Source organism: Legionella lytica (assembly GCF_044626755.1).
Classification (GTDB): Bacteria; Pseudomonadota; Gammaproteobacteria; order Legionellales; family Legionellaceae; genus Legionella; species Legionella lytica_A.
This window is the reverse complement of record NZ_JBGORX010000002.1, coordinates 1-57,671: the sequence shown is the minus strand read 5'-3', so window position 1 is coordinate 57,671 and position 57,671 is coordinate 1. Positions and strand designations below refer to the sequence as shown.

Genomic DNA, 57,671 nt, shown 5'->3' with positions numbered 1-57,671 from the left:
ATTTGTTCTGCAGTAATAACCTCTATTTGATTCGGATAGGTATCCAGGCCAAAATCTTTAGCGATACGTGCAATTTCACGATCATAATCTTGGATTAATTCAAAGGTCCACTCCGCACCAGTGGATATAGGCTTTTTCTTTCTCATGCCGTTTTCCTTTTAAATAATTCATGAAATACTGGATAAATATCTGCAACAGTATCTATGTTTTCCATCGCAAAGTTAGGGTATTGCTCTTTAACTAGCTGATAGACTTCCCATAAGCTTTGATGATGGCGTGGCATAATTTCAATGTATGCAAAATACTGCAATAAAGGCATGATTTTATCTTGTAGCAATTCTTGGCAATAAGGCGAATCAGCATTCCAATTATCTCCATCAGAAGCTTGAGCCACATAAATATTCCATGCCTCTGGGGGATAGCGTACTTCAATAATGTTATTCAGTAACTCCAGGGCACTTGAAACCACCGTACCCCCCGTTTCCCTGGAGTAAAAAAACTCTTCCTCATTGACTTCTTTTGCGGAGGTATGATGGCGGATAAAAACCAATTCGATTTTTTCATAATTTTTGGTGAGGAACATATACAACAAAATGAAAAATCGTTTGGCTATATCTTTCTTTGCCTCATCCATAGAGCCTGATACGTCCATAACGCAGAACATGACGGCCTGCGTGGAAGGAGAGGGAACTCGAAGGCGGTAGTTGTAGCGTAGATCAATCGTGTCAATAAATGGCACGGCCTGTATTTTCTTTTTTAAATATTCAATCTCAAGTTTTAATTCTTTAATAGCCATTGTATCGGGAACGGGTTCATTGAGTAACAGCTCTAATCGTGTTTCCGCCGCTTTTAATTGGCGTTTGTAAGGAGAAGCTAAAGCAATTCGGCGGCTAGTGGCCTGCTTCATGGAGCGCAATACATTGATATTATTAGGAATGCCGCTGGTAGTTACTCCGGCGCGAATGGTTTTAAACGTGCTGATACGTGCTAATTCTTTTTTCACCAAATCAGGTAATTCCAGATCTTCAAAATATAAATCGAGGAATTCTTCACGGGATAGTTCAAAAACAAAATCATCTTCGCCTTCACCACTGTTACTGGCCTCCCCATCGCCACCGCCATCACCACCACCGCCGCCACTGGGCCGTTTAATGCGGTCGCCGCTAATAAAATTATCGTTTCCCGGTAGAACACGTTCTACGTGCCCACCTCGACCTTGATGAAATCGGGGTTCAGAAATGTCTTTTGCAGGAATAGAAATTTGTTCGCCTTGATCAATCTCTGTAATGCTGCGTTTACCGACGGCATCGGAGACGGCTCTTTTTATTTGGTTTTTATAACGACGAAGAAAGCGCTGGCGATTGACCGTGCTTTTCTTCCCCGCATTTTGTCGTCTATCAATCAATTGCGACATGATTTAAACTCCGCGACCTAGGTGCCAATTGTGCTCTCCTCTGCTTCAATGTTCTGCTTGCGCATTGGCTAGTGTCATTGAGCCCCGCATGTTACAGCGGGGTAAAGAGAAGAGGATTATTGAGTCGTTTATTATTGTGATTTACGTACTCGTAAATACCATTCACAAAGCAGGCGAACCTGTTTGCGTGTATAGCCTTTCTCTATCATCCGAGAAATAAACTCCTCATGTTTTTTCTTATCATCTTCAGATGCTTTGGCATTGAAGGAGATAACTGGCAGTAAATCTTCTGTGTTGGTGAACATTTTCTTTTCAATGACGGATCTTAGTTTTTCATAACTATTCCATACGGGATTTTTACCACGGTTATTTGCCCGTGCCCGTAAAACAAAGTTCACTACTTCATTACGGAAATCTTTAGGATTAGATATACCTGCAGGTTTTTCAATTTTTTCTAACTCTAAATTGAGTAAGCTGCGGTCAAAGATTTCGCCAGTATCTGGGTCGCGATAATCTTGGTCCTGTATCCAGAAATCAGCATAAGTAATGTAGCGATCGAAAATGTTTTGTCCGTACTCTGAATAAGACTCTAAGTAGGCGGTTTGAATTTCTTTACCGATAAATTCAACATACTTCGCTGCTAAATATTCTTTAATGAAGGCTAAATAGGTTTCTTGAACTTCTTGAGGGAATTGCTCTTGTTCAATTTGACGTTCCAATACATACATCAAATGTACGGGATTGGCCGCTACTTCACTGTGATCAAAGTTGAATACCTTAGAGAGGATTTTGAACGCAAAGCGGGTAGAAACACCACTCATTCCTTCATCAACTCCGGCAAAATCACGATACTCCTGATAGGATTTTGCTTTAGGATCGGTATCTTTCAAGCTTTCACCATTATAGACGCGCATTTTTGAATAAATGCTGGAGTTTTGGGGTTCTTTCAAACGGGTTAATACGGAGAACTGAGCTAACATGTCCAAGGTACCAGGAGCGCAATGAGCATGGGTCAGGGAGCTGTTATCAATAAGCTTTTGATAAATTCGTGTTTCTTCGGTCACTCGTAAACAATAAGGTACTTTCACAATATTGATACGATCAATAAAGGCTTCATTGTTCTTGTTGTTTCTAAAGGTTTGCCACTCGGATTCGTTCGAGTGCGCTAAAATAATTCCTTCAAAGGGGATGGAGGATAAGCCCTCAGTAGCATTGTAGTTACCTTCCTGAGTTGCAGTAAGTAACGGATGCAGCACTTTAATGGGGGCTTTAAACATTTCCACAAACTCTAAAAGACCGCGGTTGGCTCGGCATAAGCCGCCAGAGAAACTGTATGCATCAGGGTCATCCTGGGAAAATTCTTCTAATTTACGGATATCTACTTTACCTACAAGCGATGAAATATCTTGGTTGTTTTCATCACCAGGTTCAGTTTTTGCCACCGCAATTTGCTTCAAACGCGAAGGTCTGACTTTAACCACCCTGAATTGGCTAATGTCACCATTGAATTCATGCAAGCGTTTTACGGCCCAAGGGGACATCAGGTAGCGTAAATGGCGCGTGGGAATACCAAAGCGTTCTTGTAGTAATGCAGCATCTTCAACGGGGTTAAATAAGGATAAGGGTGATTCAAATACGGGGGAGCCTTTAATCGCATAAAAAGGAATATTTTCCATTAAGTCTTTGAGCTTTTCTGCTATAGATGATTTACCACCGCCCACAGGGCCTAGTAGATAAAGTACCTGTTTGGTTTCTTCCAGGCCTTGAGCTGCATGTTTTAAGAAGCCCACGATTTGCTCGATGGGTTCTTCCATACCATAAAAATCTTTAAATACGGTATATCGCTGGATAATCTTGTTGGAAAAAATACGCGATAACACCGGGTCGTGTCGCGTATCAACCATTTCTGGTTCGCCTATGGCCATTAGTAGGCGTTCCGCTGGATTAGCATATGCTGACGGATCGTTTTTGCACAATTCCAGATATTCATCCAAGCCCATCTCTTCTTCTTTGTTATCCACAAAGCGCTTGGTATAGCCGGCCAAAAAATCTTGAGTGTTCATGAGCTATCCCCTTAACTTATCCCTCAGCAGGATATAACGTGATTTCCGGTATCTCTGCTTCTTTTTATTTATTTTGCAAAGAAACTTCTTACCTCAAGTATAGGCATTAATTTAAGTAGTTTTCCAGATAACCCAATAAACTTAAATGTTTTTTTATGTTCGAAATGTTAACTACATTAATACAGCTGTCGATTTTTGTATTCTCTGGCCTATAATTGACAAATATTTCTGTTGTTACTCAATGCTTTTTTACGATGTACTCATTGATTTATAGAATACTTTAGGTGATTCTTATCCACAATTCGCGTTATAAGGGAAAATGATGACCATTCCAGACAGTACCATTTATTTAAAAAACTATCAGGCACCTTTGTTTGCAGTTGATACGGTAAATTTAAATTTCGATTTATATGATGATCATGCTTTAGTGAGCAGCGAACTTAAATTAAGTCGCCAACACGCGGGGGCCTTGCATTTATATGGTGAAGAGCTTGAATTAGTGAGCTTGCATCTAAATGGCCAGCCATTGGATGCATCTGCTTACCAGCTAACCGAGGATGGGTTAATCATTGAAAACTGTCCTGATGAGCTGACCCTAAAGATTGTTACGCGTATCTACCCACAAAATAATACCCAACTATCTGGACTTTATCGTTCTAATCATCTGTTTTGCACTCAGTGTGAGGCGGAAGGTTTTCGCCGCATTACCTATTTTCTCGACCGCCCTGACGTATTGGCCACTTACACCACCCGTATTTCCGCTGATAAAAAACAGTATCCAATTTTATTATCCAATGGAAACTTAATTGATTCCGGGGAGGAAGATAATGGACGCCATTGGGTGGTATGGCAGGATCCCTTTAAGAAGCCTTCCTATTTATTTGCATTGGTTGCGGGAAATCTCGCCCATATTCGCGATAAGTTTGTTACCTGCACTGGAAGAACTATTGATTTATATATCTATGTTGAGCCAGGTAATGAAGATAAATGCGGGCATGCTATGGAGTCTTTAAAGAATTCCATGCGCTGGGATGAAGAGGTTTATGGTCGCGAATACGATTTAGATATTTTCATGATTGTGGCCGTAAGTGACTTTAATATGGGAGCCATGGAGAATAAGGGCTTAAACATATTTAATTCTAAATACATCCTCGCTCGTCCTGATACCGCAACCGATCAGGATTTCGCTGGTGTTGAGGGCGTAGTCGCCCATGAGTATTTCCATAACTGGACTGGAAATCGTGTTACTTGCCGTGATTGGTTCCAATTAAGTTTGAAAGAAGGATTGACGGTGTTTCGCGATCAAGAGTTTTCGCGCGATATGAATTCACGTGATGTGAACCGAATTACTGATGTGAAGGTTTTACGCAGCAGCCAATTTCCAGAGGATGCCAGCTCTATGGCACATCCGGTACGACCCGAGTCTTATCAGGAAATTAATAATTTTTATACCGCGACCGTTTATAATAAGGGAGCGGAAGTCATCCGCATGCAGCATACTTTATTAGGGAAGGAACGTTATCGCAAAGGTATGGATTTATATTTTGCACGTCATGATGGTCAGGCGGTAACGATTGATGATTTTGTGGCGGCAATGGAAGATGCTAATGCGGTTGATTTAACACAATTCAAACGTTGGTATAGCCAAGCCGGTACGCCAGAGGTAAAGGTAACGAGTCATTATGAGCACGGACAGTTGACGCTTAACATGATACAAACCTGCCCGGCAACTCCAGAATGTAAGGATAAAAAACCATTCCATATCCCTATTCGCATAGCTTTGTTTGATGGCACGGGGCAGTTAATGCCGATAGAGCATGAAATTCTCGAATTAAAAGAGGCTGAGCAAAGGTTTAGCTTTAGCGGATTACGGGAAAAGCCGGTAATTTCCTTATTACGTGAATTTTCTGCACCCATTAAGTTGAAACATGAACTTAGCTGCGAGGAATTAATTTTCTTAGTACGCTATGAAACCGATGGTTATGCCAAATGGGATGCGGCGCAACGTTTAGTGTTGAATTGCATGAGCGAGTGCCTAACCTTACCTGAAGAGAAATGGCAGATATCCGAGGCTTTAATTGCCGCATTAAGACATGTGTTATTGGATGACTCTTTAGATACTGACTTACGCGCTGAATTGCTTACCCCTCCGGGTTTTGAAGAAGTTGCCTCCCTGTTAGACGCAGTAGATGTGAGTAAAGTCGAAGCTGTTCGTGACTATTTCCGCATTCAATTGGGTACGTATTTATATGCGGAAATTCATGCGCTATACCAGCAATTGTGGCTGGCTGAAGACCATAGCATGAATGGTCTCGCTTATGGCCGTAGGAAGTTACGCAATGTCTGTTTATGGTTAATGATGAAAGCGAATGAGCTGGCGGCAATAGAGATGTGTCAGCAACAATTCGCGCATGCCAAAACCATGACCGATCAAATCGCAAGCTTTGCGCTATTGGTCAATTGCGCTAACCCAAAAATGCGTGAACAAGCAGTTAATGATTTTTATCAGCAATGGTCTAAGGACGAACTCGTTTTGGATAAATGGTTTGCCATCCAAGCGGCCAGTGAGCTTCCCAATGCTTTAGAACAGGTACGCAAATTATTAGCACACCCTGATTTTAGCATTAAGAACCCAAATAAAGCTCGCTCTGTAATTGGCGCATTTTGTATGGCAAATCCACGCAATTTCCATGCCCCTGATGGCAGTGGCTACCAATTTTTAGCGGAAATGTTGCTTACTTTAGATAAGCTTAACCCGCAAATTGCCGCACGGATGGCGAGCCCATTCACCCGCTGGCAACGTTACGATAGGCCACGCCAAATGCTCATGCGCCAACAGTTAGAGCAATTAGCCAAACAGTCTTTGTCACGTGATTTGGCAGAAGTAGTATCGAAAAGCCTGGTAGCGGAAATAAAATAAATACACTGTGGTTGCGTGTAACCAGGTTTTCCCGAAACGGTGGCAGAGGATGTAGCCCGTATTAGCACAGCCTAATACGGGACAGCCTTTCACTTAGCACCTACTCTAAATTAAACGATTTTAACTCTTTCACAATCTGTCCCTGGGAATCTGCGATTCCCACTCCAATGGCAAATGCCGTAGCCCGTACCTGCAGCTGATGCTTTTTAGCAAATTGGGGGATCAACTTTTGCAATTCATTATACAATTGCGCACTTTCATATTTATTCAAATGGTCCGCGGTAAACACGGAAAAATGAGGCTTATAATAATTTAAAACGGTAGGGCTACCGTATTGATTAAATAGAATTTGCCGGTCTATGTCTCGAGTTGCCCAAGCAGGGATGGGGGCTTCCTTGTCGCGCAAGTGCGATAAAGCTTCCAACGTTTTGTTGCTTAAGCCTTGTATTTGTGGAACATTGGTCACCGAAAGCATAACATAGCCATTGGTAGAGGGTACTAGCCGAGAGGTAAGCAGAGGTATTTGCTTTTCTTGTTTCGCCAAATTTGCCGTACGTTTAATAATATCAGGGATTTGGGCGTCATTATAATTTGCCATGTATAAGGTGACATGCAACGGGCTTTTTTCAAGATGGGGCGTGATTTGGTACGTGTTAAATACCTGCTCCTGGGCTAGAAATTGGTTAAAATCTTTAATCAAGGTTGCTACATTATTGTCCGGTTTCAATTTAAGATAAACATTAATTGATTGACTGCCTGCGATGGATGTACTGGCAATAAAAGAACAAATTAAGAGGAGGGTGTAGTGTTTCAGCGTTTTGCAGTGATGGGTAATCCTATAGACCATAGCTTATCTCCAGTAATTCATCAGTATTTCGCAAAGCAAGCCGGTATTCAACTTACTTATGCAAAAATTAAAGCAGATGAACAGTCCTTTGAACAGCAGCTAACGGATTTTTTTCACCAGCAAGGACGCGGTGTTAATGTTACTTTACCGTTTAAGCAGCGTGCTTTTGTGATGGCGAAGCAGGTTAGCGAACGCTGTCAACAAGCAGGGGCGGCCAATACTTTATGGATGCATAACAATCAATTGCATGCGGATAACACGGATGGCGTGGGCTTACTCCGTGATTTACACCATCATATTAACTTACTTGGCAAGCGTGTCGCTATTTTGGGGGCAGGGGGGGCGGCTCGTGGGATTATTCATCCCTTATTGCAAAATAAGCTCGCGGAATTAGTTATTGTCAACCGCACCCCAGCTAAGGGCCTGGAACTACAACAATTATTCTCGCAAATCCACGTGCAAAATATCAATGAACTAAGGGGCGCTTTTGATTTAATCATCAATGCAACCTCGGCAAGTTTAGCGGGAGAGCTACCGTCTCTGCCTCCGGAGTGTTTGATTGAAAAACCATTCTGCTATGATTTATCGTATAAAAAACAAGGTGATACTGCTTTTGTGCATTATGCAAAAGAGCAGGGGTGTGACGCGGTAGATGGTTTAGGAATGCTAGTTGAGCAAGCCGCCGAAGCATTTCTTATTTGGCATGGATTTAAACCGGAAACGCAAACCGTGCTAAAACATTTAAGAACATAAAATAAACCTGTTTGCTAGCAAACAGGTTTCCGGCAATTATTCAAAAAAATTAGTAACGGTCTTTGCATTATTAATCGTATCCTGAAAACCTAATTCCAGCAGTTCCCGGGTAAATTCACGCTCAAATAACAGGAAGCTTAAGAGGTCACCGGAATGATTTTTAGCTCCTAACACATTCAGCAAATAACGCAGTAATACAGGCAATGAAGTAAAATGAGCCTGTGCAATCGATGCCACATCTTTACTCGGACGTAAATGCACGGTACTGATTGGTCGCCAAGGGGAATGGCGTTTTTTCCACATGGATAAAAGCATAGCGATTTCATTCATGCGATTCACCATTTCAATATCACGGTCCAGGTTATCCAAAAACAAACCATTCAACATACTACCGAGAATGTGTGCAAAGGGAATGTCAGTATGATTCGGTGTCTCATCCGCATCGGCAAAAGTCGGCAATGCGCGAGTACCTAAAATCATAATTTTATCTACCTCAAAGCGAATCGCCCCCCGTAGTGGTGATACCAGGCCTACACTACCATCACCATAATGAAATCCATCCAAAGGTACAGTTGGAAAGAATAAAGGTAAGGCACTCGAGGCTAATATATGCTCTGCTTTAATTTCTGTCCGCTGACTGCTGTGTCGTGGATAATGCCAATCCGTAAAGTCAGGGCTATTGTGTGCATAAAAAGAAATGGTTTGATTACTTTGATAGCAATTGCTAATGATTTCCAAGGTATTAAGATGCCCATCACTAATGTTTTTCGCAATGCGAGAAAAATCCATTGTTTCCTCAATGAGCTCTTTTAGGGGGCTGGTATCCAGTAAATGTCCTGTTTCGCGTTGTTTTACAATTAACGTACTTACATTACGCATCACAGATTTACTCAGCTCATAATTGCTGGCTTTATAGATTTGCTGGCAATGGATTTCACTCCAAATCATTTCTAATTTGTCCAAGGCTCGGGGGAAGTCATCAGCATTCTCGGCAAGAACAACCGCATTAATGCTGCCCACACTAACCCCACTGACTAGACTAAAAGGCAGTTTTTTAACTTGTAAAATATGGCCAATAGCTTTAAGAACACCCGCCTGATATGCACCACGGGCACCACCACCTGCTAGATAAAGGGCTTTTTTAGCCGTCATATGTTGCTACTGTTAATGATTTATAAGAGAAAATATAGTTGAGATCATGGTTGATTAGCAAGCATCATCAGACTTTCTTAAGCTTTTATTGCTATATTAAAGATGAAGAATGTTATTTTCTAGGTGAGTTATGGGAGCTGAGCAGGAACATAATGCGGTTATTTCAGTCGAGCAAGCAAACGACTTACTCATGCAAATGCAAACACCGATACTTTACGAGGTAAAAAAACCGACCGTATCTGTGCCACTGTTGCAAAGGATTCCCTTTGTCTCACAATTTGTTAAAAATGCCAGCGAATTGGGTGATAAGGCAATTCATGTAGGGGGGACATTCACCAAAATACCTGGCTTAAAAACACCTGAACATCTTGGGCAGGGACTTCATTGGGGGGGAGCTGCTTTAGCGGCGCTGGATTTTCTTCTTATTCCCATGATTTATTTATCATCCTATATTTATGGCGAGAAAGTTCCTTTTACCTTAAATAATAATGCACGTTGGCTGTATTCAGGTGCATTGCTTGCGCTTACTCTAACTTCTATTTTAGTACCAGCAGCAGCAACACCAATAGGTCTGGTGCTTGGTGGGATCAGTATAGGCTTAAGTTCCTTTTTATTAGGGAAAGCTATTTATGAGCGCTATCACTTAGGAAAAGAACGAAAAGCACTGGCTACCGAAATCGTCCATGCTGAAGAAGAAATGGCGCTGATTCAAGAGCAGGCGAAAGTACTTCAGGGGGCTTTGACAAGGGCTACGACTAAGGAAGAACAACAGGCACTTTGCGCGCAGGTCGAGCTCGTGCAAAAGCAATACGGGGAGCAAAAAGAAAAAATAACTGGCTTAAAAGAACGAGAAGCCGTAGTTAATGAAAAAATTAAAAAATTACAATTCATTCATATTTTGGATAAAGGGCTGGGTGTAGGCTTTGCTTCTCTTGCAATGGTGGGTGTGGTTCTTTCTATATTTCTTCCTGCTGTGGGTTTGCCTATGCTCGCGGGAGTTGGTGTGGCGAGTGCTGCCTATCTTTCCGCGCGTATTCTCGGTCCTTTAATACGTGATGCAGGGAGCTGGTTACTGGATAAGTTACGTAATGTCTTCGGGAGAAATGAGGCAGAAAAAACAACCGCGAATGGCTTAGAAAATGTCTTGGAGCATTCGAATACTCATACGGAACAAACAAGCAGTCGCATGCAAGAGCACGAGGGTTTTGCCCAGAGTGAAACCGCTCATGCCGAATTAAATTCAACGGGTGCGATGCTGGAGCATCTTTTAGGCACCAGAGAAGCGGTTATTGCCAGTCTGAACCATGAGCATACAGCAACGAATGAGCTTGATGAAGATATTGTGATTAATGAGGCGCTTATAGACCTGGATGCCCATGCTGGTGAATCCCAGGGTGAAAACGAGCAGGAAGGCGACTCTAATGGTGACAGTGATTCAGAAGATGATGGTAGCGCAAATAGTGATGAAGAAGAAAACCGTTTTGCTTCTTTTTAAGATTGTTTGCAAACTCAGTTTTTAGTTTTGCAATAAGACGCGTTGCAAAAAGCAAAAAATTACTTTAAGTTTAAATATTATCTTCTAGGGAAGGAAGACTCATGCTGAACCTACTTCGTGAACAGCCACGAGCATTTCACATGATTTTTTTATTGGAATTATGGGAGAGGTTTGGCTTTTATACAGTTCAAGGGATTTTAACTCTGTATTTTATGCGTTATTTAGGTTACAGCGAACTGGATTCTTATTATGCCTTTGGGGCATTTTCTGCATTAGTCTATGGTCTGATTGTAATTGGCGGTTATTTAGGAGATTCCATCTTAGGGACTAAACGCACCATTGTACTGGGTCTAGTGGTTTTAGCTGCAGGATATTTTGCTTTGGCAATTACTGATAAAGAGCATGTATTTCTAGCTCTAGGCTTGGTTTGCGTGGGGAATGGTTTATTCAAAGCAAATCCATCTAACTTATTAGCTAAGTGCTATAAGCCCCATGATTCTCGCCTACATGGTGGATTTACCTTGTATTACATGGCCATTAACTTGGGCAGTATGATTGCTTTAGTGATCGGACCAGTAATAGCCAGCCGTTATGGTTATTCTTCTGCCTACCTAATGAGTGCTAGCGGGTTGATATTAGGTTTAGGTAATTATTGGTTGCAGCACAAGTATATTGCCCATATCAATACTCTTGCCGATGAACGCCGGATCTCTTTATTTCATTGGTTGTTGATCTTAATTGGTATTTGTTTGCTCACGGAGTTTTCCGCATATTTATTGCAACATGTTTCTTTAGCAAAAAATTTATTCTGGGCCATCACCTGTTTAGTTTTGCTGTACTATAGCTATTTAGCCTGCAAAGAAAGCAGAGCAGCGATGCTGCGCATGCTCGTAGCGTTAGTGCTGATGCTCGAGGCACTTATTTTCTTTGTTTTATATCAACAAATGCCAACTTCACTTAATTTATTTGCCGTGAATAATGTGAATCCTAATTTTTTGGGAATTACCATCGATGCCCAAAGTTTTCAGGCTTTAAATCCCATTTGGATTATTTTGATGAGTCCTGTTTTGGTCTCTCTTTATTCCCGATTAAATCAAAAGGGGATCCCCTTTTTTACGCCCTATAAATTTGCCCTAGGTATGACCATGTGTGGTTTAAGTTTTTTGGTATTATATTTTGCACGCTATTTTTATACTGAGAATGGTATAGTCTCTTCCTGGTGGCTCATTATTAGTTATTTATTTCAAAGTCTTGGCGAGCTTTTGGTTTCTGCCCTAGGAGTAGCCATGGTTGCCGAGTTAGTTCCTATAAGCATGACCGGTTTTGTCATGGGAATCTGGTTTTTGGCTACTGCTATTTCAGGCTTCATCGGCGCTAGTGTCGCCTCATATACCGCTTTGCCCCAACATATTAAGCCAGGAGTGCAGTCGCTTATGCTTTATACTGACGTTTTTGCATGCATTGGTTTGGTTACTTTGGCAATCGCTTTTTTAATGTGGTTAGTATCACCTTACTTAAGCCGTTTTATGATAACCAAAAAAGACGCAGTTAATGAGAAAATTGATAACGCAGAATATTCCCTAAGCTAATAAAAATGGCACTGAAGTGGTGCATCCAGTGCCATTTTGCAATCTAGCTTGATACAATCGTTTAGCGATGTCGGAAACCACCGCCGCGATGCCAACCGCCCCCACGATGCCAGCCGCCGCTATGCCATGCGCCGCCACGATGCAATCCACGATTGTAACCCCAGCCACCGTGATGTCCCCATCCTCGCCAGGCAGTATTTCTATACCAGGCATTACGATAGCCGCCCCAGCCTCCATAATAGGTATTATTCCAACCAGGGTAATAACCTGTATAGCCTGAATAATAATAATTATTGGGAGTGGTGGTTGTGGTGACATAACAGCCACTTAAGAATAGAGCAGGAACAAACACTAATAATGCGATAATTGTTTTCCTCATGTTCGCCGTCCTTGATCAATGTTCGTCTTTTAATTATATGACATGATTTTTATTTGAGCAAAAAGATGGGAAAATAGATCGCGTTGTGAGAAAAGAAAAATCTAAGAATGGGACACTTTATTCTGAGGTCCCTATGAAATGCGGCCTTGTTTTTCATGACAATTATGGCTCATTCAGGAGTACTGAAAATTAATCTAAAGAACAAAACTAGGATGCAGTAATTTTATTCTTGGTGAGTACAACTACGAGATTAATTTAAGCTATTCTAGGATATGGAGTTAATGACACCTCCTAAGGTGAGTGTTTGGGGATAATGCTTTTATGAAGGCAGCGTAGGAGATTTATGGGAAAGGGAGCTAAATTTCCAACAAGGAATGTTCAAACTATGTACAATTTATTGTTTGTTCGTGTATAATCGACTCGTTACCAAATTAGTGGGGATTAAACATTGGTTGATATTTATGTAGATCTCAGTGCGCATTCACAGGAATTACTCCGTAAATTCCAGTTTGCGTGTGGCTCGAGACAACAGGAACCAATACCAAGCTCCCTTGAGCTGACGGCTTTTTTTTCATGGTTTCAGGATCAATCGATGGGGATTGGTTCGTCAACCCTTGCGCCGCAAGAAATAGAGTTTCTTCTGCTGTCATTGCGTACCGAACTTTTACATGACTTATGTCTGGCGATGAGTGGTGAGGTAAATCTTGCGAATAAGGCGAAGCGTGATTCATCATTATACAATACGATGAAACTGGGCTTGCTCACGATGGCAGGTATGTTAGTTGTTGCCTGTGATGGTTTTGATTGTGTGGTCACGATTATGAGCATTTTTGCTCTACCGGCAGCACTTGTTCTTGCGAGTGGTTTTCTTTTCTCTACCTTATCCATTATTGCTTTTTGTGGTTTTGAGCTGGCTAAGTTGGCTGATAGTTTAGATATTAAACTTACGGATGCTTACAAGCTGTTAGATGTGTACTTACAACAATATAATGAAATAAAGAACATTAGAAAGAAAATAGCAAAATATTCTTTATTAAGACTTCCTGAAAATGAATTGCAGTATTTGGAGCAGATTAGCACTTTGCTGGAGCAGTGTTTTACTCAGCTTAGTACGGTAAGCGATCAATTCGAGCAAGCTGTTCATAATAGCCAGATGCATTCAGTTAAATTAGCTCTATCTACAATTTTTGCGGCATTACGGTTTGGTGGTAGTTTTTGCGCGGCCCAAACTGTTTCTTTAAGTCTTTTCGGCCTGATTATGACCAGCGTCTCACCGGCCTCTTTACCCATATTATTCTGTAGTACTGTGGTTGGTTTGGCGGCTATGAGTTTATTCTGGTTTGTTGAGTTTCCGGGCTTAGAGTCCTTGGTAAGTAGCTGGTTGGGACTTGATGATACAAAAATTGCTACTTTATGTAATCGTGACTTCTTGACACACCAACAAGAAAAATTAGGAAATCTAAAAGAGCATATTCGTGAGGCGGCTGATACAAAACAGCAATTGGCCCTGTTAAAGCACAATGCACGAATAGAAGACGACCAGTCAACTTCAGCAACAGTAAAAGCCAGTACCAATCGTTATTCCTTCATGAGATACCAACCTATTGAACGTGATATGGCTAGTCTTTCGATGGGAACCACACTCGGCACCAACACGGCCATCTCATTATAAGTAAGACATTTTGCAATGACATAATGCAATCTAGGGGAGGGTTCGATACTTCTTTAGGCAAACACAGAGCGCCAACTTAGCGATATAAATTTAAACTAAATACCCAAAATATTCTTCACAAAAGGAATGGTAATTTTGCGTTGTGCTGCCAGAGAGGCATCATCCAAACGATTAAGCAATTGATGCAAATCGTGCATATTACGAGAGCAGCGACTAATTAGAAACTGCCCGACACTTGCCGGTAAGTCAAAGCCTCGACGTGCAGCATGCAGTTTTAAGGTATTAATTTTATCCTCGTCACTGAGTTCCATCAGTTGAATTACTAAGCCCCAACTTAAACGAGAACGTAAGTCGGCTAATTTAATCGGCAGGGTGGTTGGAGACTGATTCCCGGAAATAATTAAGAGACTTTTCTCCATATCTTTGATTCTATTGTACAAATGAAAAAGGGCTTCTTCCCAAGCTGAATCTTCCGCAATGGCATCGATATCATCAATACAAATTAAGGTTTGCTCTTCTAAGCCTTCGATTGCCTGTGGTCCCCATTCTTTAAGCAAATTCAAGGGGAGATAAATTGCCGATTCAGTCGAGTTAACTGCCTGGCAAGAGGCTTGTAATAAATGAGATTTTCCGCTGCCATTACAGCCCCAGAGATAAAGCAAGCGCTCCTCTTTGAGGGTCAACATGCGCTGTAATTGTTGCTGCAATAGCTTATTCTCACCCCAGTTAAAGTCAGAGAGGGTTGCTTCATCATTTAATTTAATCGCTAAGGCTAACTGCTTATTCATTGAGACAATTCTTTTTTAGGCCAGGCTTTTTTGCTCCAGGTCCAAATGTAGTCAACATAAGTGGTGGCCGTAGTGAACGTAGTTAAGCCGATAAGGGTGTTTAAAACATAATTAGGAAATTGAAAATAAGCTAATTCGAATAGGCACGAGGTGACCAAAATTAATTGGAGTGCAGTATTTATTTTACTTAGGAGCGTAGGCTTAAAATCCAGTTTACGGCGAATGAAGTGATACCAGGCGAGAACGCCCATAGAAATCGTCAGGTCACGCAGGAAAACGAGCGAGACCAGCCACCAGGGGAGTACTTCCATTAGGGCTAAAGCAATAAAGCTGGAAGCAATTAGTAATTTATCAGCCAATGGATCAACAAAAGAACCAAAAAAACTTTGCCAATTAAAACGTCTGGCTAGGAGTCCATCTAATCCATCCGTAACTCCGGCAAGAATAAACGTGTAAAAGGAATTAACGTATTCATGGCGATACAAAAACATAAGAAAAGGAACAATTAGTCCTAATCGAAATAAGGTTAATGTATTAGGTAAGTGTTTTAATATCATAGGCCAGACAATAAATTAGTACCCTTACTTTGGGGCTGTTTACAGACCCTAGATTGGTTGCCAAGGAAATATATTGCCTCAAATGATACACCTGAACAATCCGCTGCTGCAAGTTGGCGAGTGGCTTAGATGCTAATATTGTGCATCGTCATGCTTAATAAATGTTCTTTTTGTGTGTTTTTTATGTCTTTTGGGGCGTCGCCTGGTTGCTAGCAACCAGGTTTTCCTTTAACTTTTATTACTTATCTTTATTTTTACGATAAATAATTGCTGTGTTTCCGATTAATTGTACTAACTCAGCACTTAACTGTTTGCATAGCTCATTGGCCATGAGTATGCGGTCTTCTCGCTCCGCCCCATTAATTTTAACTTTAATCAACTCATGAGCAAGCAATGCAACATCAGTTTCTGCGGCTACCGCTTCAGTTAAACCTTTTGCGCCAATAAGAACTACAGGCTTTAAATGATGGGCTTGGGCTTTAAGTGAGCGTCTAAATGATGTGTCCACTGCAAAGGATTCCTTAAAACTAATAATAAAATGGCAAATTATTGCACGTTTTGCTGGGAATAGGTAGTGAAATTAAGTATCATAAGTTAAATTGATATAAAATTATAAACAGTATAGTACTAATTATGAGTCGTACCAAAAGCAGTAAACGCTGGTTGCAAGAGCATTTTGATGATGTCTATGTGAAAAAAGCTCAGGCTGAAGGATACCGTAGTCGTGCGGTCTATAAACTTAAAGAAGTCGATGAAAAAGAGTCTTTGCTTAAATCAGGCATGACAGTGGTTGATTTGGGAGCAGCTCCTGGCGGTTGGACCCAATATGTCTCTGAACGTCTGCAAGGGCGAGGGCGGATTGTTGCTTTAGATATTTTACCCATGGATTCCCTTCCTGATGTAGATGTTATTCATGGTGATTTTCGGGAAGATGATGTTTTGCAACAATTGATGGCTTTAATTCCTGAGCGCAGCGTGGACTTGGTTTTATCCGATATGGCCCCAAATATGAGTGGTACGACGGCGATTGATATTCCACGAGCAATGTATTTAGTGGAATTAGCCTTTGATTTCGCAGATAAAATGTTAAAGCCTGGTGGCTCTATGCTAGTTAAGATATTTCATGGTTCAGGTTTTGATGATTTGGTGAAACAAGCAAAAGCTTCTTTTGATAAAGTGGTCATTCGTAAACCGGCTGCTTCACGAGCACGTTCAAAAGAAACCTATTTGCTGGCAAAGGGATACAATTTATAGTAACTTTATATATTAAGAATTTTGTCCTCTTAAATATAAAGCTTGACGCACTAACGAGGTTAATACTTTGAACGACATGGTTAAGAATTTGTTTTTATGGCTGATTATAGCGATCGTACTGGTCTCGGTTTTCAGTAATTTCGGGCCTCGAAACTCTGCTGCCGAGAAAGTTTCCTACAGCCAATTTCTGAAAGAAGTCGATCAGGGTATGGTCAATACGGTAACCATTGAAGACGATAAGATCATCAAAGGTATTACTAAAAATAATAAACGCTTTGTTACCTACATGCCGATGCAAGATAATGCCTTGCTTGGCGAGCTATTAAAAAGCAAGGTCGACGTTAGCGGACAAGAAAAGCAGCAAGAGAGCTTTTTACTACACTTGTTTGTAAATTGGTTCCCTATGCTTTTATTGATTGGTGTGTGGGTTTTCTTTATGCGCCAAATGCAAGGCGGGGGCGGTCGCGGCGCCATGTCTTTTGGCCGATCACGAGCTCGCTTATTAGGCGAGGATCAAGTTAAAGTAACTTTTGCTGATGTGGCAGGAGTTGATGAAGCTAAAGATGAAGTGAAGGAGTTAGTCGACTTCTTGCGCGATCCAACTAAATTCCAAAATCTTGGTGGACGGATTCCGCGCGGTGTTTTACTTGTTGGTTCTCCGGGTACGGGTAAGACCTTATTGGCGAGAGCGGTTGCTGGCGAAGCAAAAGTACCTTTTTTCACAATTTCAGGTTCCGATTTCGTTGAAATGTTTGTGGGTGTGGGGGCATCTCGTGTTCGCGATATGTTTGAGCAAGCGAAGAAGCATGCACCATGCATTATTTTTATCGATGAAATCGATGCTGTAGGTAGACATCGTGGTGCTGGTCTTGGTGGTGGCCATGATGAGCGTGAACAAACATTGAACCAATTATTGGTAGAAATGGATGGTTTTGAAGGCAGCGAGGGAGTTATTGTTGTTGCGGCAACGAACCGTCCTGATGTTTTAGACCCTGCATTATTACGCCCAGGTCGTTTTGACCGTCAGGTTGTTGTACCTTTACCTGATATTCGTGGTCGTGAGCAAATCTTAAGAGTACACCTACAGAAAGTGCCTGTAGACAGTGGTATTGAAGTAATGGATATTGCCCGCGGTACCCCAGGGTTCTCTGGAGCGGATTTATCAAATCTAGTAAATGAAGCTGCATTATTTGCTGCACGTGCAAACAAACGCAAAGTGAGCATGATTGAATTAGAGAAAGCTAAAGATAAGATCATGATGGGAGCTGAACGCCGCTCGATGGTGATGGATGATAACGAGAAGAAGCTAACGGCATACCATGAAGCAGGGCATGCTATTGTTGGATTATCGGTTCCTGAACATGATCCAGTATACAAAGTGTCTATTATTCCCCGGGGACGTGCACTGGGGGTTACGATGTTCTTGCCAGAGCAAGATCGTTACAGCCATAGTAAACGTCGTCTAGAAAGCCAATTATCCAGTTTGTTTGGTGGTCGAATCGCTGAGGAACTAATTTTTGGACTAGAAAGTGTTACTACTGGTGCATCGAATGACATTATGCGTTCAACTGAAATTGCGCGTAAAATGGTTACTTCTTGGGGATTATCTGCTCTTGGCCCACTTACTTTTGGTGAAGAAGAGGAAGAAGTATTCTTAGGTCGTTCTATGAATAAACATAAAGAAATGTCGGATCGAACTGCGCAACAAATTGATGATGAAGTTCGTGCCATTATTGATAGGAACTATCAACGAGCTAAAGAAATCTTAGTGGCCAATATGGATAAATTACATCTGATGGCACAAAGCTTGATTAAGTATGAAACCATTGATACACAACAAATTCAGGAAATTATGTCTGGCAAAGAGCCTTCCCCTCCAAAAGATTGGGAAAACCCCTCTAAGCCTTTAGATAAAACTGATGTGGTCAATGACGCTCCTGCAAAGTCAGGTGATACTGAGGTAAGCGTAAATCCTGCTGAAGAACACTAGTCGTTTGGAGTGAGAACAACAGGTGAATGCAGAGCAATTTTTAAGCTGGCTTGCAGGTCGCAGCCAGCTTCCTTCCAGATGTTATTCTGAAAAACCATTAATTATGGGAATCTTAAATGTAACCCCTAATTCTTTTTCTGATGGTGGTAAATTTTTATCCCAGGATAATGCCTGTGAGCATGCTTTGCATTTGATTGAGCAAGGGGCGGATTTAATTGATATAGGTGGTGAATCGACTAAGCCTGGTGCGAAGCCAGTATCAGTTGAGGATGAACTGAATAGGGTGATACCCGTTATCGAACAAATTCGTGCTCATTCCGATGTGTGTATTTCAATAGATACACATAAACCGGAAGTAATGGTTGCAGCCGTGAAGGCTGGGGCCAACATAATTAATGATATTAACGCGTTGCGTGCTGAAGGGGCGTTGGAAATAGCTGCAAAGCTAGCGGTTCCAGTGTGTTTGATGCACATGCAGGGAGAGCCCCGCACAATGCAGCAAAATCCTCATTATCCTGATGGGGTGTATGAAACAGTGAGGCGGTTTTTTATTGAACGCATCAATGCGTGTTTGAGTGCAGGCATTGAAAAACAACATTTAATTTTAGATTTTGGTTTTGGTTTTGGCAAACAAACGCAAGATAACTTATATTTAATAAAGATGCTTGATCATTTTGCTGAATTTAAAATGCCACTTCTTTTAGGTGTTTCACGCAAGAGTTCAATAGGAGTCGTGCTCAACAAAGAGGTGGATGATCGTTTAATAGGAAGTATTACCCTGGCTGTGTATGCGACACTTAAGGGCATAGGAATTATAAGAACGCATGATGTTGATGAAACTCATCAGGCGTTGAAAATGATCGATTTAGTGGAACGAGCGCAATAGTCTAACAATAAGGTAGGAAAGGATGAGTCAACGTAAATATTTTGGTACTGATGGTATACGTGGACACGTAGGATTATCAAATATTAATCCTGAATTTGTTTTAAAATTAGGTTGGGCCGTAGGACGTGTACTGGCAAATGGCCATCGGAAAAAGGTCGTTATCGGTAAAGATACGCGAGTGTCTGGTTACATGCTGGAATCCGCATTAGAGGCTGGTTTATCTGCAGCGGGTGTGGATGTGGCCTTATTAGGTCCAATGCCAACACCTGCAATTGCTTATTTAACGCAAACACTTCGTGCTAATGCAGGAATTGTGATTAGTGCGTCCCATAATTTATTCGAAGATAATGGCATTAAATTCTTCTCCGCTGAAGGCGGTAAGATCCCTGATAGTGTGGAGCTTGCCATTGAAGCCGAATTAGACAAAAAAATGGAAACAGTTCCATCAGAACAATTAGGTAAAGCGACGCGCATTAGTGACGCAAGTGGCCGTTACATTGAGTTTTGTAAATCAACTATACCATCGCTGACTCGCTTATCGGGTCTAAAAATCGTGGTTGATTGCGCAAATGGTGCAACTTACCACATTGCCCCTAATGTTTTTTCCGAGCTTGGAGCTAATGTTACGGCAATTGGCAATAAGCCAGATGGTTTTAATATCAATCAGGATTGTGGTTCAACCTCGCCTGCTCATCTGATTCAAAAGGTTCTCAGTACGGGAGCTGATATTGGTATTGGTTTAGATGGTGACGGTGACCGAGTATTATTAGTCGATGCTAAAGGTAATGTGATTGATGGTGACCAAATTCTCTATATCATTGCTAAAGATCGCCACGAACGAGGTGTTTTACATGGTGGCGTAGTGGGTACCATCATGAGTAACTACGGTCTAGAAATGGCGATTACCGAGCTGGGCATTCCTTTTATCCGCTCCAATGTAGGCGATCGCTACGTTCTCGAAGCGCTACGTGAAAATAATTGGAAGATTGGCGGCGAAACATCTGGCCATATCGTTTGTCTTGATAAAACGACAACCGGTGATGGAATTGTTGCTGCCTTACAAGTCTTATCCATTATGGTGAAACAAGGAAAGAGCTTACAAGAATTAACAGGGGGTATTTCCTTGTTGCCACAAAGTCTGGTCAACTTAAAAACTACCCATGCATCATTACTTGCTAATAATTCAGAAGTAATTCGTGTGGTAAAAAGCTTGGAAACAAGCCTGCAAGGAGAAGGACGAGTCTTATTGCGCCCCTCTGGTACCGAGCCTTTATTGCGCGTTATGGTTGAAGGTCAAGACCAGTCTTTAGTAGTTCAACAAGCCCAAAAGCTATGTGATGACATCAGCCAAATCGAAAAAAGCTTACCTCATTAAAATCAAAAAACCTGGTTGTTTGCAACCAGGTTTTTTCTTAAAAGTACAAATACCTTAAGTAAAATACAGCCAGGAACTGTTGTGATAGGCAATTGTGCAATGTGAAGATTTAACCTGCACGGTATCAAACCTAAATAGGAAATTAGCCACTTTTTTCACAAAAAAATGACAATAAGACTACACATCTTTGCCTGGTTTGGGTATAGTCGCGGGGTTGAACGCGTGAGGACAGCACATGAGACATAAGATAGTTGCTGGTAACTGGAAAATGAATGGCCAATTACAGCAAGTGATTCAATTAACGAGTCAGCTCAATGATATGTTAAGCTTTGACGATAAGCTTCATGTAGCAATTATGCCTCCCGCAATTTACATACCGCAAGTTAATGAATTAATTGTGAAGAGTCGCATTAAACTCGGAGCCCAGAATGTATATCCAAAAGATTTTGGTGCATTCACTGGCGAACTGTCCGGCCCCATGTTAAAAGAGTTTAACTGCCATTATGTTTTAGTTGGACATTCAGAAAGAAGACATATTTTTCAAGAAGATGAAAAATTTGTAGCGCAAAAATTCCACCATGTTAAAGAACATGATATGATACCTGTTCTTTGCGTCGGTGAAACGTTGGAAGAGCGTGAAAATGGGCACACAGAACAAGTAATTGCCAGACAAATTCTGGCAGTAAGTGAAAATAACAATAATTGCTTTCAAAACGGTGTTATAGCTTATGAACCTGTTTGGGCTATTGGCACAGGAAAAACTGCATCACCTGATGAAGCACAAGAAGTGCACCAGTTTATCAGGAAGCTGGTTAGCGATATTAATCGTGATGATGCTGAGCGTTTATCTATCCTCTACGGAGGTAGTGTAAACGAAAATAATGCCGCGGCTTTGTTTGCTATGCCCGATGTTGATGGTGGCTTAGTAGGTGGAGCATCGTTAAATGCGAAACAGTTTGTGGAAATTGTGAAATGTATCAATTGATATTAGTTATACATGTGTTAGTAGCTATGGTCTTAATCGGCTTAGTGCTTATTCAACATGGTAAAGGTGCTGATATTGGCGCAGCTTTTGGTTCCGGTGCATCAAATACATTATTTGGTAGTCAGGGAACTGGTAGTTTTTTATTTAAACTGACTGGTGGTTTAGCGTTAACATTTTTTGTCACTAGTCTATTGCTGTCTTACATGGTATCTGTACAATATCATAAAACAGAACCGCTAGCTGCCCCTCAACAAACAACGGTACCTGTGAATTCAATTCCAGTACCTGTTGATAACAGCAAAAGTGATAAGAAAGAATAAAACACTTGGGGTGTTTACCTTTCCTAAATTGGATGGTAGACAAAGCCTAATAATAAGAATTGCCGAAGTGGTGGAATTGGTAGACACGCCGTCTTGAGGGGGCGGTGGCGTAAGCCGTGCCGGTTCGAGTCCGGCCTTCGGCACCATTTAATCGAGCAAGGTGACATAATGCTATCTCAATACTTACCCGTTCTTGTATTCATAATCATCGGATTAGTTCTTGGCCTGGTGATGTTGGGAGCTGGTGCCCTGCTTTCAAAACATAGTCCTGATGCCGCTAAAAATGCACCCTACGAGTGCGGTTTTGGCGCGTTTGAAAACTCTCATTTGCCTTTTGATGTGCGTTTCTATTTAGTAGCAATACTCTTCATTATTTTTGATTTGGAAACTGCATTTTTCTTCCCTTGGGCTTTAGTCTTACGCAAAATTGGATGGTTTGGTTTTTCCGGAATGATGTTATTTCTCGGTTTATTAGTCATTGGCTTTATCTATGAATGGAAGCGTGGCGCGTTAGAGTGGGAATAATTTTAAAAGCGTGACAAATAGTTTAACGATCGTAACTTCTCTGTTGTTGCTTGATTAAAGTAAGTATTTCATCAATAGCTGTTTTCATTTTTGATGAGTACTTACTTAAGTCAAAAGACCATAGAGAGGTTACGAATATTTTTATTAATATTTAACTGCTTAGAGGCTAGCTATGGCGGTTGCAGAATTGCAAAAAAGTGGCTTTGTAACGACTTCGGTCGACAAACTTGTTGGATGGGCTCGTAGTGGTTCTATGTGGCCTATGACTTTTGGTTTGGCATGTTGTGCAGTCGAGATGATGCATGTCGGTGCCGCTCGTTATGATTTGGACCGATTTGGTATTATTTTCCGTCCAAGTCCACGGCAATCAGACGTCATGATTGTTGCAGGTACCTTATGTAATAAGATGGCTCCTGCTTTACGCAAAGTTTATGATCAAATGCCTGAACCGCGTTGGGTTATTTCTATGGGTTCATGTGCCAATGGTGGTGGGTATTACCACTATTCTTATTCAGTTGTTCGTGGCTGTGACCGGATTGTTCCTGTTGATGTGTATGTTCCAGGATGTCCGCCAACCGCTGAAGCACTGCTTTACGGTATTATTCAATTACAGAATAAAATCAGACGTAAAAATATATTAGAAGACTAAGCTCATCAAAGGTGCAAATTAGATGACAAAAAATGATTATTTGGTTGATAGACTAAAAACTGAGTTAGCGAGTCATATCGGCGACGTAAGTATTGCATTTGACGAAGTAACCGTTGAATGTGATGTTGCTAACATAAAAACATTAATGATGGAATTGCGTGATGTTCCTGCTTTTTCATTTGATCAACTTATAGACCTTTGTGCAGTAGACTATCTGCTGTATGGCGAATACGATTGGGAAACTGATTCAGCAACAGAAAAAGGTTTTTCTCGCGGTGTTGAGCGTCAAGATGCCAAAGCTTATGCACTGAATAAACCACGCTTTGCCGTAGTTTATCATTTGCTTTCCACACAAAAAAATCATCGCCTGCGCGTTAAAGTATTCCTTAATGAAAAACATCTAATTATTCCTTCAGTGCATCATCTTTGGAAAGGTGCTAACTGGTTTGAGCGTGAAGCCTACGATTTGTACGGTGTTTTATTTGATGGGCATCCGGATTTAAGACGTATTTTGACCGACTATGGTTTTATTGGACATCCATTCCGTAAAGATTTCCCTCTCAGTGGTGAGGTTGAAATGCGCTACGATGCAAAATTACAAAAAGTTATTTACGCACCTGTTGATATAGTGCCCAGAGTATTGGTGCCTAAGGTTATTCGTAATGATAACCGGTATATAGTTAATGAGAAGGGCGGCGAATAATGATTGAATTAAAGAATTACACGTTAAATTTTGGTCCGCAGCATCCCGCAGCCCATGGGGTTTTGCGCTTGGTTCTTGAGCTGGAAGGTGAGACTATTGTTCGTGCCGATCCGCATATTGGCTTATTGCATCGCGCAACTGAAAAATTAGCGGAAACAAAGCCATACATCCAAAACATTGGTTACATGGACCGTTTAGATTATGTATCGATGATGTGTAATGAACATGCTTATGTTCGTTCCATAGAAAAACTTTTAGATATTGAAGCACCACTAAGAGCACAGTACATTCGTACCATGTTTGACGAAATCACCCGCGTATTAAACCATCTTCTATGGTTGGGCGCGATTGCTCTGGATATTGGTGCAATGACCGTATTCCTTTATTGCTTCAGAGAGCGTGAAGATTTATTTGACTGCTATGAAGCTGTATCTGGTGCACGCATGCATGCTACCTATTACCGACCAGGTGGGGTTGCGCGTGACTTGCCTGATACGATGCCTCAATATAAAGCGTCTAGATGGCACAGCGATCGTGAAGTTGAAAAAATGAATCAAGACCGTAGCGGAACTTTACTGGATTTCATTTGGGCCTTTACAGAGCGCTTCCCTCGTTGTGTTGATGAATATGAAACTTTATTGACTGACAATAGAATTTGGAAACAACGCACAGTAGATATCGGTGTTGTATCTCCCGAACAAGCGTTACAGTGGGGTTTTACCGGCCCAATGCTTCGTGGTTCAGGTGTTGCCTGGGACCTGCGTAAGAAACAAAGCTATGCTGCTTATGACCAAGTCGATTTTGATATACCAGTAGGTAAAACTGGAGATTGTTATGACCGTTATTTGGTTCGTGTTGAAGAGTTAAGACAATCAAATCGAATTATTAGACAATGCGTCGAATGGCTAAAAAAGAATCCAGGACCCGTTCGTCTTGATGATCATAAAATTACACCACCACGACGTGTTGAAATGAAGCACGATATGGAAGCCTTAATTCATCATTTCAAGTTATTTACGGAAGGTTTTTGTTTACCTCGTGGCGAAGTATATAGCGCTGTTGAAGCGCCAAAAGGCGAGTTTGGTATTTATATGGTATCAGATGGCGCTAATAAACCATACCGACTGAAAATTCGAGCTCCCGGATTTGCGCATTTATCTAGTTTTGATGAAATGGTAAGAGGACATATGCTTGCAGATGGCGTGGCTATTTTGGCTAGTCAGGATATCGTGTTTGGTGAAATTGATCGTTAGATCAACATAAATTCAGTTCGATATAAACACATTATATCGAATTTACACTAGCGTAATGTATTAAACATAACCTGGCGCAAGAAAACGGCGACTAGGATTTATTGTTTGTACACATGAGATAAAGGTTTAGATATGTCTGATAATTCAGCAAAAATATTAAATCAATTGATATCGAAAGAGCGCATTCAAGATATTGATCATTGGATAGCAAAATATCCTCAGGATCAAAAGCAATCTGCAGTAATGAGTGCTTTAAGAATTGTTCAAGAAGAGCATAACCATTTAACTCCCGAATTGATGGATGCCGTAGCTAATTATCTTGAAATGCCTGCCATTGCAGTCTACGAAGTGGCAAGTTTCTATACCATGTATGAACATAAACCTGTTGGGAAACATTTACTGAATGTTTGCACCAACATCTCTTGTATGTTACGTGGTTCTGCTGGTGTGGTTGACCACCTGGAAAAGAAATTAGGAATTAAGTTAGGTGAAACTACAGATGATGGACGTTTTACTTTACGCTCTGTTGAATGCTTAGGTGCGTGTGTTAATGCGCCAATGATACAGGTAGATAAAGATTATCACGAGAATCTGACTCCTGAGTCTATAGATAAAGTGTTAGGCCAATACGAATAAAAGATAGAGGTGGTTGCCGTGGTCGAATTAAATCAAGTTTGTTACCGAACAGTTCATTTACCAGAGCCTTGGACTCTATCTGCTTATGAAAGTGTTGGTGGATACAGTGCCTGGAGAAAGATCTTAAAAGAGCAAACTTCTCCCCAATTAATTATTGATGAATTAAAAACCTCTGCATTGCGAGGTCGTGGTGGTGCAGGTTTCCCTACCGGATTAAAGTGGAGTTTTATGAATCGTAATTCTCCCGTACAAAAATATGTTGTATGTAATTCGGATGAAGGTGAACCAGGCACCTGTAAAGACCGAGAAATATTAGCCTTAAATCCGCATCAGCTAATTGAAGGTATGGCGATTGCCGGTTATGTGATGGGTGCAACCGTTGGGTATAACTACATTCGCGGTGAATTCTGGTTACCTTACGAACGCACCGAAGCTGCTTTAAAAGAAGCTTATGCAGCCGGTTTATTAGGTAAAAATATTTTAGGGTCTGGTGTCGATTTTGATTTATATAATCACTTAGGCGCCGGTGCATACATTTGTGGTGAAGAAACAGCCTTACTTAATTCCTTAGAAGGTAAGAAAGGACAACCACGCTTTAAACCACCGTTTCCTGCGAACTATGGTTTATATGGGAAGCCTACCACCATCAATAACACAGAAACCTTTGCTTCGGTTCCAGTAATTCTGGAAAAAGGTGGCGAATGGTTCTTAAAACTTGGCAAGCCTAATAATGGTGGCGCTAAGTGTTTTAGCGTCAGTGGCCATGTAAATAAACCTGGCAACTTTGAAATCCCGTTAGGTACTCCATTTAAAACTTTATTGGAACTTGCTGGCGGCGTACTTCATGATCGCAAAATCAAAGCAGTAATTCCTGGTGGTTCATCCATGCCCGTTTTACCAGGTGATGTAATGATGGGACTTGATATGGATTACGACAGCATCCAAAAAGCAGGTTCTGGACTAGGTTCGGGGGCTGTGATCATTATGGATGAAACTACGTGTATGGTCGACGCTTTATATCGAATTTCAGAGTTTTATATGGATGAGTCTTGTGGTCAGTGTACGCCTTGCCGAGAAGGTACGGGTTGGTTAGTGCGCTTATTACATCGAATCAAAGATGGGCATGGAGAGCCAGGTGATATAGAGAAATTAGTCAATGTTGCAGACAACATCGAAGGACGAACCATTTGCGCATTAGGGGAAGCTGCTGCTTGGCCTGTACAAAGTTTCGTTAAGCACTTTTATCATGAATTTGATTACTTCATTAAGCATAAACGCTCGATCGTCGCAGCATAATTAGAAGGTTTTAACCATGACAACTACTATTGAAATCGACGGTAAAACATTTGAAGCAGAAAACGGTAAAATGATCATCGAAGTTGCTGATGAAGCCGGTATTCATATCCCTCGTTTTTGCTATCATAAAAAACTTTCTGTAGCCGCAAACTGCCGTATGTGCTTAGTTGAAGTGGAAAATGGCAGAAAGCCAGTTCCTGCTTGTGCTACACCAATTACAAATGGCATGAAAGTATTTACCAAGTCAGAACAAGCTCTTTACTCGCAAAAAGCAGTAATGGAATTTTTGCTGATCAACCATCCTTTGGATTGCCCAATATGCGATCAAGGTGGTGAGTGTGAATTGCAAGATGTTTCTATGGGTTTTGGTGCGGATGAATCAACCTATACTGAAAGCAAACGTTCAGTTAACGATGATAATTTAGGTGCCTTGATTGCAACAGAGATGACTCGTTGCATCCACTGTACTCGCTGCGTGCGTTTTGGTGATGAAGTTGCCGGAGTACGTGAGCTAGGTGCTACTGGTCGTGGCGAAAAGATGCAAATCGGAACCTACGTGCAACACAGTATGAAGTCAGAGGTTTCTGGTAATATTATTGATTTATGTCCAGTTGGTGCATTGACCTCGAAACCTTACCGTTTTACGGCAAGAGCTTGGGAAATGTCCCAGTATGATAGCTTGGCACCACACGACTGTTTAGGTTCTAACATATTTGTACATACACGTAGAAACGAATTAATGCGTGTTGTTCCCAAAGAAAACGAATCCATTAACGAAACCTGGTTGTCTGACCGTGATCGTTTCAGCTATTTAGGCTTGAAAAGCGAGCACCGTGCAAGCAAACCACAAATTAAGCGTAATGGCCAATGGGAAGAAGTTGATTGGGAAACTGCCTTAAAGTTTACTGCGGATGGTTTAAGCCGAGTAATTAAACATAATGGTGGTGAACAGGTTGCTGCATTTGCTTCCAGTTCTTCTTCATTAGAAGAGCTTTACTTATTACAAAAATTAATGCGCGAACTCGATGTACATAATTTGGACCATCGTTTACAACAAGTTGATTTTAAAGATCAAGACAATCAAGCTACGACTCCAACAAGCTCTTTAGCTTATGCTGAGATTGAAAATCAACACACAATCGTATTAGTTGGTTCTAACATTGAGCGTGAAGTCCCATTAGCTGGGGTGAGAGTGCGTAAGGCATTCCGTAATGGTGCTAAAGTTTATGCCATTAACTCGGTTGACTATGATTATCATTTTGATGTTCAAGAGCGCTTTATTGTTTCTCCTTTAGAAATGCCAATGCAATTGGCGAAACTGGTTAAAGCACTTGCCGATGATGCAAAAGCATTGCCTGAAGAAGTACAAAAACTTTTAATCGGTTTGAATCCTGATGTGGCTGTAGATGGTGTTGCGAAGGCGCTTAAAGATGAAAAGACATGCTTAATTACTGGTGCGCTTTGTGAGAACCATCCTGAAGCTGCGTTAATCCGTACCATGGTTCATTTAATTGAAAAATTAAGTGGTGCCAAAGTGGTTCGCCTAACTCAAGGTGCAAATACCGCTGGAGCCTGGATGGCTGGTATGGTTCCTCATAGAACCGTTGCAGGTAAAGCTGATTCAAAAGCGGGTTTAGATGTGCAAGCGGCATTGAATGCTAAGTTAAAAGCATATGTGTTAATGGGTGTGGAGCCAGGGTTTGATTTTGCTAATCCTTATGGTGCACGCCAGTCAATGCTCGCGGCTGAGTTTGTCGTCTTAATGTCGGCTTATAACCATGAATCAATGCACGATTATGCTGATGTAATTTTACCAATAGCACCTTATGCTGAAACTTCGGGTACCTACATCAATATTGATAATACCTGGCAAAGTGTGAAAGGGGCATTGCCTCCACACGACCAAGCTCGACCAGCTTGGAAAGTGTTACGTGTATTAGGTAATTTATTCCAGTGCAAAGATTTTGAATATACCTCAACAGAAGATGTTTTATCTGAAATTAAATCAGTTGCTACAATCACTGTCGAGCAAGCCTATACTCCATATTATCCTGAGAGCTTACCCTTGATTAATGAATCTTTGATTCGCGTAGGTGAGTGGCCTCTGTATCGTGTTGATTCAATTGTAAGAAATGCTAAAGAGTTGCAATTATGTGCTGCTGCTGATATCGCATGCATACGTATGAATCCAACGACAGCAGATCGATTGCAATTAGATGAAATTGCTACTGTATCTCAGGGAGATATTGAGATAACATTGCCGCTTAAACGTGATGAGCGAATTGCGGCAGATGTTGTATGGGTAGCAAACGCGATGCCTGAAACAGTTGATTTGGGTCATTCATTTGCTGCAATAACTATTAAGCGCTAGGCAGGTAAGAAAATGCTGCATGAAATTAGCATATTAATTTGGGTTGTTCTGAAGATACTCGTAATTGTAGTTCCATTACTTTTATGCGTTGCATATTTAATTTATGCTGAACGTAAGGTTATTGGCTATATTCAATCACGTATTGGTCCTAACCGAGTTGGGGTGAAAGGCTTACTGCAGCCTATAGCTGACTTGATTAAATTGATCACGAAAGAAATTATTATTCCAACGAGATCAAATAAGTATCTTTTCATTATCGCACCCCTTTTTGCATTGGTACCCGCTCTTGCAGGTTGGGCTGTAGTTCCTTTTCAGGAAGGAGTGGTGCTTGCGAATATTAATGCGGGAGTTTTGTACGTTTTTGCAATGAGCTCGCTTGGTGTCTATGGGGTGCTTATTGCGGGTTGGGCATCTAACTCTAAATATGCGATGTTTGGTGCATTAAGAAGTACCGCGCAAACTGTCTCGTATGAAATTGCCATGGGATTTGCATTAGTCGGTGTTTTATTAGCGGCTAACAGCATGAACCTTACAGAGATTGTTAACTCGCAAAAAGGTGGGATGCTTCATTGGTGGTTTGTACCCTTACTTCCATTATTTTTAGTGTTTTGGATTGCGGGTATTGCCGAAACCAATAGAGCACCTTTTGACCTTGCTGAAGGCGAGTCAGAAATTGTTGCCGGATTCCATGTTGAGTATTCAGGAATAGGATTTGCATTATTCTTCTTATCAGAATACGCAAGCATGATTCTGATTTCGGTTCTGTTGAGTATTTTGTTCTTAGGCGGTTGGATGTCTCCGTTTGAAGGGATCCCTGTTTTAGAAGATATATTCTTCGTTGTACCAGGCTTTGTGTGGTTACTCGCGAAAATCAGCTTTTTCCTCTTTGTTTATTTATGGGTAAGAGCGACTTTTCCACGGTATCGTTATGACCAACTTATGCGTTTAGGTTGGAAAGTACTCATCCCGGTTACCATTGTTTGGATTATAGTAACGGCCGTAATGGTAGTTGCTCAGGTTAAACCTTGGTTTTGATGGTTAAAAGAGAAGCCGATGAAAAAAGTATATCAAAATATTAAGTATTACCTCCGAAGTTTTCTTTTAATAGAGCTATTGGCGGGTTTAAAGCTGACTGCAAGGTATTTTTTCAAGAAAAAAATAACCGTACAGTTTCCTGAGGAACAAACACCAACTTCTCCTCGTTTTAGAGGTTTATTAGCGTTGCGTCGTTACCCTAATGGGGAAGAACGGTGTATCGCATGTAAATTATGTGAAGCGGTATGTCCTGCATTGGCAATCACTATTGAGTCCGAGCCACGTGACGATGGTTCACGTCGTACTACTCGCTATGACATTGATGTGTTCAAGTGCATTAACTGTGGCCTATGTGAAGAGTCTTGTCCTGTGGACTCCATCGTAGTCACTCCGATACAACACTATCATGTGAGCGAGCGTGGCCAGAATATCATGACCAAAGAAAAACTTTTGGCACTGGGTGATTTAATGGAACCGAAACTTGCAGCAGACCGAGCTGCTGATGAAAAGTACCGATAATGGGGTAATCTATGCATGACTTATTAATTCAAGCTGTTTTTTATGTTTTTGCAGCCTTAACCGTGGGTTCTGCATTATTGGCGGTTACTCAAAGTAACCCCGTTCGTTGTGTTCTGTTTCTCGTATTTACTTTTTTTACGAGTTCAGTTCTGTGGATACTGGCACAAGCTGAGTTTTTGGCTTTAATTCTAGTACTGGTTTATGTCGGTGCGGTAATGACCTTATTTTTATTCGTGGTCATGATGCTTAACATTGATGTTGAATCGGTGAAAGGTCAATTAAAGCGCTATCTTCCCTTTGGCTTAATTATCGTTGCATTATTCCTTGCACTGTTAATGAAAGCTATTCCTGAAGGTACACTTAAAAGCAACGTTGAGACTAAGCCCGTAGTTGCGTCTTCTACGCAAGTAGGTGAGACATCTCAGCAAAAACCGGAGCCAATTTTAGTTGAAGCTTCAAATACTGAAGCATTAGGTATGGTTCTTTATACTGATTATTTCCTGGCTTTTGAGCTTGCCGCAGTACTCTTATTAGTTGCTATTGTTTCTGCAATTACCTTAGTACATCGTGGTGCAAGATTCTCGAAGAGACAAGATGTTAAGCAGCAGATTATGACTCGTAGAAGTGATCGAGTTGAATTAGTTACTATGAAGACAGAAAAATAAGTATTGGGGAATACCATATGATACCGGTCAATAATTACCTGATATTAGGTGCGATTTTGTTTGGCTTAGGCCTTGTTGGAATGATGATAAATCGCAAAAATATCATTTTACTCCTTATCTGTGTTGAGCTGATGTTACTTGCAGTGAACACGAATTTTATTGCGTTTTCTCATTATTTTAATGAGATTGGAGGACAGGTTTTTGTCTTTTTCATTTTGACAGTTGCGGCTGCTGAAGCTGCGATTGGTTTGGCCATAGTAATGTTGCTTTATAGAAATCGAGGCAACATCGACGTAGATAAGATGAATCATTTAAAAGGTTAACATTGTGAGTATACAACAACTGTGTTTGATAATTGTTTTAGCTCCTCTTGCAGGCTCGGCCATCGCTGGTTTTTTTCGAAACCAAATAGGACGCGTTGGAGCACACTCAGCTACAATTCTGGGTGTTAGCATTTCTTTAATTGCGTCACTATATATTGCTTGCCAGATTTTCTCGGGTGCGATGCCTTCAGAAAATACCGTCCTTTATCAGTGGGCGACTGGTGGAGCATTAATTCCTTATGAGTTTAATTTAGGATTTTTAATTGATCCGCTAACCGCTGTTATGCTGGTCACCGTAAATTTTGTATCCTTATTAGTACATATATACAGTATTGGTTATATGTCGGATGATGACGGTTATCAACGTTTCTTTAGTTATATTTCACTCTTTACCTTCATGATGTTGATGTTAGTTACATCAAATAACTTCTTACAATTATTCTTTGGTTGGGAAGGTGTTGGGCTGGTTTCTTACTTACTTATCGGTTTCTGGTATCAAAAAGAATCAGCAATCGAAGGAAGTCTTAAGGCATTCCTGGTTAACCGTGTAGGGGACTTTGGCTTCGTTATCGGAATTGCTTTAGTATTCGCTTACACAGGCAGTATTGACTACGCTACGGTATTTCAAAGTGCCAATTATTTAGCAAGTCAAAATATTGAATTATTTGCTGGTCACCCTTGGTCAGTAATGACAGTTACCTGCTTGGCTTTATATGTTGGTGCTATGGGTAAATCAGCCCAGGTACCTTTGCATGTGTGGTTACCTGAGTCAATGGAAGGTCCTACCCCAATTTCTGCATTAATTCATGCGGCGACCATGGTTACCGCTGGGGTATTTATGCTGGCGCGGATTTCACCCTTACTTGAATTATCAACTACTGCCTTGTCTGTGGTCTTGGTGATCGGTGCTACTGGTGCACTCTTTACTGGTATTCTTGCCTTAGTAATGAATGATATTAAGCGTGTAGTTGCTTATTCAACCTTATCACAATTGGGATATATGATGGTTGGTATCGGTGCTTCTGCATACAGTGCGGGGATGTTCCACTTGCTTACACATGCTTGCTTCAAAGCCTTATTATTTCTAGGGGCGGGTTCGGTTATTATTGGCATGCATCATGAGCAAGATATGCGAAAAATGGGTGGCTTGTGGAATAAAATGCCTATCACTTATGTAACTTTTGTTATTGGAACTTTAGCCTTATGCGCTGTTCCTCCTTTTGCTGGTTTCTATTCAAAAGATACGATAATTGAAGCAGCACAACTTTCACAAATACCTGGTAGTAGTTATGCTTATTTCTGTGTTGTTGTTGGTGCAATGGTTACTGCGATTTACAGCTTTAGATCACTCTTTATGACCTTCCATGGGAAGCCACGTATGGATCAACACACTTTAGATCACGTACATGAGTCTCCATGGGTGGTGTGGCTACCTCTAGTTGTTCTAGCGGTTCCCTCTGTAATTTTAGGTTATGTACTGTATATGCCTATGTTATTTGATAAGCCCACTTTATTAGGTTCATCATTATTTGTACTTCCTGAGCATAATGTTATGGCTGAACTTGCTCATGAGATTACTTCTCCTTTCGCAAGTATGATTCATTCAGTTTCATCACTTACTTTCTGGATTACATTAACAGGTATTGCTATTGCCTGGGTTTGCTATATTGCTGTTCCATCTATTCCTGGTTACTTGGCTCGTCATTTGAAATTTATTTATAAGCTTCTGATGAATAAGTATGGATTTGATGCCTTTAATAACCTGGTCTTTGTAAAAGGTACCAAAGGTCTAGGCAATGTTTTCTATAGCATTGGTGATCAAGGGGTTATTGATGGAATGGTAGTTAATGGTAGTAGTCGACTGATTAGATGGTTTTCCAGTAAAGGTCGAACCATACAAAGTGGTTATCTCAATCACTATGCAACAGTTATGGTTCTTGGATTACTCGGATTCTTGTGCTGGTTGATACTAGGCTGAATATAAGGTGAGGGTATGCATTATTTGCTCAATTTGCTAGTTTGGTTGCCAATATTAGGCGGTGTTTTTGTTCTTCTCGTAGGAGAGGATCGTAACCCTAACAATGCACGCTATTTGGCTTTATTCACAGTGGTACTCTGTCTACTGCTTTGTGTGCCTTTAGTTGGCGGCTTTGATACTAAAGCCTTAGGGATGCAATATCTGGAAGAGTTTCCTTGGATGCCTTCTCTTGGTATTAGCTACAGTCTTGGTATTGATGGTTTGTCATTATTATTAATCGTGCTAAGTGTCTTCACTAACTTAGTGGTGATACTTGCTACATGGGAAAGTATTACCAATAGAGTACCTCAGTACTTGGCTGCATTTTTGATCATGCAGGGCTTATTAGTTGGGGTTTTCTCGGCACTGGATTCAATTTTATTCTATATATTCTGGGAAGCTACACTGATTCCCATGTATTTAATCATCGGTATTTGGGGTTCAGAGAATCGAGTGTATGCGGCGATTAAATTCTTCCTGTATACCTTCTTTGGGTCAGTATTGATGCTCGGTAGTTTCTTATACATGGGATATATTGCTGGAACCTTTAATATAGAAGCGTTTTATGCAATTAAATTGAGTATGACTGCGCAAACATTGATCTTTATTGCGTTTTTCCTTGGTTTCGCGATTAAAATCCCTATGTTTCCCGTTCATACTTGGTTACCTGATGCGCATACGGAAGCACCTGCAGGGGGCTCTATTGTTTTAGCAGCAATTCTATTGAAGCTTGGCGCGTACGGATTTATTCGCTTTTCATTACCTATCGTTCCAGATGCCTGTAGCAAATATGCAGGGGTGATGATTGCTTTATCTTTGATTGCAGTAGTGTATATTGCTTTAGTGGCCATAGTGCAAAAAGATATGAAGCGTTTGATTGCCTACTCCTCAATTTCACATATGGGTTTCGTAACTCTAGGCTGTTTTGCGATTTTTAGCATTGCTAAACAAACTGGATTAAGCAATGCCGGACTTATTTTAGAAGGCGCGATTGTGGTAATGATTTCGCATGCCTTTGTTTCTAGCGGAATGTTTGCTGGTGTTGGTTTTATTTATGACCGCATGCATACTCGCCGGCTAACAGACTTTGGCGGTATCGTGAATACCATGCCTATATTTGCGTCCTTCTTCATGCTGTTCTGTATGGCTAATGCCGGTTTACCTGGTACTTCAGGTTTCGTTGGTGAATTTATGGTAATTGTTGGTTCGATGAAAGCTGGATTTTGGATCACTTTCTGGGCTGCAACTACCTTAATGACTGCTGCAGCATACAATTTGTGGATGTATAAGCGCGTTATTTTTGGCAAAGTAGCTAATGATAAAGTTGCGGCATTAAAAGACCTATCAATTTATGAGTTAAGTGCCTATGTGTTATTAGCTCTGATGGTTATTGCTATGGGGGTGTATCCTAAGCCTATGCTCGAATACGTACACCAGACAGTTAGTCATACTCTGGCACTAGCCAGCCAAACAAAATTGTAATACGCAAGGTTAATTAATATGATCGCATTATTTGAAAATATTCATGTCGCGCTACCAGAGATGGTTATATTAGCCACAGCGGGCCTTGCATTGCTTGCTGACTTATTCTTTCGAGATAAAGTTCGTTCTGTAGCGTTTATTATTTCCTGCATTGGCTTAATTGCTGCTGCAGGAGTTAGTTTCCTCTATATAGGGGCCAATAAAGTACTTACCTTAAATTCAATGTTTATTAGTGATGACGTTGCTCATTTAATGAAGTTCTTTATTTACCTTACTGTCTTATTGAGTTTTATCTATTCACGCGACTATATTGATGAACGGCAAATGCCTTCAGGAGATTATTATGTACTAGGGTTATTCTCAACTTTAGGAATGATGATCCTGGTTTCTGCTCACTCGCTTTTATCGATTTATCTTGGTTTAGAATTAATGTCTCTGCCACTTTATGCCATGACTGCAATTCGCCGTACTGATAGTGATGCCTCAGAGGCAGCAATGAAGTATTTTGTCATGGGAGCTATAGCCTCTGCTATGTTGCTCTACGGTATTTCATTGATTTATGGAGCGACAGGTAAGCTTGATTTGTTAGAAGTGGCAAACGCAATTTCTGCGAACTGGCAGCACCAAGAAGCTTTATTAGCCTTTGCTCTGGTTTTTATTTTAGCCGGTGTGTGTTTCAAACTTGCCGCAGTCCCATTCCATATGTGGGCTCCAGATGTTTATCAAGGTGCTCCAACATCAGTAACGCTATTTATTAGTGCTGCACCAAAGGTTGCTGCGTTAGGAATGGCATTCCGATTTTTAACCATTGGTTTTGTGGATATTACTGCACAATGGCAGCAAATTCTGCTGGTGGTTGCATTACTGTCTACAGGCTTGGGAAATCTATTCGCTGTGGTACAAACAAGTTTGAAACGTCTGCTGTCTTATTCAGCAATATCACATATTGGTTATGCTTTATTTGGTATTTTGGCGGCAAGCGCTGCAGGCTACTCAGCTGCACTATATTATATTTTAGTTTATTCAATTACTTCTGCAGCGGCTTTTGGCTTAATCGTTTTAATGTCTAGTCATGGGATGGAAATTGATAATGTTGATGATCTTAAAGGCTTAAATAAAAGAAATCCTTGGTTAGCTTTTATGATGTTGATTACGATGTTCTCAATGGCTGGTGTACCCCCAACAGTTGGTTTCATTACTAAGTTACTGGTATTAAAAGCTTTAGTTGATGTCCATATGACTTGGGTTGCAATCCTCGGCTTACTGTTTGCAGTAGTGGGTGCGTACTATTATATTCGTATAGTTAAGCTAATGTACTTTGATAAGCCAGTGCATAGTGAGCCCCTAATTATCAATAAAGGAAATGCCACAGTATTGTCTTTGAATTGCTTGTCTTTATTGTATCTGGGTATTTTTCCTGGAGCGTTAATTGTTAGCTGTATTAACGCATTTGTTAATTAATTCACAAACATTGTTAAAAGTACTTGCTAAGAGAGCCAATAAGCAGTATACTTCTTTTCAGTTGACGCGGGGTGGAGCAGCATGGTAGCTCGTCGGGCTCATAACCCGAAGGTCGTAGGTTCAAATCCTGCCCCCGCTACCACTTTTTAAGACCCCATTTATGGGGTTTTTTATTACCCTGGAAAAAAGTTTTAAAATCCTCTGTAGCAGTGTTCGCAGTCGATGCAACTGTTTTCTTAGGGATATTTTTAATTCGGGCTATTTTGCGAATCCAGGTTAATCTTTAACAGACTTGGGCGTATGCGCCCTTTTTTTTTGTTTGTTAATATTATGATTCAAGACGAACTCGAACAGCTATTAGCTCCTACTGTAAATGATATGGGTTATGAATTTTGGGGATGTGAATACCTTGCTCAAGGTAAACATTCTCTATTACGTATATACATAGATAAAGCAGAAGGGATTGGAATCGAAGACTGCCAAGATGTGAGCCACCAAGTAAGTGCCTTGCTCGATGTAGAGGATCCTATTCCTGGTAACTATAGTTTAGAAGTATCATCACCCGGTATACCCAGACCTTTGTTTAAGGGTTGGCAGTATCTTCGTTATATGGGGCAACCTGTCCAGGTGAAAACATTTAAACCAGTTAATAAGAAGCGTAAATTGCTAGGTACAATCGTTTCAGTGTCTGACAATTCAGTGGTACTGAATATCGATGGCGAAGAGCATGAATTACTTTTTTCAAATATTGTAAAGGCATATTTGACAGTATAGAGAGGCGAACAATGAGCAAAGAATTGTTATTAGTTGCTGAGGCGTTATCAAACGAAAGAGGCGTAAGTAAAGACGTTATCATCCTTGCCATTCAGGCCGCATTGGAGTCTGCTACTCGAAAAATCTTTGGATTAGAAATCGGCGTTAGAATTAAGCTCGACCCACGTACTGGTGAATATGAAACTTTTAGATACTGGGATGTTGTTGAGCCTGATGATTTAGAGTTTCCCGAGTATCAGATTGCTTTAGCTGACGCGCAAACCCGTAATCCAGAAGTCACTGTGGGTGGACGTATCGAAGAAACAATTCCATCAATCGAGTTTGGCAGAATTGAAGCGCAAGCAGCACGCCAAGTCATTATGCAAAAAGTGAGAGAAGCTGAGCGCGAATTAGTTATAGACCAATTTAGAAGTAAATTAGGGCAATTGGTTTATGGTACGGTTAAAAAAGTAACTCGCGATAATGTAATTATCGATTTAGGTGGTAAGGCAGAAGCATTTCTACCACGTGCTGAAATGTTACCTCATGAAATGTTTCGTCCTAACGACAGAGTCCGTGCTTATTTATATGAAATTTCTCCTCAAGCTCGTGGACCACAATTGTACGTTAGCCGTACACGTAACGAAATGTTAATCGAATTATTCCGCATTGAGGTCCCAGAAATTGGCGAAAATGTTATTGAAGTCAAAGCGGCTGCTCGTGATGTAGGAAATAGAGCTAAAATCGCGGTTAAGACCAATGACGGACGTATTGATCCAATTGGTGCCTGTGTAGGTATGCGCGGTGCGCGTGTACAAGCCGTTTCCAGTGAGTTAGGTGGTGAACGTGTTGATATTATTCTTTGGGATGATAACCCTGCTCAGTTAGTGATTAATGCTATGGCTCCGGCGGATATCTCTTCAATTGTTGTTGATGAAGATACGCATGCTATGGACTTAGCCGTAGAGAAAGATCAATTATCGCAAGCAATTGGTAGAAATGGACAAAACGTACGTTTAGCAAGCCAGTTAACTGGTTGGACTTTAAACGTGATGACTGCTGACGAATTCGAAAATAAGAATTTGGAAGAGTCGAGTAAGATTGTAAAATTATTTACTTCCGCGCTGGAAATCGATGAAGAAATTGCTACATTACTAGTAGCACATGGTTTCTCATCTCTTGAAGAAGTTGCTTATGTACCTAAAGAAGAGCTCTTGGCTATTGAAGAGTTCGACGAAGAAATCGTTGAAGAGCTAAGAAATAGAGCAAATGATAATTTGCTAACTATGGCACTGTCTTCGGGTAAGGGATTAGCTGGTACTCCAGATGAATCTTTATTAAATATGGAAGGTATGTCTGAAGAGCTTGCTAACCGATTAGCAGAGCGAGGAATTACATCTATGGAAGATTTAGCAGAACAATCTGTAGATGAATTATTAGAAATTGAAGGGATGACGGAAGAAAAAGCTGGCGCTTTAATTATGAAAGCCAGAGAACCATGGTTTTTATAAAACCATTTATACCCAAGTATCTTGGGTATATACCTATGCCTTGCACTATTTGGCAAGGCATTAATAAACTAACGTGTTTCAGAACGCAGTTATGTTCATTCGTAATGAATACATCATAGGCTGCTGAAAGGGGATTAAAATATGGCGGATGTGACGGTTAAACAATTAGCTCAAGTCGTTGGTATTCCGGTTGAACGCTTATTGAACCAGTTACAGGAAGCAGGGTTATCTTTTACTGATGATCAACAGACTGTGAATGAGGAACAAAAGCGTATCTTACTTAATCATTTAAAGAGTAGTTCTGTGCGTGATACCAATGTTGCGCCAGAGCGTATTACTTTAAGACGTAAAAGTACGTCTCAAGTTACTGTTGGCCATGATACTCATAGTGGTAAAACAGTTCATGTCGAAGTTCGCAAGAAAAAGGTTTTTGTTAAGCGCAGCACTCTTGTTGATCAACCAGAAACTGAAGAGCCAATTGAAATAGCGGCCACAGATGAATCAGCTCCTAGCGAAACAATTACAGAGACTTCTATTGTTGAATCAATACCTGATGCGGTACACGCAGAGCCCGAAGGTCAAGAAGAAAGCCAGGCACATGCTGCTGTGGTCGAAGAGGTACCAACAGCTGAAGAGGGCGTTGCTGCTGAAGAGCCAGCACCGGTACTTGACGATGCGTCAGAAGCTCCTTCTGAGCTAGAGAAAATTGCGCAAGTTGCCATAAAAGAAGAAATCAAAGGTGATAAACCTGCTAAAAAGAAACATGCTGAACCTACAGCTACGGATTCTGAATCTTCTGATTACAAGAAAGCTAAGAAAAAGCCAAAATATCAAGGCTCTTTCGTGCGTAGTAGCGAAGATGATGATGATTCGCATCGTCGCGGCAGTGGGCGTAGCAAATTTAAAAAACGTAAAGGTTCTGAAAAGTCAGATAAATACCGTGAAGCAGAAGAAACCTTAACCCATGGGTTTGCTTTACCCACTGCACCAGTAGTACGCGAAGTATTAATTCCTGAGACTATTACTGTTGCCGAGCTGGCAAAACGTATGTCAGTTAAAGCGGCTGAAGTAATCAAAAGTATGATGTCTTTGGGGGCTATGGCAACAATTAACCAAGTTATTGACCAAGAAACAGCGGTCATCGTTGTTGAAGAAATGGGGCATAAGGCTCGGGTAATTAATGAAGATGCGATCGAAGTTGGCCTCGGTGAAGCCATCTCTAAAGGTAGCAATACAGAAGGTCGAGCTCCCGTAGTAACGATTATGGGGCACGTTGACCATGGTAAAACCTCGTTACTTGACTACATTCGTCGTACCAAAGTTGCCTCTGGCGAAGCCGGCGGGATTACTCAGCATATTGGTGCGTATCACGTAAGCACTCCAAAAGGTGACATTACTTTCTTAGATACCCCTGGTCACGCGGCATTTACTGCAATGCGTGCACGTGGTGCCCAAGTTACTGATATCGTTATTTTGATTGTTGCCGCTGATGATGGAGTTAAGCCACAAACTATTGAGGCAATCCAGCACGCTAAGGCTGCGAAAGTGCCGGTTATTGTAGCGGTTAATAAAATTGATAAAGCAGGAGCCGATCCAGACCGTGTTATGAATGAATTATCTATTCATGAAATAATTCCAGAGGCTTGGGGTGGCGAAACTATGTTTATCAATATCTCTGCTAAAGCAGGTACTGGTATAGATGAACTCCTCGATGCAATTCTACTGCAATCAGAAGTATTAGAATTAAGTGCCTTGACTGATGGCGCTGCGAAAGGTGTGGTTATTGAGTCTCGTTTAGATAAGGGACGTGGCCCAGTTGCTACCGTACTAGTTCAAAGTGGAACTTTGCATAAAGGTGATATCATTCTCGCAGGCTTCCAGTATGGGCGTGTTCGTGCATTAGTAGGTGATAATGGCGATATGGTTAACAGTGCGGGGCCTTCGATTCCTGTAGAAGTTTTAGGTTTATCAGCAATTCCTCACGCAGGGGATGAGGCTGTGGTGGTTCCTGATGAGAAGAAAGCGCGTGAAGTGGCTTTATTCCGCCAAGGGAAGTTCCGCGATGTGAAATTAGCACGACGCCAAAAGTCTACTTTAGAAGGCATCATGGAAAACATGACTGCTGCTGAGTCTAAAGTGTTAAATATTGTACTTAAGGCGGACGTACAAGGTTCTGTGGAAGCTATTTCTGATGCCTTGGTTAAATTATCGAACGATGAAGTTAAAGTGGCGGTCATTTCGAGTGGTGTAGGTGGAATTACTGAATCGGATGTTCACTTGGCAATCGCTTCAAGTGCCTTATTGATTGGCTTTAACGTACGTGCTGATGCTACAGCGAAGCGTTTAGCGGAACAAGAGTCTATATCTCTCCACTATTACAGTGTTATTTACGACATTGTGGACCAAATTAAAGGTGCGTTAACAGGAATGTTAGCTCCCCAATTCAAAGAAGAGATTATTGGTACTGCTGAAGTGCGCGACGTGTTCAAGTCACCAAAAATTGGTGCTATTGCAGGTTGTATGGTTATTGAAGGCGTAATTAAACGTAATAATCCAATTCGGGTACTCCGCGCGAACGTCGTGATTTACGAAGGAACTTTGGAGTCCTTAAGACGCTTTAAAGACGACGTATTAGAGGTTCGTCAAGGTTTTGAGTGCGGTATTGGTGTTAAGAACTACAATGACGTGAAACCTGGTGACTTAATTGAAGTATATGAAACTGTTGAAATAAAGCGTGATTTATAATTATGGCTCAAAATTTTAAACGTACAGATCGGGTTGCTGAAATGATTCAGCGTAAATTAGCTCAGATCATTCCTTTAGAGGTAAAAGATCCACGCTTAAATGGTATTGTGACTATTTCTGCCGTAAAGGTTGCTGCAGATTTAGCTCACGCTAAAGTTTATTTCACTGTGTTGAATAATGACAAAAAGCTGGTTGAGACTATTCTCAACGCAGCTGCAAGTTATTTGCGTAGTGCTTTGGCGCGTAGTATTACCTTACGGACGGTACCTCAGTTACATTTTGTTTATGATGAATCAATTGAATATGGACAACGCCTAAGTCGTCTAATTGATGAAGTAAACCCTTCTTCCACTGATGATAATGAAGAAAACTGAGTTGACCCCGGTAATCAATGGAATTTTATTACTTAATAAATCAGGAGGGATGACTTCCAATAAGGCCTTGCAAAAAGCTAAGCATTTATTGGGAGCCAAAAAAGCGGGACATACAGGTAGCTTAGATCCCTTAGCTACTGGCATGTTGCCATTATGCTTCGGAGAGGCAACCAAGGTTTGCCAATTTTTGCTTGATGCAGATAAATGTTATGAAACAACGGCAATGCTCGGAATTAAAACGGACACGTCTGATTCAACAGGACGCGTCATTGCATATACCGAGATGTGTCGTGTGTCGCAAGCACAGCTTACAACGGTATTAGCGCAATATAGAGGGCATATAAAACAGACTCCATCTATGTATTCTGCTTTAAAACACCAGGGCAGGCCCTTATACCGTTTCGCGCGAGAAGGTATCGAAGTGGAACGTAAACAGCGTGAGATTTTTATCAGTCATTTGCAGTTGGACGCATTTGATGGAGCACAATTTTCCTTAACTGTTAACTGCAGCAAGGGAACCTATATCCGTAATTTAGTAGAGGATATAGGTGATGCATTAGGGGTTGGTGCCCATGTAACACGGTTGCACCGCCTTTATACATCAGGCCTCAATGAGATGCCGATGTATACATTAGAGGAATTGGAGCAGATGTCTTTAGACGAACGCAAAGCTTGTCTTATTCCTCTCGATAAAGCAGTAGATTATTTAAAGCAGGTAGTACTTTCAGACAATGACATTTTAGCCATCCGGCAAGGTCGGATTGTTAGTAAGCAATTAGATGTAGATGGGGTAAATTGTGTTCGTCTTTATGATGAGCAATCACAATTTATTGGTTTAGGTGAGTTAAATGCTGAAGGTGAGTTGAGAGCGAAGAGATTGTTGGCTTTTTAGTTTGATTGCAAAAATCCATACCTAATTATGGTTTTTTTTGCACAAAATAATTTACAACACTTGTTTCGTTTGGTATGCCTTGGTAGAATGTTCGCCTTTGAATGAATATTGTAGTTCCAGGAGTGTATAATGTCGCTAAACAGCGCGGATAAAGCAGCAATCGTTAATGAATTTAAGCGTGCCGATAAAGATACAGGCTCGCCAGAGGTTCAAGTTTCTTTAATTACAAGTCGTATCAAGTATTTGACTGGACATTTTAAAGAACACAAAAAAGATTTTCATTCTCGTCGTGGGTTACAAGCATTAGTTAACAAACGTCGTAAATTATTGAAGTATCTTAAAAGTAATGATCAAGGTCGTTACCAAACATTGATTCAAAAATTAGAGTTAAGAGATTCTTATTGATTATGGAATTGAAGCACCTGAGTAGAGGTGTGTTTAACCAAAACAGTTAGTAATTAAAGGCGCACACTTCTGCGCCTTTTTTTCGTTATAAACATTAAAGAGGAATAGACCGTGGCTAAAATTAGAAAAGAGATGGCATTTGGTGACCATACCCTAGTTCTTGAAACCGGTGAAATTGCACGACAAGCTGATGGTGCTGTATTAGTAAGCATGAATGGTACTCAAGTATTAGTTACTGCGGTTGGTAAAAAAGAGGGTGGTGAAGGAAATAGTTTTTTTCCTCTTACGGTTAATTATCAAGAAAAATTCTATGCCGTAGGAAAAATTCCTGGGGGCTTTAATAAGCGTGAAGGCAGACCAAGCGACAATGAAACGTTAACTTCACGTCTAATTGACAGACCTATTCGCCCACTATTCCCAGATGCATTTACCAATGAAGTGCAAATAATTGCGACGGTTCTGTCATTAAACCCAGAAGTTTCTTCAGATATTCTTGCCATGATTGGTGCTTCAGCTGCCTTGGCTATTTCTGGTGTGCCTTTTGATGGCCCTATTGGTGCTGCTCGTGTTGGTTATAAAGACGGGGTTTACCTACTTAACCCTAGTCGTAAAGCCCTAGAGGAATCGCAATTAGATTTAGTCGTTGCGGGAACTAAAGATGCTATTTTAATGGTAGAGTCTGAAGCAAAAGAATTGAGCGAAGACGTCATGCGTGGTGCGATTATGTTTGGCCATGAAATGATGAAAGGCGTGATTAAAGCGATTGAAGAGCTTGCTCAAGAGGCTGGAAAGCCGCGTTGGAATTGGACTGCTCCAGAAGTCGATACTAATTTACAGGCTCGAGTTACTGATATCGCGAAAAACGAAGTTGAAGCTGCTTACCTGATTAAAGACAAGCAAGCACGTTATGCACGCTTAGATGAATTAAAAGAACAAACCATCAATGCCCTTGTAGCTGAAAATGAAGAATTAAGCGCCGATGTTATCGGCAATATGTTTGGTGATTTAGAGCGTGCTACAGTACGTAATCGTATTCTTGATGGTGAGCCACGTATTGATGGTCGTGACCAGAAGACTGTACGTCCTATTTCCATTCGTACTAAATTCTTGGATAGAACACATGGCTCCGCGTTATTTACTCGTGGTGAAACCCAGGCAATTGTAGTCGCAACCTTAGGTAATGATCGTGATGCGCAAATGCTTGACGGTATTAATGTCGAGTCTAAAGATCGCTTCATGCTGCACTATAACTTCCCTCCGTACTCTGTTGGTGAAACGGGTATGGTTGGTAGCCCAAAGCGTCGCGAAATTGGCCATGGCCGTTTAGCAAAACGTGCTTTAATGGCAGTTCTTCCTGCTGCAAATGAATTCCCTTATGTTTTACGTGTGGTTTCTGAAATCACTGAGTCTAACGGTTCAAGTTCAATGGCTACTGTTTGTGGAACCAGTTTAGCTCTGATGGACGCAGGGGTTCCTTTAAAAGCGCCAGTTGCTGGTGTCGCAATGGGCTTAATTAAAGATGGTGAGCGTTTTGCTGTATTAACTGATATTTTAGGTGACGAAGACCACTTAGGTGATATGGATTTCAAAGTTGCCGGTACAGAGCAAGGTATTACAGCATTACAAATGGATATCAAAATTACCGGTATCACCAATGACATTATGGAACAAGCACTGGAGCAAGCATTAGCTGGTCGTATCCATATTTTAGGGATAATGAATAATGCCCTAGCAGAACATCGCGAAGAGCTATCTCAACATGCACCACGAATTACAACTATGAAAGTTGCTGAAGATAAAATTCGTACCATTATTGGTAAAGGTGGCGCAACAATCAAAGGGTTAATTGATAGCACTGGTGTTTCTATTGATATCGATGATACTGGTTTAGTGCAATTATTCTCTCCTGACATGGACGCTTTAGAAGAAGCGCAAAAGCAAATTAAAGCGTTAATTGCTGAAATTGAAGTTGGTGCGACCTATCACGGTAAAGTAAGCAAGATCGTTGATTTTGGTGCTTTCATTAACTTATTACCAGGTAAAGATGGCTTATTGCACATTTCTCAAATCTGCGCTGATAGAGCACAGAAGGTAGAGGATGTTCTGCAAGAAGGTCAAGAAATTTCTGTATTTGTTGCTGGAATTGATAAGCAAGGTCGTGTGAAGCTTGAGTGGAAAGACAAGCCACAAGCTCCTGAAGCCACTGCTGCTGCTCCTGCTGCTGCAGAGGAAAATGCTGAAGTTGCTAATCTTGCCGCTGATGAGTCTGAAGAAGAATAATATTTTCTTTACATCAAGTAATTCGAAACCCGTATTGACGAATTCGTAATACGGGTTTTTTTATGGCTCAAAATGAGCTAATTATTTAGATTTTTGGTAAATCACATCGAACCATCATCAATTCCGAGCACATCGAAGCAACCAGGGGCTTTGTACAGCGAACTCCTGGGTGGCTTCGTCACCACGTTCATCGTAATGACGAAATTTAAATAGATGCTGAAGTATATTAAATGAGCCTAACAAGGAGGGGATGTCTCTGATCTTAATTCGTCTTATGAATTAGTCTTAAAAACTCAGCACGACTAGTAGCGCTAGTACGCATGTCTCCAAGCATCACTGAGGTGCTCATCACCGAGTTTTGCTTTTCAACACCGCGCATCATCATGCACAAGTGTTTCGCTTCAACAACAACAGCCACACCACGTGCTCCGGTAATTGACTCAATGCAATGGGCTATTTCTGAGGTAAGGCGCTCTTGAATTTGCAGACGGCGCGCAAAAAAATCAACGACACGCGCAATTTTTGATAGACCAATTACTTTTCCATTGGGAATGTAGCCGACGTGGCACTTGCCTAAAAATGGCAATAGATGATGCTCACACATTGAATACATTTCAACATCTTTAACGATAACCATTTCACTCATTTCTGAGTCAAACAGTGCACCATTGATAATTTCATCAAGATCTTCACGGTAACCTTTAGTTAAATAACGCATCGCATTTGCAGCGCGTTCCGGTGTATCTACCAATCCTTCGCGAGTTATATCCTCTCCTAGTTCCGTTAGTAGCTGCTCATAAAGTTCTTTCATAATAAAAAATTCCTAACCTGGAGGCCAAGTCATGCTACGGCCACCTAGTAAATGTAAATGAATATGGAAAACCGTCTGCCCGCCATGGGGATTAACATTAAAAACTAATCGATAACCTGAATCACTGAATCCCTCAGCTTGAGCAAGTTGTTTTGCTCTTAAAATCATTTTCCCCAATAGGGCTTGGTTTTCATCAGTAGCATCATTAATTGTCGCAATATGCTGCTTCGGTATAATTAACACATGAGTTGGTGCTTGTGGGTGCAGATCACGAAAAGCCATCAGCTCTTCATCTTCATAAACTACTGTAGCAGGAATCGCACCTCCGGCAATTTTGCAAAACAGGCAATCCATAAGCAATCCTAATAATTAATTGAAAATGCTATTATACATTTCTCACATATATTCTGACAGCTTCTCTTTGCCTTTTGATGCGATTTTTCGCATAATAGCCGTCTTTATTTCGATAGAAATTTTGTACTTCTAAGCCATACTCATAGAAATCGATGGCGAGTAACTATATTAATTCCAATAGGGGACATAAATGGGTTTAAAGAAAGTTAGTAGTGGGCGTGATATCCCAAATGAAATTAACGTGATTATTGAAATTCCCATGAACAGTGGACCAGTAAAATATGAGGTTAATAAAGACTCTGGCGTATTATTTGTTGACCGTTTTTTATCAACGCCAATGTTTTATCCTGCTAACTATGGCTATATTCCTAACACCCTATCCGAAGATGGTGACCCAGTAGATGTATTGGTTATTACTCCCGTGCCCTTAATTAACGGTTCTGTTATTCCTTGTCGTGTTGTGGGGGTATTGAAAATGACTGATGAATCCGGTGTTGATGCCAAGTTATTAGCGGTTCCAATTAATAAGCTAACTAAAATTTATGAAGCAGTAGAAACATATAAAGACTTGCCTGAATATTTATTAAATTCAATCAAACACTTTTTTGAACATTATAAAGACTTAGAAGCAGGTAAGTGGGTTAAAGTTGATGGTTGGGAAGGCCCGGAAGCTGCTTTGGCAGAAATTGTTGCCAGTATTGATCGTTTTGCAGGTTAATCCTTATTTGTAGCCTGTGTTAGCGCAGAATATAGGGGAACTGAGCTTGAAGATACTACGGCCCGTATTACAACCATGCGAATACGGGCTACAGGCCTCTTCCACTAGCAAATCATACCTCCTTATCTCGCTTTCTGTGACTCCATATGATACCTTATTTTCTTGCATGCAACGCTTAAAGGATATTTGGTGGCCCTCCATCTTTCTACATTATTTGCCATAGTAGTTTTTTTAATTGTTCTAGCTGCTTTTTTTTCTGCCACAGAAATTGGCATGATGTCTCTAAATCGTTACAAGCTGAAACATTTGGTCAAAAAGAATGACATGCAAGCAATACGGGTTAATAAAATTCTCGCGCGTCCTGATTTGCTGCTGAGCGTGGTTTTAATTGGCAATACCGTAGCTAATATTGTAGCTTCTATGATTGCAACATTAATTGGTCAACGCTTATACGGTGATTTAGGAGTGGCCATTGCAACAGCACTGTTAACTCTAGTCATTATGGTATTTGCGGAAATGATTCCCAAAACCTTCGCCGCTATTTATCCTCAGCAAGTTGCGTTTGCGACCTCTTTACCATTAAAGATAATACAAAAGCTCTTTTCTCCATTAGTGTGGACCTGTAGTTTTATGTCGAACAGCATTTTACGTTTATTTCATGTTTCCATTGATCGAGTGCAAAAAGAAGCATTAACCGGCGAAGAGCTACGTTCGGTAGTGCATGAGGCAGGCGGTTTATTGCCCGTCGAACATAAAAGTATGTTGATAAGTTTGTTGGATTTGGAAACGGCGACTGTTGAAGACATCATGATTCCTAAAGCTGAAATTGTAGGAATTGATTTAGAGCAGCCATGGACTCAATTGTTAGAACAATTAGAAACCGCGCAACACACCCGCCTACCATTATATCGTGACACTATTGATAATCTAGAAGGTATGATTCACGTACGCGATGTTTTAAATTTGGCCTTAGAGGATAAACTAAATTTAAATAGCTTATTGAGTAGCGCTGATACCCCTTATTTTATTCCCGAAGCCACACCACTGAATGTCCAGATTCTTAATTTTAGAAAAATGAAACGACGAAGTTCATTTGTGGTCGATGAATACGGAAACATTTTAGGTCTGGTTACCATGGAGGATATTCTTGAAGAAATAGTGGGGGAGTTTACTACGGACATCGCTGCTTTAAGCCGTGATATTATGCCGCAAAGTGACAATTCAGTAATTATTGATGCCAGTTTAACTCTACGCCATTTAAATCGTTTAATGGGCTGGCAACTGCCAATGATTGGGCCTAAAACATTAAGCGGTCTAATTGTCGAACACCTAGGTTATATTCCGCCAGCTGAATCATGTTTAACTATTGATAACTACCGTATTGAAATTTTAAAGGTTAGTGATAACACCATTAAAAGCGTCAAAATGTTTAAACTGAGCAAGAAACGTAAATAATATGGCTTCGATACTCAGCAATTCTTGCTGTATCGGGGCTTGTCTTCGGTATCCAGGACAGAGTGAAAAGCAGCTCCGACAAACCGAAGTACGATGATGGCATAAGTTTGAGATAGAATGTACCTCCCTTATAAAATCATTATGATTTTTATTGTCCAATATGATATACTTTTTACCATGAAAAAATGGCTGAACTTCTTTCTCATATTTGTCATTTCCCTGACACCGATTATGGTCAGTAGTCAGCTTATATATGCACAGTCAGTTATTGCGGTGAGTAAAACGGAAATTAGCTCTTGTTCACAAAAAGCGCCACTTAATCAGAAAGGTCAGTGTCATGCGGGACAAACTATAGAAGCAAATTTGCTAGGATCATTGCTTTCATTATTAATGGCATTAATTTCTTTTATTTATCTTTTAACATGCTCTACTGGTGCTCCAACCAGTATTTATAAACCCCCGCGTCATTCTCCAGTGTTTATTTAGCTATTTATCAATCGAATTGATGTCAACATTTGGCAAAGTAATCTCTATTGGAGAAATTAATGAATTATTTAAAGATAGTCATCTTGATGTTCACCTTTATGTCTTGGTCGAACCAGCTATTAGCGGGCTCTCATATGCAAATGAGAGAGGAAAGTAATTATTTTCAATTTATGGTACCTAAACATCATACGGTACGCCAGGCTGGGCAAATATTAAATATCTATATACGTTACGCATATAAGCAGGACTTACCTATAACAGAGTATCCTGATTATCGTTTATTACGCTCTATTGCACTAAATTATATGGAGCCCTCGGTCGAATTACCTGAGAATGTATTTTGGGAAATTATTGCTCAGCAGATCGGCAAAGATTTAATGAGGCATTTCCCTCTGGTGGGTATTAGCGTGCAATTAGAAGTTTTAGACAATCAAAATCCAGATGCGTATGAACCTGGGGATCATGGACCAATCTATACGATAGGAAATATTAAGCCATTAGATAGGCATAGTTAATCAAAAGTAAAACAATTTAACCTGGTTGCTTGCAACCAGGTTTTCTTTAAATGGCAAGCCCATTAGATTGTAGTAGGCTATTTATCACCAGGTTCTTTAATAACACCAACCTCGGCAGTAAACATATAACCACCATTACGAATCGTTTTAATTAGGGCTGGCTTTTTAGCATCAATTTCGATTTTTTGTCTTAAACGGCTTATTTGTACATCAATTCGGCGATCGAAGGGATTCAAATCACTATTTTTCGTTGTTTGTAATAACTGTTCGCGATCGAGCACTTGCAAGGGTTGTTGTACAAAAGTAAGCAACAAATCGTACTCTCCTGCACTGAGAAGCAGTTCTTTATTAGTTTCAATATTAAAGACACGACGTGCAGCTGGATCGAGGCGCCAATTATCAAAGGTGAGTAACTCTTTATCCGAGTCCGATTGTTGTTGAATCCGCGACACTCGCCGGCTAATTGCACTAACACGGGCATGTAATTCACGTGGATAAATAGGTTTAATGATAAAATCATCAGCTCCAGCTTCCAGTACTTTAATACAGGCATCTTCATCTGGTTGATCATGAATAACTAATAATGGGACAGGGTAGTTTGTATAAAACTGATGTACCATTGATAGCTGGTTTTTTAAAATAGACCAGTGAATTAAAATAGCAACAGGGACCCCTTGCTCAATAGGAATTGAATGTAAATTCTGCTGTTCTACTATTGCGATATTGAATTGAGCAAAGTAACTTTTAATCTCTTCACTTACAGGGCTCTGATCAATAAACAGCAAATAGCTGGATTTCGGCATTTGTTTGTTTCCTGGCTTTTAATACGGCAATCAATTAGATTTTGGCAAGATTACTGTCGACTTGCAATTATTTTCGATGCTATTGTAAGTATAAGAAAGCGAAATTCAGCAAGGAGGCTGTTTGAGGAGGCTGGGTGGCTCAAAAACTAAATTGGGAAATTACGGATGCGGATCGGACTAAAGCACAGATTAAATATGAGTTAAGCCATTTAAAATGTCGTTTACGTTCGTATCTAAATCATCCCAAGCATTTAACTTGCTATGCAGATAATATTGTTGATTTATGCCGTTCTATTGCAACAAACTATTTAGATTATTTGCGCTTGCTTCAAGAGGATTTGGTTTTTAATCCCGAACAATTATCCACCTACCCTTGCCGCTTAGAGCATTTTGAAGCCATTTTTAATTTGGAGCAGAGATTAGCTCAATCTAATTCTTTGGAAGAAAGGAAGGAATTAATACAGCAAATAGTCGCTCTTTATCAACAGGTGCTATCAATTCCATCTTTGCATTATTTGCAACAGATGGCAGAATACGCCACGCGACTCAAGCGATTATTCGCTAAACGACATTTGGAGCGCTGGCTTGTCGGAATTGCTAACTTTTGGAGCCATCATGAGGCAACAACTCTTGAATTGGCGATGTGGTTTCATGAGTGGAGTAGAGCGGAACAACAAGAGGCTCTGGATTTTTTTGCTCAAGAACAATTTGTTGATTTAGTAAATGCTATTTTTTTCTATAAATTATTTCCTGACAAATTATTCCCCTACAGCGTTCATCCTGAAAAGCTGATTTCTGTCCGTGCTCGTCTGGCTGTTTTACATTATGCAATAGAGCTAATTCAACAGCAGCTTCATACTGCCGCTCTACAAAATGGTTTAATACCAGAGGTTGATTATTTATTGCATGGCAATGAATTACCTCAGGGAATCATGATTGAGGTAAACGATAGTTTTAAATCCATGATCTGGGCTGCGGTGAAACAGTTGCGGATAACCATTTCACCACAGTATCAACAGCAACTCACGGTAGAACTGTTACGTGATTTGGGCAGAGCCTATAAGTTTTGGTTTAATCCTAATCGTTTAATTGATACAGCCATGGTTTTACGCCAAACTCTTTTTCCTGAAATGCATGAGCTCGATGCTTTTCAGTCGGAGATGAGCCTTTTGTTCGCGCAACTCTCGACGACCGAATGCTTGGATCTTTACGGGTATTTAGCGAACAATGACACACGTCATTTACTTCATAATTTTTTTATCGTGTTGGAGGGGGTTTTTTTTGATTGGCTGCCTCAGCTTCGTGAAGAAGAGAGCAGAGTGCTACAGGACGTTTTTGATACGTTATTGGCGGTGATGCAAGCCTTACGCGACGAGTTAAAAAATCGACATGTGCTTACCGAGGCATATCACTATAAATTAGCAAAGCATTACTCGCAAATTGGCCATCGCAATCGTGATGCCGTACTGCGAGTTATTGCAATTTATTCACGTAAAACACCCATAAACCATGATTCGGTAGAGCAATTGTTTCGTTTCGTAGAAGAAGATTAAAAAGCGAATCCTGCTTGCTTGCAATCAGGATTCCTTCAGGCATGGAAAAATACAGACAAGAAAATTAAAAGTCCCGCGATCACTGCTTAGCTTTTATGAGCTTCATGGCAAACGAATATACACTTTTCATGATGAACGCTCCCAGCTTTCGTTGCCTTCCTGATTTAGTTAAGGGGATGCCAATTTTTCGCGAAATTTTTGCTTTAAGAGCAGAAATACCAAGAAGCCGCTTCCATGAAAAGCCACCACGATTCATAAACTTATTCCTCCTATTGATCTTATTATAAATGTCCGTTTTCGGAGCAATCCAGTACCCGTACATAGTTCGAACATAGGGTCGTGTGGATTGCTTCACAGTATGCATGGGTGCGAGATTAAATTTTACTTAACATCATTCTCATGTAATGCAGGATCTGATGAAGGACTATTGAGATGCCAATTATAAACATAACTGTCGATAGTATTTGTATGTTTTAACTGGCTTTGTAATGGTTCTTTGGCAAATTGCAATAAATGGATGATCACATCTTGTTTGGTTCCACCAAAATCTTCTTCATACCAATCGTAGAGTTTTGAAATAATCAGCCTTCCTTCAATAACACTCACTCCTCTTAATGAGTTTACATAAGTAAGTGCTGCCTTATTTAATTGTTCTTCCAAATTGTACCCATGGTAGGCATCTTTATTTAAATTTGGTGCACCAATACTGCCATTGTTCAATGCGTAGTGTGTGCGCTGATCATTCCAAATGGGGCGAATAATACGGTTATTAATATCATCTAGGGAAAGCGTTGTCTTTTTGATCGTAATTAAATTAGCACCCCAAGGGCCTACGCTGAACAGGCCAGGAGAAATATTAATCTCCTGAACTGTCGAGATGGGATAATAATTAGCGATTGTCTGTACGGTAAGTGCATTATAGACATTAATCCAATAAGCTAATTGTTCTGCACGATTGTAATTATCGATATTAATTTGTGCCATATCGCGTAGATAATCTTTTAGCAAATTCATATCGGTCTGCGAGAAATGCTCATAATCAACCAAGTTGATATTTTCGGGACTAGTAATTATTCGACGATTTAAAAAGTCTTGCCACAGTTGGTGAGAAATAATTTCTTTAGATAAGGGATTATTCACCTCCCATTGTGGCCATAAGCTTTTATAAAAAGAAGCATGAGTTAGTCCTGTTACCAGCAATAATATCAGGACAAAAAATTGATTACGTATTATGGTTTTAAACATTAATTAGTGCTCTATTGCGAAGAGCATTTCCAATGGTATTACCATCTAAAAACTCCAATTCACCCCCTGACGGTATGCCATGGGCTAATTGAGTAATATGGACTGGCTGTTCTCGTAAGAGTTGATGAATAAAATGAATAGTGGTTTGTCCTTCCACACTAGGGCTTAAAGCCAGGATTACTTCTTTAATTCCTTCCTCAAGAATCAGATTCTTAAGTTTAGGTAATCCAATATCATCGGGGCCTAATCCATCGAGGGGAGATATTTTACCCATAAGGACAAAATACTTACCTTGGAATGAATTGCTCTGTTCAATTGCTGATACATCAGCTGGGCTTTCTACCACGCAAAGTAAAGAGGAATCCCTATTGGGATTTTGGCACAAGGTGCAAAGACTTTGCTCAGTATAATTCATACAGCGCTGACAATGCTTGATTTGTGACATTGCCTGCTCCAAACAAGAGGCGAGGTGTAAACCTCGCTGTCTTTGATGTTGAAGCAAGTGAAACACCATGCGCTGTGCTGATTTTGGTCCTACTCCGGGAAGGCAACGTAGTGCTTCGACCAGGCGATTTAACATATCCATTATTAGGATTATTCCTTTTCACCGCCCATTAAATCAGTTGGGATATTTAATCCTGCAGTTAATTGGCTGATTTTTTCTTTAGATGCTTTTTCAATTTTACGTACAGCATCGTTAATTGCTGCGGCAACTAAGTCTTCTAGCATTTCTGGATCTTCTTCCAACATGGTTGGTTTGATTTTAACCGCAACGGCATCATGTCGACCATTCATCTGAATTGTAACCATGCCACCACCCGCTTCGCCAGTAACGACTAATTGGCTTAATTGTTGTTGCGCTTCTTGCATACGTTGTTGCATTTTTTGCGCTTCTTTCATCAGGTTACTAAGATTTTGATTCATATCCATTATTAAAGCCTCTGTTGTTTAGGGTTGGGTACAAGTCTCAAGGAACTATAAAACACAGCCTGAGAAGTTAAACCTATTATATTATAAGTCATCTTTTAGTGGCACAATAGAATTTTTGACCAATTCTGCTGAAAAATCTTGTTGTAGCTGTTGGAACATCGGGTCATTTTGCAGCGCAAGTTCCGCATTTTGCTGTTTTTCCTGTGTCGCCTGCTCTTTTTGTTGAGCGGGTGATGATTGCACCGACTGATCACTATTTAGCGTAACTTTTATCGTTGTTTGATAATATTTAGCTAGTGCTGTTTCAACTCGTGCTAGTACGGTTGGGGTAAATAAAGATTGATGCCCACGAGCAACTCGTAAAACCAGATCTCGTCCTTCTCTAGACATTAGCTCCGAATTCTCTATGGCGGTAAGCGCTAAGCCAGTTAGTCTTAGTTGAGGGATAATGGCTGCCCAACTTTGCTGCTCTGGTGCCGCATGGCTTATAGCAGGTTGTTCGGGTATTGGCGTATTATGATTTATTTCCTCAAGGATTTCTGCTGCTACTGCAAGTGGGGTCGCAGAATTCACTGGATTTGGAGCTGTTTCTGGTACTGTCCTTGTCTCTGCTGGCACTGAAGTAAACTCGGGAGCTTGGATTGGGCTTATGGAGGGAATCGGTGCCGATACCTGAGACATCGGTATAGTTTCAGGGGTAGGGGCAATAACTGGCGTTACTTCTGCTATTTGAATTTGTGTTCGTGCAACAGAGTCCACTTTCGGAGCTGGTCTAAATGTTAGCATTCGCAATAAGGTCATATTAAACCCTATGGCCAAGGTCGGAGCTAAATGAATTTCTTCGCGGCCTTTTAAACTAATTTGATAAAATAACTGTACATCTTCAGCAGATAATAAATTACTTAAGTTTTTGATTTCAGCAGAAGGGCTGATTAAGGCATTATGATCACCAATTGCATGATAAACCGCCATTTGGTGTAAGTAATTGAGTAGCTCATCAAGGACATATTGAAAATGTCCTCCTTCATTAGCGATATTTTGGCTAAGGTTTAATATCTTGGCGGCATCTTGATTCGCAAGTGCTTGCAGGAGTTGTAAGGCATAATCCTGTTGGGTATAACCTAAGATCATTTTTACATCGGTTGCGGTTAATTGATTATCACAACTCGTTATGGCTTGATCTAACAAACTGAGGGCATCACGCATACTTCCGCGTGCCGCATGGGCTAAGATATTCAGCGCCTGGGATTCAAAATCTAATTGTTCATCGTGAAGAATCAATTGCAAATGTTGGCTAATTAGCTCTGGCGCCAAATGCTTCAGATTAAATTGCAAGCAACGGGATAAAACGGTAACTGGTAATTTTTGCGGATCCGTCGTAGCTAAAATAAACTTCACATGGGAGGGAGGCTCTTCCAATGTTTTTAGTAAAGCATTAAAGCTATGCTGTGACAGCATATGCACTTCATCAATTAGATAAATTTTAAAGCGGCCAGTGGCAGGTGCATATTGCACGTTATCTAATAACTCGCGCGTATCCTCTACACGTGTTTTGGACGCACCATCAATCTCAATGAGATCAATAAAGCGACCTTGCTCAATGGAAATGCAAGTATTACATTGTAGACAAGGTTCAGAACTGATTCCTGCTTCACAATTCAATGATTTAGCCAATATACGGGCTACACTTGTTTTTCCCACACCACGGGTACCGGTAAAAAGATAGGCATGATGTAGGCGTTGTTGATTCAGCGCATTAATAAGAGCCTTATTAATATGTTCTTGGCCAACAAGTTGTGAGAATGTTCGTGGTCGCCATTTACGGGCAAGTGCTAGATAGCTCATATATGGTTTTATAAGTTGGGTGGCAGCTCTAAGAGCCGCACCTCGGCGCTCGAATCAATTGCTACCGCTGCTCCCTTCCGGGCCTGACGGGGTTCACAATCTATCGCCGCGAAGGGACCAATAGAGCCACCATAGTTGAATAGCGAAGATTATCAAAAAAACGAGGGGATAGCCAGCTTTGTGTAAAAAAAATTATGCTAAAAGTTTCTCTTTCTGAAAATATGAAAAAACCTGGTCTATACTAAAAAGCTCCACGGCAATTATTAAAGATTATGACAATTAACCGTGAGGCCAAATAGACGTAATTCTATGAAGCAAACCCTTTTTACTGCATTAATGAGCGTTTAGCCATGAGATGCATTGTTTTGCCTATTCATTAATATATGTCATACATAAGGCCTAAAAATAGGAATACGCAAAAAATTCAAAAAAAATGAAAAAAGTGTTTGACATGGAAGTCGAAATCAGTAGAATACGCAGCACGCCTCGGGGCAAACGTTCATTAATAAGATAGAAGACAAACTGTGTGGGCACTTTGAAATAACTTGAGTGCTTGTGACTAGATAGAAGAAGTAAAGATACGTTAGTGAGAACTGACGACAGGAATTGAACTGAAGAGTTT

General features: G+C 40.7%; 52 protein-coding genes, 2 tRNA genes, 1 other RNA gene and 2 pseudogenes (1 of these 57 running past the window's edge). 40 read left to right on the top strand and 17 right to left on the bottom strand.

The features are described from left to right. The 3 genes from ACD661_RS07755 to ACD661_RS07745 all read right to left on the bottom strand — a co-directional run. Positions 1-146, bottom strand: the start of a protein-coding gene (locus ACD661_RS07755; RefSeq protein WP_400187293.1) for a SpoVR family protein. It extends 1,384 nt beyond the left edge of the window; only the first 146 of its 1,530 coding nucleotides appear in the window; it begins with the start codon at positions 144-146; its stop codon lies beyond the left edge, outside the window. Next, the gene (locus ACD661_RS07750) at positions 143-1,414 is read right to left on the bottom strand and encodes a YeaH/YhbH family protein (protein ID WP_400187292.1); all 1,272 of its coding nucleotides are present in this window, start codon (positions 1,412-1,414) and stop codon (positions 143-145) included. The genes ACD661_RS07755 and ACD661_RS07750 overlap by 4 nt, the downstream gene beginning before the upstream one ends. Positions 1,415-1,545: 131 nt before the next feature. Next, positions 1,546-3,477, bottom strand: a complete 1,932-nt coding sequence (locus ACD661_RS07745) for a PrkA family serine protein kinase (protein ID WP_400187291.1) — start codon at positions 3,475-3,477, stop codon at positions 1,546-1,548. 322 nt (positions 3,478-3,799) lie between these two features. Between ACD661_RS07745 and pepN the strand changes: the two genes are divergently transcribed. Then, a complete protein-coding gene (pepN, locus tag ACD661_RS07740) occupies positions 3,800-6,397 on the top strand; it encodes an aminopeptidase N (RefSeq protein WP_400187646.1) in 2,598 nt (865 codons plus the stop codon). 100 nt (positions 6,398-6,497) lie between these two features. On the opposite strand, the gene ACD661_RS07735 is transcribed toward pepN, so the two are convergent. Continuing rightward, the gene (locus tag ACD661_RS07735) at positions 6,498-7,244 is read right to left on the bottom strand and encodes a 2'-5' RNA ligase family protein (RefSeq protein ID WP_400187290.1); all 747 of its coding nucleotides are present in this window, start codon (positions 7,242-7,244) and stop codon (positions 6,498-6,500) included. Between ACD661_RS07735 and aroE the strand changes: the two genes are divergently transcribed. Continuing rightward, positions 7,203-7,997 (top strand): shikimate dehydrogenase, encoded by a 795-nt coding sequence (gene aroE / locus ACD661_RS07730; RefSeq protein ID WP_400187289.1) that lies wholly within the window; start codon positions 7,203-7,205, stop codon positions 7,995-7,997. The genes ACD661_RS07735 and aroE overlap by 42 nt on opposite strands. A 36-nt stretch (positions 7,998-8,033) precedes the next feature. On the opposite strand, the gene ACD661_RS07725 is transcribed toward aroE, so the two are convergent. After that, the gene (locus tag ACD661_RS07725; RefSeq protein WP_400187288.1) at positions 8,034-9,149 is read right to left on the bottom strand and encodes a patatin-like phospholipase family protein; all 1,116 of its coding nucleotides are present in this window, start codon (positions 9,147-9,149) and stop codon (positions 8,034-8,036) included. 130 nt (positions 9,150-9,279) lie between these two features. On the opposite strand from ACD661_RS07725, the gene ACD661_RS07720 reads away from it, so the two are divergent. After that, complete coding sequence (locus tag ACD661_RS07720; protein ID WP_400187287.1) at positions 9,280-10,644, top strand: hypothetical protein; 1,365 nt, start codon at positions 9,280-9,282, stop codon at positions 10,642-10,644. A gap of 101 nt (positions 10,645-10,745) precedes the next feature. After that, positions 10,746-12,233: an oligopeptide:H+ symporter gene (locus ACD661_RS07715; protein ID WP_400187286.1), complete on the top strand. Its 1,488-nt coding sequence runs from the start codon at positions 10,746-10,748 to the stop codon at positions 12,231-12,233. Between the two features lie 61 nt (positions 12,234-12,294). On the opposite strand, the gene ACD661_RS07710 is transcribed toward ACD661_RS07715, so the two are convergent. Then, positions 12,295-12,612, bottom strand: coding sequence for a hypothetical protein (locus ACD661_RS07710; protein WP_400187285.1), 318 nt, complete (start codon positions 12,610-12,612; stop codon positions 12,295-12,297). Between the two features lie 448 nt (positions 12,613-13,060). Here ACD661_RS07710 and ACD661_RS07705 point away from each other — a divergent pair, with 448 nt between their 5' ends. Next, positions 13,061-14,284, top strand: a complete 1,224-nt coding sequence (locus tag ACD661_RS07705; protein ID WP_400187284.1) for a hypothetical protein — start codon at positions 13,061-13,063, stop codon at positions 14,282-14,284. Between the two features lie 95 nt (positions 14,285-14,379). On the opposite strand, the gene hda is transcribed toward ACD661_RS07705, so the two are convergent. From hda to yhbY, 3 genes are all read right to left on the bottom strand, one after another. Next, the gene (hda, locus tag ACD661_RS07700) at positions 14,380-15,072 is read right to left on the bottom strand and encodes a DnaA regulatory inactivator Hda (RefSeq protein WP_400187283.1); all 693 of its coding nucleotides are present in this window, start codon (positions 15,070-15,072) and stop codon (positions 14,380-14,382) included. Continuing rightward, complete coding sequence (locus tag ACD661_RS07695; RefSeq protein ID WP_400187282.1) at positions 15,069-15,629, bottom strand: CDP-alcohol phosphatidyltransferase family protein; 561 nt, start codon at positions 15,627-15,629, stop codon at positions 15,069-15,071. The genes hda and ACD661_RS07695 overlap by 4 nt, the downstream gene beginning before the upstream one ends. 238 nt (positions 15,630-15,867) lie before the next feature. Further along, on the bottom strand, positions 15,868-16,137 hold the full coding sequence (gene yhbY / locus ACD661_RS07690) for a ribosome assembly RNA-binding protein YhbY (protein ID WP_400187281.1): 270 nt from the start codon (positions 16,135-16,137) through the stop codon (positions 15,868-15,870). Positions 16,138-16,262: 125 nt separating this feature from the next. Between yhbY and rlmE the strand changes: the two genes are divergently transcribed. From rlmE to pnp, 30 genes and pseudogenes are all read left to right on the top strand, one after another. After that, positions 16,263-16,883 (top strand): 23S rRNA (uridine(2552)-2'-O)-methyltransferase RlmE, encoded by a 621-nt coding sequence (rlmE, locus tag ACD661_RS07685; RefSeq protein WP_400187280.1) that lies wholly within the window; start codon positions 16,263-16,265, stop codon positions 16,881-16,883. A 76-nt stretch (positions 16,884-16,959) separates the two neighbouring features. Continuing rightward, positions 16,960-18,873 carry an ATP-dependent zinc metalloprotease FtsH gene (ftsH, locus tag ACD661_RS07680; protein WP_400187645.1) on the top strand — a complete coding sequence of 638 codons (1,914 nt, stop codon included), beginning with the start codon at positions 16,960-16,962 and terminating at the stop codon, positions 18,871-18,873. Positions 18,874-18,895: 22 nt separating this feature from the next. Then, entirely contained in the window at positions 18,896-19,759 is an 864-nt protein-coding gene (gene folP / locus ACD661_RS07675) for a dihydropteroate synthase (RefSeq protein WP_400187279.1), read from the top strand. A 22-nt stretch (positions 19,760-19,781) separates the two neighbouring features. After that, positions 19,782-21,134 (top strand): phosphoglucosamine mutase, encoded by a 1,353-nt coding sequence (gene glmM / locus ACD661_RS07670; RefSeq protein ID WP_400187278.1) that lies wholly within the window; start codon positions 19,782-19,784, stop codon positions 21,132-21,134. A gap of 235 nt (positions 21,135-21,369) precedes the next feature. After that, a complete protein-coding gene (gene tpiA, locus ACD661_RS07665; protein WP_400187277.1) occupies positions 21,370-22,119 on the top strand; it encodes a triose-phosphate isomerase in 750 nt (249 codons plus the stop codon). Beyond that, positions 22,107-22,439: a preprotein translocase subunit SecG gene (secG, locus tag ACD661_RS07660; protein ID WP_400187276.1), complete on the top strand. Its 333-nt coding sequence runs from the start codon at positions 22,107-22,109 to the stop codon at positions 22,437-22,439. The genes tpiA and secG overlap by 13 nt, the downstream gene beginning before the upstream one ends. 61 nt (positions 22,440-22,500) lie before the next feature. Continuing rightward, positions 22,501-22,585: transfer RNA gene (locus ACD661_RS07655), tRNA-Leu, on the top strand. Between the two features lie 22 nt (positions 22,586-22,607). After that, complete coding sequence (locus tag ACD661_RS07650; RefSeq protein WP_058534496.1) at positions 22,608-22,964, top strand: NADH-quinone oxidoreductase subunit A; 357 nt, start codon at positions 22,608-22,610, stop codon at positions 22,962-22,964. 172 nt (positions 22,965-23,136) lie between these two features. After that, complete coding sequence (locus tag ACD661_RS07645) at positions 23,137-23,613, top strand: NuoB/complex I 20 kDa subunit family protein (protein WP_133136493.1); 477 nt, start codon at positions 23,137-23,139, stop codon at positions 23,611-23,613. Positions 23,614-23,635: 22 nt separating this feature from the next. Next, a complete protein-coding gene (locus ACD661_RS07640; protein ID WP_400187275.1) occupies positions 23,636-24,316 on the top strand; it encodes an NADH-quinone oxidoreductase subunit C in 681 nt (226 codons plus the stop codon). Beyond that, positions 24,316-25,569, top strand: coding sequence for an NADH-quinone oxidoreductase subunit D (locus ACD661_RS07635; protein ID WP_400187274.1), 1,254 nt, complete (start codon positions 24,316-24,318; stop codon positions 25,567-25,569). Before ACD661_RS07640 ends, ACD661_RS07635 begins: the two co-directional genes overlap by 1 nt. A gap of 132 nt (positions 25,570-25,701) precedes the next feature. Further along, positions 25,702-26,205, top strand: a complete 504-nt coding sequence (gene nuoE, locus ACD661_RS07630) for an NADH-quinone oxidoreductase subunit NuoE (RefSeq protein WP_400187273.1) — start codon at positions 25,702-25,704, stop codon at positions 26,203-26,205. An 18-nt stretch (positions 26,206-26,223) separates the two neighbouring features. Beyond that, positions 26,224-27,501 carry an NADH-quinone oxidoreductase subunit NuoF gene (gene nuoF, locus ACD661_RS07625; RefSeq protein WP_400187272.1) on the top strand — a complete coding sequence of 426 codons (1,278 nt, stop codon included), beginning with the start codon at positions 26,224-26,226 and terminating at the stop codon, positions 27,499-27,501. 16 nt (positions 27,502-27,517) lie between these two features. Beyond that, the gene (gene nuoG, locus ACD661_RS07620) at positions 27,518-29,872 is read left to right on the top strand and encodes an NADH-quinone oxidoreductase subunit NuoG (RefSeq protein ID WP_400187271.1); all 2,355 of its coding nucleotides are present in this window, start codon (positions 27,518-27,520) and stop codon (positions 29,870-29,872) included. Positions 29,873-29,884: 12 nt separating this feature from the next. Next, entirely contained in the window at positions 29,885-30,907 is a 1,023-nt protein-coding gene (nuoH, locus tag ACD661_RS07615; RefSeq protein ID WP_400187270.1) for an NADH-quinone oxidoreductase subunit NuoH, read from the top strand. An 18-nt stretch (positions 30,908-30,925) separates the two neighbouring features. Then, complete coding sequence (nuoI, locus tag ACD661_RS07610) at positions 30,926-31,426, top strand: NADH-quinone oxidoreductase subunit NuoI (protein WP_400187269.1); 501 nt, start codon at positions 30,926-30,928, stop codon at positions 31,424-31,426. 11 nt (positions 31,427-31,437) lie between these two features. Beyond that, the gene (locus ACD661_RS07605) at positions 31,438-32,091 is read left to right on the top strand and encodes an NADH-quinone oxidoreductase subunit J (RefSeq protein WP_400187268.1); all 654 of its coding nucleotides are present in this window, start codon (positions 31,438-31,440) and stop codon (positions 32,089-32,091) included. 17 nt (positions 32,092-32,108) lie between these two features. After that, entirely contained in the window at positions 32,109-32,414 is a 306-nt protein-coding gene (gene nuoK, locus ACD661_RS07600) for an NADH-quinone oxidoreductase subunit NuoK (RefSeq protein WP_133136502.1), read from the top strand. Between the two features lie 4 nt (positions 32,415-32,418). Next, a complete protein-coding gene (gene nuoL / locus ACD661_RS07595) occupies positions 32,419-34,392 on the top strand; it encodes an NADH-quinone oxidoreductase subunit L (RefSeq protein ID WP_400187267.1) in 1,974 nt (657 codons plus the stop codon). Between the two features lie 15 nt (positions 34,393-34,407). After that, on the top strand, positions 34,408-35,913 hold the full coding sequence (locus ACD661_RS07590) for a complex I subunit 4 family protein (RefSeq protein WP_400187266.1): 1,506 nt from the start codon (positions 34,408-34,410) through the stop codon (positions 35,911-35,913). 18 nt (positions 35,914-35,931) lie between these two features. Further along, complete coding sequence (nuoN, locus tag ACD661_RS07585) at positions 35,932-37,374, top strand: NADH-quinone oxidoreductase subunit NuoN (RefSeq protein ID WP_400187265.1); 1,443 nt, start codon at positions 35,932-35,934, stop codon at positions 37,372-37,374. Between the two features lie 65 nt (positions 37,375-37,439). Next, positions 37,440-37,516: transfer RNA gene (locus ACD661_RS07580), tRNA-Met, on the top strand. Positions 37,517-37,704: 188 nt separating this feature from the next. Then, on the top strand, positions 37,705-38,148 hold the full coding sequence (gene rimP, locus ACD661_RS07575; RefSeq protein ID WP_400187264.1) for a ribosome maturation factor RimP: 444 nt from the start codon (positions 37,705-37,707) through the stop codon (positions 38,146-38,148). Positions 38,149-38,159: 11 nt separating this feature from the next. Further along, positions 38,160-39,638: a transcription termination factor NusA gene (gene nusA / locus ACD661_RS07570; RefSeq protein ID WP_400187263.1), complete on the top strand. Its 1,479-nt coding sequence runs from the start codon at positions 38,160-38,162 to the stop codon at positions 39,636-39,638. A gap of 141 nt (positions 39,639-39,779) precedes the next feature. Continuing rightward, a pseudogene (locus tag ACD661_RS07565) lies at positions 39,780-40,119 on the top strand (translation initiation factor IF-2 associated domain-containing protein); the annotation flags it as partial. 233 nt (positions 40,120-40,352) lie between these two features. Beyond that, positions 40,353-42,383 (top strand): annotated as a pseudogene (infB, locus tag ACD661_RS07560) (translation initiation factor IF-2); the annotation flags it as partial. Positions 42,384-42,385: 2 nt separating this feature from the next. Next, positions 42,386-42,757: a 30S ribosome-binding factor RbfA gene (rbfA, locus tag ACD661_RS07555; protein ID WP_400187262.1), complete on the top strand. Its 372-nt coding sequence runs from the start codon at positions 42,386-42,388 to the stop codon at positions 42,755-42,757. Further along, on the top strand, positions 42,744-43,649 hold the full coding sequence (truB, locus tag ACD661_RS07550; RefSeq protein WP_400187261.1) for a tRNA pseudouridine(55) synthase TruB: 906 nt from the start codon (positions 42,744-42,746) through the stop codon (positions 43,647-43,649). The genes rbfA and truB overlap by 14 nt, the downstream gene beginning before the upstream one ends. A gap of 129 nt (positions 43,650-43,778) precedes the next feature. Continuing rightward, complete coding sequence (gene rpsO, locus ACD661_RS07545) at positions 43,779-44,054, top strand: 30S ribosomal protein S15 (protein WP_400187260.1); 276 nt, start codon at positions 43,779-43,781, stop codon at positions 44,052-44,054. A gap of 111 nt (positions 44,055-44,165) precedes the next feature. Then, positions 44,166-46,334: a polyribonucleotide nucleotidyltransferase gene (pnp, locus tag ACD661_RS07540; protein WP_472975193.1), complete on the top strand. Its 2,169-nt coding sequence runs from the start codon at positions 44,166-44,168 to the stop codon at positions 46,332-46,334. A gap of 262 nt (positions 46,335-46,596) precedes the next feature. On the opposite strand, the gene folE is transcribed toward pnp, so the two are convergent. Both folE and ACD661_RS07530 read right to left on the bottom strand, forming a co-directional pair. After that, positions 46,597-47,145, bottom strand: a complete 549-nt coding sequence (folE, locus tag ACD661_RS07535) for a GTP cyclohydrolase I FolE (protein WP_400187259.1) — start codon at positions 47,143-47,145, stop codon at positions 46,597-46,599. A gap of 12 nt (positions 47,146-47,157) precedes the next feature. Next, the gene (locus ACD661_RS07530) at positions 47,158-47,499 is read right to left on the bottom strand and encodes a histidine triad nucleotide-binding protein (RefSeq protein ID WP_400187258.1); all 342 of its coding nucleotides are present in this window, start codon (positions 47,497-47,499) and stop codon (positions 47,158-47,160) included. A gap of 190 nt (positions 47,500-47,689) precedes the next feature. On the opposite strand from ACD661_RS07530, the gene ppa reads away from it, so the two are divergent. From ppa to ACD661_RS07510, 4 genes are all read left to right on the top strand, one after another. After that, on the top strand, positions 47,690-48,217 hold the full coding sequence (gene ppa, locus ACD661_RS07525) for an inorganic diphosphatase (RefSeq protein ID WP_400187257.1): 528 nt from the start codon (positions 47,690-47,692) through the stop codon (positions 48,215-48,217). A gap of 189 nt (positions 48,218-48,406) precedes the next feature. Next, positions 48,407-49,672, top strand: a complete 1,266-nt coding sequence (locus tag ACD661_RS07520; RefSeq protein ID WP_400187256.1) for an HlyC/CorC family transporter — start codon at positions 48,407-48,409, stop codon at positions 49,670-49,672. A gap of 177 nt (positions 49,673-49,849) precedes the next feature. Beyond that, entirely contained in the window at positions 49,850-50,158 is a 309-nt protein-coding gene (locus tag ACD661_RS07515) for a hypothetical protein (protein ID WP_400187255.1), read from the top strand. A 59-nt stretch (positions 50,159-50,217) separates the two neighbouring features. Then, positions 50,218-50,673: a hypothetical protein gene (locus ACD661_RS07510; protein WP_400187254.1), complete on the top strand. Its 456-nt coding sequence runs from the start codon at positions 50,218-50,220 to the stop codon at positions 50,671-50,673. Between the two features lie 77 nt (positions 50,674-50,750). Here ACD661_RS07510 and ACD661_RS07505 read toward each other — a convergent pair whose 3' ends face one another. Beyond that, the gene (locus ACD661_RS07505; RefSeq protein ID WP_400187253.1) at positions 50,751-51,476 is read right to left on the bottom strand and encodes a winged helix-turn-helix domain-containing protein; all 726 of its coding nucleotides are present in this window, start codon (positions 51,474-51,476) and stop codon (positions 50,751-50,753) included. Between the two features lie 134 nt (positions 51,477-51,610). Between ACD661_RS07505 and ACD661_RS07500 the strand changes: the two genes are divergently transcribed. Then, positions 51,611-53,029, top strand: coding sequence for a hypothetical protein (locus ACD661_RS07500; protein ID WP_400187252.1), 1,419 nt, complete (start codon positions 51,611-51,613; stop codon positions 53,027-53,029). A 381-nt stretch (positions 53,030-53,410) separates the two neighbouring features. On the opposite strand, the gene ACD661_RS07495 is transcribed toward ACD661_RS07500, so the two are convergent. The 5 genes from ACD661_RS07495 to ffs form a co-directional block, all read right to left on the bottom strand. Further along, positions 53,411-54,274 (bottom strand): DUF547 domain-containing protein, encoded by an 864-nt coding sequence (locus ACD661_RS07495; protein ID WP_400187251.1) that lies wholly within the window; start codon positions 54,272-54,274, stop codon positions 53,411-53,413. Continuing rightward, entirely contained in the window at positions 54,267-54,860 is a 594-nt protein-coding gene (recR, locus tag ACD661_RS07490) for a recombination mediator RecR (RefSeq protein WP_252579762.1), read from the bottom strand. The genes ACD661_RS07495 and recR overlap by 8 nt, the downstream gene beginning before the upstream one ends. 8 nt (positions 54,861-54,868) lie before the next feature. Continuing rightward, positions 54,869-55,204, bottom strand: coding sequence for a YbaB/EbfC family nucleoid-associated protein (locus ACD661_RS07485; RefSeq protein ID WP_400187250.1), 336 nt, complete (start codon positions 55,202-55,204; stop codon positions 54,869-54,871). Positions 55,205-55,285: 81 nt separating this feature from the next. Continuing rightward, positions 55,286-57,049, bottom strand: a complete 1,764-nt coding sequence (gene dnaX / locus ACD661_RS07480; RefSeq protein WP_400187249.1) for a DNA polymerase III subunit gamma/tau — start codon at positions 57,047-57,049, stop codon at positions 55,286-55,288. Positions 57,050-57,075: 26 nt separating this feature from the next. After that, positions 57,076-57,172, bottom strand: an RNA gene (ffs, locus tag ACD661_RS07475) — signal recognition particle sRNA small type. Positions 57,173-57,671 lie beyond the last annotated feature (499 nt).

Bases quoted from the DNA above. Each gene is read 5' to 3' on its own strand.
- ACD661_RS07750 (WP_400187292.1), bottom strand. From the start codon at position 1,414: ATGTCGCAATTGATTGATAGACGACAAAATGCGGGGAAGAAAAGCACG.
- ACD661_RS07745 (WP_400187291.1), bottom strand. From the start codon at position 3,477: ATGAACACTCAAGATTTTTTGGCCGGCTATACCAAGCGCTTTGTGGAT.
- pepN (WP_400187646.1), top strand. From the start codon at position 3,800: ATGACCATTCCAGACAGTACCATTTATTTAAAAAACTATCAGGCACCT.
- ACD661_RS07735 (WP_400187290.1), bottom strand. From the start codon at position 7,244: ATGGTCTATAGGATTACCCATCACTGCAAAACGCTGAAACACTACACC.
- ACD661_RS07725 (WP_400187288.1), bottom strand. From the start codon at position 9,149: ATGACGGCTAAAAAAGCCCTTTATCTAGCAGGTGGTGGTGCCCGTGGT.
- ACD661_RS07720 (WP_400187287.1), top strand. From the start codon at position 9,280: ATGGGAGCTGAGCAGGAACATAATGCGGTTATTTCAGTCGAGCAAGCA.
- ACD661_RS07715 (WP_400187286.1), top strand. From the start codon at position 10,746: ATGCTGAACCTACTTCGTGAACAGCCACGAGCATTTCACATGATTTTT.
- ACD661_RS07710 (WP_400187285.1), bottom strand. From the start codon at position 12,612: ATGAGGAAAACAATTATCGCATTATTAGTGTTTGTTCCTGCTCTATTC.
- hda (WP_400187283.1), bottom strand. From the start codon at position 15,072: ATGAATAAGCAGTTAGCCTTAGCGATTAAATTAAATGATGAAGCAACC.
- ACD661_RS07695 (WP_400187282.1), bottom strand. From the start codon at position 15,629: ATGATATTAAAACACTTACCTAATACATTAACCTTATTTCGATTAGGA.
- rlmE (WP_400187280.1), top strand. From the start codon at position 16,263: ATGAGTCGTACCAAAAGCAGTAAACGCTGGTTGCAAGAGCATTTTGAT.
- ftsH (WP_400187645.1), top strand. From the start codon at position 16,960: ATGGTTAAGAATTTGTTTTTATGGCTGATTATAGCGATCGTACTGGTC.
- glmM (WP_400187278.1), top strand. From the start codon at position 19,782: ATGAGTCAACGTAAATATTTTGGTACTGATGGTATACGTGGACACGTA.
- tpiA (WP_400187277.1), top strand. From the start codon at position 21,370: ATGAGACATAAGATAGTTGCTGGTAACTGGAAAATGAATGGCCAATTA.
- secG (WP_400187276.1), top strand. From the start codon at position 22,107: ATGTATCAATTGATATTAGTTATACATGTGTTAGTAGCTATGGTCTTA.
- ACD661_RS07650 (WP_058534496.1), top strand. From the start codon at position 22,608: ATGCTATCTCAATACTTACCCGTTCTTGTATTCATAATCATCGGATTA.
- ACD661_RS07645 (WP_133136493.1), top strand. From the start codon at position 23,137: ATGGCGGTTGCAGAATTGCAAAAAAGTGGCTTTGTAACGACTTCGGTC.
- ACD661_RS07640 (WP_400187275.1), top strand. From the start codon at position 23,636: ATGACAAAAAATGATTATTTGGTTGATAGACTAAAAACTGAGTTAGCG.
- ACD661_RS07635 (WP_400187274.1), top strand. From the start codon at position 24,316: ATGATTGAATTAAAGAATTACACGTTAAATTTTGGTCCGCAGCATCCC.
- nuoE (WP_400187273.1), top strand. From the start codon at position 25,702: ATGTCTGATAATTCAGCAAAAATATTAAATCAATTGATATCGAAAGAG.
- nuoG (WP_400187271.1), top strand. From the start codon at position 27,518: ATGACAACTACTATTGAAATCGACGGTAAAACATTTGAAGCAGAAAAC.
- nuoH (WP_400187270.1), top strand. From the start codon at position 29,885: ATGCTGCATGAAATTAGCATATTAATTTGGGTTGTTCTGAAGATACTC.
- nuoI (WP_400187269.1), top strand. From the start codon at position 30,926: ATGAAAAAAGTATATCAAAATATTAAGTATTACCTCCGAAGTTTTCTT.
- ACD661_RS07605 (WP_400187268.1), top strand. From the start codon at position 31,438: ATGCATGACTTATTAATTCAAGCTGTTTTTTATGTTTTTGCAGCCTTA.
- nuoK (WP_133136502.1), top strand. From the start codon at position 32,109: ATGATACCGGTCAATAATTACCTGATATTAGGTGCGATTTTGTTTGGC.
- ACD661_RS07590 (WP_400187266.1), top strand. From the start codon at position 34,408: ATGCATTATTTGCTCAATTTGCTAGTTTGGTTGCCAATATTAGGCGGT.
- nuoN (WP_400187265.1), top strand. From the start codon at position 35,932: ATGATCGCATTATTTGAAAATATTCATGTCGCGCTACCAGAGATGGTT.
- rimP (WP_400187264.1), top strand. From the start codon at position 37,705: ATGATTCAAGACGAACTCGAACAGCTATTAGCTCCTACTGTAAATGAT.
- nusA (WP_400187263.1), top strand. From the start codon at position 38,160: ATGAGCAAAGAATTGTTATTAGTTGCTGAGGCGTTATCAAACGAAAGA.
- rbfA (WP_400187262.1), top strand. From the start codon at position 42,386: ATGGCTCAAAATTTTAAACGTACAGATCGGGTTGCTGAAATGATTCAG.
- truB (WP_400187261.1), top strand. From the start codon at position 42,744: ATGAAGAAAACTGAGTTGACCCCGGTAATCAATGGAATTTTATTACTT.
- rpsO (WP_400187260.1), top strand. From the start codon at position 43,779: ATGTCGCTAAACAGCGCGGATAAAGCAGCAATCGTTAATGAATTTAAG.
- folE (WP_400187259.1), bottom strand. From the start codon at position 47,145: ATGAAAGAACTTTATGAGCAGCTACTAACGGAACTAGGAGAGGATATA.
- ACD661_RS07530 (WP_400187258.1), bottom strand. From the start codon at position 47,499: ATGGATTGCCTGTTTTGCAAAATTGCCGGAGGTGCGATTCCTGCTACA.
- ppa (WP_400187257.1), top strand. From the start codon at position 47,690: ATGGGTTTAAAGAAAGTTAGTAGTGGGCGTGATATCCCAAATGAAATT.
- ACD661_RS07515 (WP_400187255.1), top strand. From the start codon at position 49,850: ATGAAAAAATGGCTGAACTTCTTTCTCATATTTGTCATTTCCCTGACA.
- ACD661_RS07510 (WP_400187254.1), top strand. From the start codon at position 50,218: ATGAATTATTTAAAGATAGTCATCTTGATGTTCACCTTTATGTCTTGG.
- ACD661_RS07505 (WP_400187253.1), bottom strand. From the start codon at position 51,476: ATGCCGAAATCCAGCTATTTGCTGTTTATTGATCAGAGCCCTGTAAGT.
- ACD661_RS07495 (WP_400187251.1), bottom strand. From the start codon at position 54,274: ATGTTTAAAACCATAATACGTAATCAATTTTTTGTCCTGATATTATTG.
- recR (WP_252579762.1), bottom strand. From the start codon at position 54,860: ATGGATATGTTAAATCGCCTGGTCGAAGCACTACGTTGCCTTCCCGGA.
- ACD661_RS07485 (WP_400187250.1), bottom strand. From the start codon at position 55,204: ATGGATATGAATCAAAATCTTAGTAACCTGATGAAAGAAGCGCAAAAA.
- dnaX (WP_400187249.1), bottom strand. From the start codon at position 57,049: ATGAGCTATCTAGCACTTGCCCGTAAATGGCGACCACGAACATTCTCA.